64 protein-coding genes and 4 tRNA genes are annotated in these 55,987 nt (G+C 49.8%); 49 read left to right on the forward strand and 19 right to left on the reverse strand.

The features are described from left to right. From AADEFJLK_RS07535 to murJ, 10 genes are all read right to left on the reverse strand, one after another. Window positions 1-962: AAA family ATPase (locus tag AADEFJLK_RS07535; protein WP_211299173.1), on the reverse strand; the 962-nt coding region annotated here is incomplete at its 3' end. Window positions 963-974: 12 nt separating this feature from the next. Beyond that, window positions 975-1,883 (reverse strand): glycine--tRNA ligase subunit alpha, encoded by a 909-nt coding sequence (gene glyQ / locus AADEFJLK_RS07540; protein ID WP_103973840.1) that lies wholly within the window; start codon window positions 1,881-1,883, stop codon window positions 975-977. 103 nt (window positions 1,884-1,986) lie between these two features. Beyond that, on the reverse strand, window positions 1,987-2,451 hold the full coding sequence (locus AADEFJLK_RS07545) for a copper resistance protein NlpE (RefSeq protein ID WP_088618431.1): 465 nt from the start codon (window positions 2,449-2,451) through the stop codon (window positions 1,987-1,989). Between the two features lie 101 nt (window positions 2,452-2,552). Beyond that, window positions 2,553-3,035: a signal peptidase II gene (gene lspA / locus AADEFJLK_RS07550; RefSeq protein WP_103973841.1), complete on the reverse strand. Its 483-nt coding sequence runs from the start codon at window positions 3,033-3,035 to the stop codon at window positions 2,553-2,555. Beyond that, window positions 3,028-5,859: an isoleucine--tRNA ligase gene (gene ileS, locus AADEFJLK_RS07555; RefSeq protein WP_103973842.1), complete on the reverse strand. Its 2,832-nt coding sequence runs from the start codon at window positions 5,857-5,859 to the stop codon at window positions 3,028-3,030. Before ileS ends, lspA begins: the two co-directional genes overlap by 8 nt. 55 nt (window positions 5,860-5,914) lie before the next feature. Then, window positions 5,915-6,085, reverse strand: coding sequence for a hypothetical protein (locus AADEFJLK_RS24415; protein WP_157679010.1), 171 nt, complete (start codon window positions 6,083-6,085; stop codon window positions 5,915-5,917). Window positions 6,086-6,142: 57 nt separating this feature from the next. Further along, window positions 6,143-6,352 carry a hypothetical protein gene (locus tag AADEFJLK_RS07565; RefSeq protein ID WP_088618428.1) on the reverse strand — a complete coding sequence of 70 codons (210 nt, stop codon included), beginning with the start codon at window positions 6,350-6,352 and terminating at the stop codon, window positions 6,143-6,145. Continuing rightward, a complete protein-coding gene (locus tag AADEFJLK_RS07570) occupies window positions 6,349-6,759 on the reverse strand; it encodes a PIN domain-containing protein (RefSeq protein ID WP_170065055.1) in 411 nt (136 codons plus the stop codon). Before AADEFJLK_RS07570 ends, AADEFJLK_RS07565 begins: the two co-directional genes overlap by 4 nt. Window positions 6,760-6,782: 23 nt before the next feature. Then, window positions 6,783-7,739 carry a bifunctional riboflavin kinase/FAD synthetase gene (gene ribF, locus AADEFJLK_RS07575; RefSeq protein ID WP_103973844.1) on the reverse strand — a complete coding sequence of 319 codons (957 nt, stop codon included), beginning with the start codon at window positions 7,737-7,739 and terminating at the stop codon, window positions 6,783-6,785. A 105-nt stretch (window positions 7,740-7,844) separates the two neighbouring features. Continuing rightward, window positions 7,845-9,404 (reverse strand): murein biosynthesis integral membrane protein MurJ, encoded by a 1,560-nt coding sequence (murJ, locus tag AADEFJLK_RS07580; protein WP_103973845.1) that lies wholly within the window; start codon window positions 9,402-9,404, stop codon window positions 7,845-7,847. A 96-nt stretch (window positions 9,405-9,500) separates the two neighbouring features. Here murJ and rpsT point away from each other — a divergent pair, with 96 nt between their 5' ends. The 5 genes from rpsT (at window position 9,501) to AADEFJLK_RS07605 (ending at window position 13,640) form a co-directional block, all read left to right on the forward strand. Continuing rightward, window positions 9,501-9,773 carry a 30S ribosomal protein S20 gene (gene rpsT / locus AADEFJLK_RS07585; RefSeq protein WP_088618424.1) on the forward strand — a complete coding sequence of 91 codons (273 nt, stop codon included), beginning with the start codon at window positions 9,501-9,503 and terminating at the stop codon, window positions 9,771-9,773. A 271-nt stretch (window positions 9,774-10,044) separates the two neighbouring features. Then, window positions 10,045-10,272, forward strand: a complete 228-nt coding sequence (locus AADEFJLK_RS07590) for a sulfurtransferase TusA family protein (RefSeq protein WP_088618423.1) — start codon at window positions 10,045-10,047, stop codon at window positions 10,270-10,272. After that, window positions 10,272-11,414 (forward strand): cation diffusion facilitator family transporter, encoded by a 1,143-nt coding sequence (locus AADEFJLK_RS07595; RefSeq protein WP_103973846.1) that lies wholly within the window; start codon window positions 10,272-10,274, stop codon window positions 11,412-11,414. Before AADEFJLK_RS07590 ends, AADEFJLK_RS07595 begins: the two co-directional genes overlap by 1 nt. 48 nt (window positions 11,415-11,462) lie before the next feature. Further along, window positions 11,463-12,686 (forward strand): bifunctional glutamate N-acetyltransferase/amino-acid acetyltransferase ArgJ, encoded by a 1,224-nt coding sequence (gene argJ / locus AADEFJLK_RS07600; RefSeq protein ID WP_088618421.1) that lies wholly within the window; start codon window positions 11,463-11,465, stop codon window positions 12,684-12,686. 18 nt (window positions 12,687-12,704) lie between these two features. Beyond that, complete coding sequence (locus tag AADEFJLK_RS07605; RefSeq protein ID WP_103973847.1) at window positions 12,705-13,640, forward strand: Nudix family hydrolase; 936 nt, start codon at window positions 12,705-12,707, stop codon at window positions 13,638-13,640. Window positions 13,641-13,818: 178 nt separating this feature from the next. Here AADEFJLK_RS07605 and yacG read toward each other — a convergent pair whose 3' ends face one another. From yacG to AADEFJLK_RS07650, 9 genes are all read right to left on the reverse strand, one after another. Beyond that, window positions 13,819-14,031, reverse strand: coding sequence for a DNA gyrase inhibitor YacG (yacG, locus tag AADEFJLK_RS07610; RefSeq protein ID WP_088618419.1), 213 nt, complete (start codon window positions 14,029-14,031; stop codon window positions 13,819-13,821). Further along, a complete protein-coding gene (zapD, locus tag AADEFJLK_RS07615) occupies window positions 14,031-14,801 on the reverse strand; it encodes a cell division protein ZapD (RefSeq protein WP_103973894.1) in 771 nt (256 codons plus the stop codon). Before zapD ends, yacG begins: the two co-directional genes overlap by 1 nt. A 7-nt stretch (window positions 14,802-14,808) precedes the next feature. Beyond that, window positions 14,809-15,411, reverse strand: coding sequence for a dephospho-CoA kinase (gene coaE, locus AADEFJLK_RS07620; RefSeq protein ID WP_103973848.1), 603 nt, complete (start codon window positions 15,409-15,411; stop codon window positions 14,809-14,811). Window positions 15,412-15,415: 4 nt separating this feature from the next. Next, window positions 15,416-16,288 (reverse strand): prepilin peptidase, encoded by an 873-nt coding sequence (locus AADEFJLK_RS07625; protein WP_103973849.1) that lies wholly within the window; start codon window positions 16,286-16,288, stop codon window positions 15,416-15,418. Window positions 16,289-16,307: 19 nt separating this feature from the next. Continuing rightward, on the reverse strand, window positions 16,308-17,528 hold the full coding sequence (locus AADEFJLK_RS07630) for a type II secretion system F family protein (RefSeq protein ID WP_088618415.1): 1,221 nt from the start codon (window positions 17,526-17,528) through the stop codon (window positions 16,308-16,310). Window positions 17,529-17,530: 2 nt separating this feature from the next. Continuing rightward, window positions 17,531-19,240, reverse strand: a complete 1,710-nt coding sequence (pilB, locus tag AADEFJLK_RS07635) for a type IV-A pilus assembly ATPase PilB (protein WP_103973850.1) — start codon at window positions 19,238-19,240, stop codon at window positions 17,531-17,533. A gap of 111 nt (window positions 19,241-19,351) precedes the next feature. After that, window positions 19,352-22,147 (reverse strand): valine--tRNA ligase, encoded by a 2,796-nt coding sequence (locus AADEFJLK_RS07640; RefSeq protein ID WP_103973851.1) that lies wholly within the window; start codon window positions 22,145-22,147, stop codon window positions 19,352-19,354. Between the two features lie 23 nt (window positions 22,148-22,170). Continuing rightward, on the reverse strand, window positions 22,171-22,599 hold the full coding sequence (locus AADEFJLK_RS07645) for a DNA polymerase III subunit chi (RefSeq protein ID WP_088618412.1): 429 nt from the start codon (window positions 22,597-22,599) through the stop codon (window positions 22,171-22,173). A 6-nt stretch (window positions 22,600-22,605) separates the two neighbouring features. Beyond that, complete coding sequence (locus tag AADEFJLK_RS07650; RefSeq protein WP_088618411.1) at window positions 22,606-24,096, reverse strand: leucyl aminopeptidase; 1,491 nt, start codon at window positions 24,094-24,096, stop codon at window positions 22,606-22,608. 229 nt (window positions 24,097-24,325) lie between these two features. On the opposite strand from AADEFJLK_RS07650, the gene lptF reads away from it, so the two are divergent. From lptF to rpsK, 44 genes are all read left to right on the forward strand, one after another. Continuing rightward, window positions 24,326-25,462 carry an LPS export ABC transporter permease LptF gene (lptF, locus tag AADEFJLK_RS07655; RefSeq protein WP_088621513.1) on the forward strand — a complete coding sequence of 379 codons (1,137 nt, stop codon included), beginning with the start codon at window positions 24,326-24,328 and terminating at the stop codon, window positions 25,460-25,462. Then, on the forward strand, window positions 25,459-26,526 hold the full coding sequence (gene lptG, locus AADEFJLK_RS07660) for an LPS export ABC transporter permease LptG (RefSeq protein ID WP_088618410.1): 1,068 nt from the start codon (window positions 25,459-25,461) through the stop codon (window positions 26,524-26,526). The genes lptF and lptG overlap by 4 nt, the downstream gene beginning before the upstream one ends. A 216-nt stretch (window positions 26,527-26,742) precedes the next feature. Next, window positions 26,743-26,827 (forward strand) — tRNA-Tyr (locus AADEFJLK_RS07670). Window positions 26,828-26,844: 17 nt separating this feature from the next. Next, window positions 26,845-26,918 (forward strand) — tRNA-Gly (locus tag AADEFJLK_RS07675). A gap of 11 nt (window positions 26,919-26,929) precedes the next feature. Continuing rightward, window positions 26,930-27,005: transfer RNA gene (locus AADEFJLK_RS07680), tRNA-Thr, on the forward strand. Window positions 27,006-27,039: 34 nt separating this feature from the next. Continuing rightward, window positions 27,040-28,230, forward strand: coding sequence for an elongation factor Tu (tuf, locus tag AADEFJLK_RS07685; RefSeq protein WP_088618399.1), 1,191 nt, complete (start codon window positions 27,040-27,042; stop codon window positions 28,228-28,230). A 103-nt stretch (window positions 28,231-28,333) separates the two neighbouring features. Further along, window positions 28,334-28,409 (forward strand) — tRNA-Trp (locus AADEFJLK_RS07690). A 47-nt stretch (window positions 28,410-28,456) separates the two neighbouring features. Continuing rightward, window positions 28,457-28,834, forward strand: coding sequence for a preprotein translocase subunit SecE (gene secE / locus AADEFJLK_RS07695; protein WP_088618408.1), 378 nt, complete (start codon window positions 28,457-28,459; stop codon window positions 28,832-28,834). 6 nt (window positions 28,835-28,840) lie between these two features. Further along, window positions 28,841-29,374 carry a transcription termination/antitermination protein NusG gene (gene nusG / locus AADEFJLK_RS07700; protein ID WP_103973853.1) on the forward strand — a complete coding sequence of 178 codons (534 nt, stop codon included), beginning with the start codon at window positions 28,841-28,843 and terminating at the stop codon, window positions 29,372-29,374. A 105-nt stretch (window positions 29,375-29,479) separates the two neighbouring features. Continuing rightward, window positions 29,480-29,911: a 50S ribosomal protein L11 gene (gene rplK, locus AADEFJLK_RS07705; protein ID WP_088618406.1), complete on the forward strand. Its 432-nt coding sequence runs from the start codon at window positions 29,480-29,482 to the stop codon at window positions 29,909-29,911. After that, window positions 29,911-30,606: a 50S ribosomal protein L1 gene (gene rplA / locus AADEFJLK_RS07710; protein ID WP_103973854.1), complete on the forward strand. Its 696-nt coding sequence runs from the start codon at window positions 29,911-29,913 to the stop codon at window positions 30,604-30,606. The genes rplK and rplA overlap by 1 nt, the downstream gene beginning before the upstream one ends. A gap of 184 nt (window positions 30,607-30,790) precedes the next feature. Next, window positions 30,791-31,318 carry a 50S ribosomal protein L10 gene (gene rplJ, locus AADEFJLK_RS07715; protein WP_088618404.1) on the forward strand — a complete coding sequence of 176 codons (528 nt, stop codon included), beginning with the start codon at window positions 30,791-30,793 and terminating at the stop codon, window positions 31,316-31,318. A gap of 49 nt (window positions 31,319-31,367) precedes the next feature. Beyond that, entirely contained in the window at window positions 31,368-31,742 is a 375-nt protein-coding gene (gene rplL / locus AADEFJLK_RS07720; protein WP_088618403.1) for a 50S ribosomal protein L7/L12, read from the forward strand. 127 nt (window positions 31,743-31,869) lie between these two features. Beyond that, a complete protein-coding gene (rpoB, locus tag AADEFJLK_RS07725; RefSeq protein ID WP_088618402.1) occupies window positions 31,870-35,943 on the forward strand; it encodes a DNA-directed RNA polymerase subunit beta in 4,074 nt (1,357 codons plus the stop codon). Between the two features lie 76 nt (window positions 35,944-36,019). Then, window positions 36,020-40,216 (forward strand): DNA-directed RNA polymerase subunit beta', encoded by a 4,197-nt coding sequence (rpoC, locus tag AADEFJLK_RS07730; RefSeq protein ID WP_211299174.1) that lies wholly within the window; start codon window positions 36,020-36,022, stop codon window positions 40,214-40,216. Between the two features lie 182 nt (window positions 40,217-40,398). Beyond that, complete coding sequence (gene rpsL, locus AADEFJLK_RS07735) at window positions 40,399-40,773, forward strand: 30S ribosomal protein S12 (RefSeq protein ID WP_019864937.1); 375 nt, start codon at window positions 40,399-40,401, stop codon at window positions 40,771-40,773. An 18-nt stretch (window positions 40,774-40,791) separates the two neighbouring features. Beyond that, window positions 40,792-41,262 carry a 30S ribosomal protein S7 gene (gene rpsG, locus AADEFJLK_RS07740; protein WP_088618401.1) on the forward strand — a complete coding sequence of 157 codons (471 nt, stop codon included), beginning with the start codon at window positions 40,792-40,794 and terminating at the stop codon, window positions 41,260-41,262. Between the two features lie 23 nt (window positions 41,263-41,285). Next, entirely contained in the window at window positions 41,286-43,382 is a 2,097-nt protein-coding gene (fusA, locus tag AADEFJLK_RS07745) for an elongation factor G (protein WP_103973855.1), read from the forward strand. A gap of 27 nt (window positions 43,383-43,409) precedes the next feature. Next, window positions 43,410-44,600, forward strand: a complete 1,191-nt coding sequence (gene tuf, locus AADEFJLK_RS07750; protein ID WP_088618399.1) for an elongation factor Tu — start codon at window positions 43,410-43,412, stop codon at window positions 44,598-44,600. A 5-nt stretch (window positions 44,601-44,605) separates the two neighbouring features. Then, window positions 44,606-44,917: a 30S ribosomal protein S10 gene (gene rpsJ, locus AADEFJLK_RS07755; RefSeq protein WP_005373966.1), complete on the forward strand. Its 312-nt coding sequence runs from the start codon at window positions 44,606-44,608 to the stop codon at window positions 44,915-44,917. A gap of 18 nt (window positions 44,918-44,935) precedes the next feature. Continuing rightward, entirely contained in the window at window positions 44,936-45,586 is a 651-nt protein-coding gene (rplC, locus tag AADEFJLK_RS07760; protein WP_088618398.1) for a 50S ribosomal protein L3, read from the forward strand. A gap of 3 nt (window positions 45,587-45,589) precedes the next feature. Then, window positions 45,590-46,210 carry a 50S ribosomal protein L4 gene (rplD, locus tag AADEFJLK_RS07765; protein WP_088618397.1) on the forward strand — a complete coding sequence of 207 codons (621 nt, stop codon included), beginning with the start codon at window positions 45,590-45,592 and terminating at the stop codon, window positions 46,208-46,210. A gap of 2 nt (window positions 46,211-46,212) precedes the next feature. Next, on the forward strand, window positions 46,213-46,506 hold the full coding sequence (gene rplW / locus AADEFJLK_RS07770) for a 50S ribosomal protein L23 (protein WP_198328468.1): 294 nt from the start codon (window positions 46,213-46,215) through the stop codon (window positions 46,504-46,506). 39 nt (window positions 46,507-46,545) lie between these two features. After that, window positions 46,546-47,367 (forward strand): 50S ribosomal protein L2, encoded by an 822-nt coding sequence (gene rplB, locus AADEFJLK_RS07775; RefSeq protein ID WP_088618395.1) that lies wholly within the window; start codon window positions 46,546-46,548, stop codon window positions 47,365-47,367. Between the two features lie 17 nt (window positions 47,368-47,384). After that, window positions 47,385-47,657: a 30S ribosomal protein S19 gene (rpsS, locus tag AADEFJLK_RS07780; protein ID WP_088618394.1), complete on the forward strand. Its 273-nt coding sequence runs from the start codon at window positions 47,385-47,387 to the stop codon at window positions 47,655-47,657. Between the two features lie 13 nt (window positions 47,658-47,670). After that, complete coding sequence (gene rplV, locus AADEFJLK_RS07785) at window positions 47,671-48,006, forward strand: 50S ribosomal protein L22 (protein WP_088618393.1); 336 nt, start codon at window positions 47,671-47,673, stop codon at window positions 48,004-48,006. 12 nt (window positions 48,007-48,018) lie between these two features. Further along, entirely contained in the window at window positions 48,019-48,690 is a 672-nt protein-coding gene (gene rpsC, locus AADEFJLK_RS07790) for a 30S ribosomal protein S3 (RefSeq protein WP_088618392.1), read from the forward strand. A 16-nt stretch (window positions 48,691-48,706) separates the two neighbouring features. Beyond that, the gene (gene rplP, locus AADEFJLK_RS07795; protein ID WP_088618391.1) at window positions 48,707-49,120 is read left to right on the forward strand and encodes a 50S ribosomal protein L16; all 414 of its coding nucleotides are present in this window, start codon (window positions 48,707-48,709) and stop codon (window positions 49,118-49,120) included. Further along, window positions 49,120-49,311, forward strand: a complete 192-nt coding sequence (gene rpmC / locus AADEFJLK_RS07800; RefSeq protein WP_088618390.1) for a 50S ribosomal protein L29 — start codon at window positions 49,120-49,122, stop codon at window positions 49,309-49,311. Before rplP ends, rpmC begins: the two co-directional genes overlap by 1 nt. A 1-nt stretch (window position 49,312) precedes the next feature. Next, window positions 49,313-49,576: a 30S ribosomal protein S17 gene (rpsQ, locus tag AADEFJLK_RS07805; RefSeq protein WP_103973856.1), complete on the forward strand. Its 264-nt coding sequence runs from the start codon at window positions 49,313-49,315 to the stop codon at window positions 49,574-49,576. A 38-nt stretch (window positions 49,577-49,614) separates the two neighbouring features. After that, complete coding sequence (gene rplN / locus AADEFJLK_RS07810) at window positions 49,615-49,983, forward strand: 50S ribosomal protein L14 (protein ID WP_088618388.1); 369 nt, start codon at window positions 49,615-49,617, stop codon at window positions 49,981-49,983. 10 nt (window positions 49,984-49,993) lie between these two features. Next, entirely contained in the window at window positions 49,994-50,311 is a 318-nt protein-coding gene (gene rplX, locus AADEFJLK_RS07815; protein WP_088618387.1) for a 50S ribosomal protein L24, read from the forward strand. A 14-nt stretch (window positions 50,312-50,325) separates the two neighbouring features. Then, window positions 50,326-50,865, forward strand: coding sequence for a 50S ribosomal protein L5 (rplE, locus tag AADEFJLK_RS07820; protein ID WP_088618386.1), 540 nt, complete (start codon window positions 50,326-50,328; stop codon window positions 50,863-50,865). A 13-nt stretch (window positions 50,866-50,878) separates the two neighbouring features. Beyond that, window positions 50,879-51,184, forward strand: a complete 306-nt coding sequence (gene rpsN / locus AADEFJLK_RS07825) for a 30S ribosomal protein S14 (RefSeq protein ID WP_088618385.1) — start codon at window positions 50,879-50,881, stop codon at window positions 51,182-51,184. Window positions 51,185-51,215: 31 nt separating this feature from the next. Then, window positions 51,216-51,611 carry a 30S ribosomal protein S8 gene (gene rpsH, locus AADEFJLK_RS07830; RefSeq protein WP_019864917.1) on the forward strand — a complete coding sequence of 132 codons (396 nt, stop codon included), beginning with the start codon at window positions 51,216-51,218 and terminating at the stop codon, window positions 51,609-51,611. A 12-nt stretch (window positions 51,612-51,623) separates the two neighbouring features. After that, window positions 51,624-52,157, forward strand: coding sequence for a 50S ribosomal protein L6 (gene rplF, locus AADEFJLK_RS07835; protein ID WP_088618384.1), 534 nt, complete (start codon window positions 51,624-51,626; stop codon window positions 52,155-52,157). Window positions 52,158-52,166: 9 nt separating this feature from the next. Then, the gene (gene rplR, locus AADEFJLK_RS07840) at window positions 52,167-52,520 is read left to right on the forward strand and encodes a 50S ribosomal protein L18 (protein ID WP_088618383.1); all 354 of its coding nucleotides are present in this window, start codon (window positions 52,167-52,169) and stop codon (window positions 52,518-52,520) included. A gap of 9 nt (window positions 52,521-52,529) precedes the next feature. After that, complete coding sequence (rpsE, locus tag AADEFJLK_RS07845) at window positions 52,530-53,036, forward strand: 30S ribosomal protein S5 (protein WP_088618382.1); 507 nt, start codon at window positions 52,530-52,532, stop codon at window positions 53,034-53,036. Window positions 53,037-53,042: 6 nt separating this feature from the next. Continuing rightward, window positions 53,043-53,228, forward strand: coding sequence for a 50S ribosomal protein L30 (gene rpmD / locus AADEFJLK_RS07850; protein WP_088618381.1), 186 nt, complete (start codon window positions 53,043-53,045; stop codon window positions 53,226-53,228). After that, a complete protein-coding gene (gene rplO / locus AADEFJLK_RS07855) occupies window positions 53,228-53,662 on the forward strand; it encodes a 50S ribosomal protein L15 (protein ID WP_088618380.1) in 435 nt (144 codons plus the stop codon). The genes rpmD and rplO overlap by 1 nt, the downstream gene beginning before the upstream one ends. Before the next feature lie 25 nt (window positions 53,663-53,687). Next, window positions 53,688-54,989 (forward strand): preprotein translocase subunit SecY, encoded by a 1,302-nt coding sequence (gene secY / locus AADEFJLK_RS07860; protein ID WP_088618379.1) that lies wholly within the window; start codon window positions 53,688-53,690, stop codon window positions 54,987-54,989. Between the two features lie 30 nt (window positions 54,990-55,019). Then, the gene (gene rpmJ, locus AADEFJLK_RS07865; protein WP_083930166.1) at window positions 55,020-55,133 is read left to right on the forward strand and encodes a 50S ribosomal protein L36; all 114 of its coding nucleotides are present in this window, start codon (window positions 55,020-55,022) and stop codon (window positions 55,131-55,133) included. A gap of 75 nt (window positions 55,134-55,208) precedes the next feature. Next, complete coding sequence (gene rpsM, locus AADEFJLK_RS07870; RefSeq protein ID WP_088618378.1) at window positions 55,209-55,565, forward strand: 30S ribosomal protein S13; 357 nt, start codon at window positions 55,209-55,211, stop codon at window positions 55,563-55,565. Window positions 55,566-55,590: 25 nt separating this feature from the next. Continuing rightward, on the forward strand, window positions 55,591-55,977 hold the full coding sequence (gene rpsK, locus AADEFJLK_RS07875; RefSeq protein WP_088618377.1) for a 30S ribosomal protein S11: 387 nt from the start codon (window positions 55,591-55,593) through the stop codon (window positions 55,975-55,977). Window positions 55,978-55,987 lie beyond the last annotated feature (10 nt).

The raw sequence follows: 55,987 nt of genomic DNA on the forward strand, positions 1-55,987 counted from the left end.
TGATCGTAAAGCGTATCAAACCACGGTTGGATTTCTGGTAAAGCTAAAAAGTTTTCTGGTTCGTCAATGCAAATAAGTGAATTTTCGGGAGTGCAATAAATCAGGGCATAAAGTGCAAACAATGCTTTCTGCCCTTCCGATAATTCATCAAAATCATAGCGAATAGTATTTTTATTGATTAAATTCTTAAACTCTATCCTTAATATTTTACGGACACCACTTAGTGGAGCTATTCCAAAATGATCGTATTCTGGAATGATCTGTTTCATTGCATTTTCAAATGCAGCAATACCTTTTCTATTTGCTTCATTAAGATGAGCAAGCCACTCAGCAAAATTTGATGAATCCCTCTCAAGTTCAATATCTTGGTTCATAACCCATGAGGACATTAAATACGGATTAATGCGGACAAAAAATAAGTTACGGGAATATTGCCCAAATTCTTTGGAGTAAAAGGAACAATATTTTTGTATACTTGATGTCGATTTATCAAGTGAGTATTCTGTTTCACCCCAAAGGTTACTAAAATAGAGCGTTTTTTCAGCGTTTGATTGCACGAGAACTTCATCATTGCAATACAGGCTCTCTTCTTTAATGACAGAAGGTATTTCTTCGTCGTGGTCTATTATATGACCCAAGCTAATAATTAATGAATACCTATAAACTGATTCTTGAATTTTAATATCTAATTGAAAGTGCGTATCAATTTTCTCGTTGCGTAACCAACGAGGCTGATCCGTATGGTTGAAGATGTTTTCAACTCCATCCTTATTTACCTCAGCATGAAGGTTTTTGTCATATATTTTTTGATAAAAAATTACCCTGCGTAACTTATCCAAAACCTCAAAAACCGTAGACTTCCCCGACCCGTTCGCCCCCAAAAAAAGACTAATATCCTTATCAAAGTTAATCTCAAAATTAACTAAGCATTTGTAATTATGGATATATAGTCTTTTTAACATGGCGGATAACCTTTAGCTGGTTTGGCACATCGGGAACCCCAACGATTCGCGCCGTGCATAATAAGCTTCGGCCACGGCACGCGATAAGGTCCTCACGCGCAGGATATAGCGTTGCCGTTCGGTGACGGAGATGGCGTGGCGGGCATCGAGCAGGTTGAAGGTGTGTGAGGCTTTTAAGACCATTTCATACGCAGGCAGCGGTAAGTTCAGCTCGATCAGCTTTTGGCATTCTTGTTCGTAAGTGTCGAAACAGGTGAACAGGAACGGCACGTTGGCGTGGTCGAAGTTAAACGCCGACATTTCCACTTCGTTTTGGTGGAACACGTCGCCATAAGTGACGATACCGTGCGGGGTTTTCGTCCAGACCAGATCATAAACGCTTTTTACGCCCTGCAAATACATCGCCAACCGCTCCAGGCCGTAGGTGATTTCGCCCGTGACTGGACGGCATTCCAAACCGCCGACTTGTTGGAAGTAAGTGAACTGGGTGACTTCCATACCGTTCAGCCAGACTTCCCAGCCTAAGCCCCATGCACCTAGGGTGGGGGATTCCCAGTTGTCTTCGACAAAACGGATGTCATGTTCGAGCAGATCAAAACCTAAATGCCGCAATGACCCCAGATACAGCTCTTGGATATTGTCCGGCGAGGGTTTGAGCATGACTTGGTATTGGTAGTAATGCTGCAAGCGGTTGGGGTTTTCGCCAAAACGTCCGTCAGTCGGGCGGCGCGACGGCTGTACATAGGCGGCGTTCCACGGCTCAGGGCCGATAGCGCGTAAAAAAGTGGCGGGGTGGAAGGTGCCTGCACCGACTTCTTGGTCTAAAGGCTGTAATAAAATGCAGCCTTGCTCTGACCAATAAGTTTGTAACGCAAGGATAAGGCCTTGAAAGGTAGATAAATCGTTGTTTAGACTCGACACGGCTGGCTTTGTTGGGTTGAGTTAAAAGGGCTAATTATAGCGTAAAACGCGGGGATGGGCGCGGATGGGATGGGGATTTTTCCCGCACATCCGCTTAGCAAGGTTAATGGCTCGGATGCGCCGCTTGTGGTTGGCTCAGCGCATTCCGGCGCAAAATATAGCCGTCGGCATTTTTTCCGGTGATGACGCTGCCGTTGCTGTCGAGCTGGGTTAGGGTATCTTCGCCGACCAAATAGTGGCGTGAGTTTGGGCTATTGCGTGGGGTCAGAATAATAGTTTTGGTGTCCTCATGCCAAGTAAATTTGCCCTTTTCGACAAATTCCCGGTCGGATTTGCCGACATTTTGGGTCATCAGGATGTAGCTGCCGTTACTGTTTAAGGCCAGTGAGGTTTTAACCCCTTTGCAATCTGCGCATGGCGTAAAGCCGTAATAAACGCCGGGCCAGTCGATGCTGGTTTGTGCGTGATGCGCGGCGTGGGGGTCTGGGTTTTCGGCAAACACAGGGGCATTGCCCAAACACAGGGTGATGAGGGCGAGCAAAGCAAAAGGTGGGGTTAATATCCGCATGGTGTAACTCCTGGCAAAATGACGATGTAGAGGTGGATGCTGCTTGTGTGGGTCTGGTCGCTAGTGCTGTTATGCCCCATGAAGGGGCATAATGGGGATATTTACTGCGTTACGCCGCTTTCTTTGGGTTTGCCCACGCCCAGAGACTCCAGCAGCATCAGCCCCACGCCGACGCTAATTGCGGCATCGGCGATATTGAAAATAGCGAAATGCCAAGTGCCGACATAAAAATCAACAAAGTCGATGACGTAGCCATAAATCAAGCGGTCGATCAGGTTGCCGACCGCACCGCCTAAAATCAGGGCGATAGCCACGGCCAGCAGGGTTTCATGCTTTTGCAGCCGTGCCAGCCAGATGCTTAAGGTGGTGCTGACGATGGCGGCTAGGGCGGCAAATAGCCAGCGTTGCCAGCCGCCCGCTTCGCTTAAGAAACTGAACGATGCGCCCTTATTATGCACATAGGTCAAGCTTAGCGAAGGTATCAGGGCAATCGACTCATACAGCTGCATGGTGCTGGAGATACCGATTTTACTGGCTTGGTCTAAGACTAAGGCCAAAGCTGACAACCATAACCATTTAAGCATAATGTCTCACTTCCCCCGCGCCTGCGACGTTATCAGCGCAACGGCCACACAGTTCGGGATGCTCAGGGTTTACGCCAATATCGGCGCGTTGATGCCAACAGCGCACACATTTTTGCTCGGTCGAGGCCACGACTTTGATTTTTAGGCCGTCGATTTCGCTGGCGACTGCATCTTCCGGCGCGGCTTGTTCGGGCAGTACGGTGGCTTTGGAGGTGATGAAGATAAAATGCAGTTCATCGGCCAGTTGCCCTAAATCGGCTTGCTGGGCGGCATTGCCATACAGGTGCAGCTCCGCATTTAAGGAGGCACCGATTTCGCCTCTGGCGCGGCTTTTTTCCAGTTCTTTACTGACTTCGGTGCGGATGGCCATAATTTTTTGCCAAAAGTCACGGTTTAACGGTGAGGTTTCATCCAGGGTCGTCAAGCCTTCATACCAGGTTTCCAAAAACACCGATTCGCTGTGTTGTCCGGGCAGGTAATGCCAGATTTCCTCGGCGGTGTAGCTGATGATAGGAGCCAGCCAGCGGGTCAGTGCTTCCAACACATGGTACATGGCGGTTTGCGCCGAACGGCGGGCAAGGCCATCGGTTTTGGCGGTGTATTGGCGGTCTTTGATGATGTCCAGATAAAAGCCGCCCAAATCAATCACGCAAAAATGATGCACTTTTTGGAAGATGTGCTGGAACTGGTAGGCTTCGTAAGCGGTTTTGACCTCTTCTTGCAACAGATAGGCGCGGTCGACAATCCAGCGGTCTAAGGCCAGCAAGTCGCCGGTGGCGACCTGATGCTGGGCGGGGTCAAAATCAGCCAGATTCGACAAGAGGAACCGTGCGGTATTGCGCAAGCGGCGGTAGCCATCGGAGGTGCGTTCCAGGATTTCATCGGACACGCGCATTTCGCCGCGATAATCGGTGGAGGCTATCCATAAACGCAGCACATCCGCGCCGAGGTTTTTCATCACCGATTGCGGCGGGATGACGTTGCCCTTGGATTTGGACATTTTTTCGCCTTTGGCATCGACCGTAAAGCCGTGGGTCAGCACGGCCTTATAAGGGGCGACATCGTTCATGGCGACCGAGGCCAGCAACGAGGATTGGAACCAGCCACGATGTTGGTCGGAACCTTCCAGATACAAATCGGCAGGGAAATGCAGTTCTTTGCGCCGCTCCAATACGGCGGCATGGGTGACACCCGAATCGAACCAGACATCTAAGGTGTCGGTCATTTTGTCGTAAAATTCGGCTTCCGCGCCCAGCAATTGCGCCGCGTCCAGCTCGAACCACGCTTCTATGCCTTGTTGCTCGATCAGTTGTGCGACTTGCTCGACCAGTTCGGCGGTGCGCGGGTGCAACTCGCCAGTTTCTTTATGGACGAAAAAGGTAATCGGCACGCCCCAGGTGCGCTGGCGCGAGATACACCAGTCAGGGCGGCCATTCATCATGCTTTCGATACGCGCTTGCCCCCAGTCAGGAATCCATTCCACGCGCTGGACGGCGCTTAAGGCCAGCTCGCGCAGGTGGTTTTTGTCCATAGAGATAAACCATTGCGGGGTGGCGCGGAAGATAATCGGGGTGTGGTGCCGCCAGCAATGCGGGTAGCTGTGCAACAGCGCGTGGTGATGCAACAGCTTGCCGCGCTCTTGCAGCAGTTCGATGACTTCGGCATTGGCGGTGAATACATGCTTGCCCGCAAACAACTCGGTGCTGGGCAAAAACACGCCATCGTTACCGACAGGGTTATCAATCGGCAAGCCGTATTTACGTCCGACAATATAGTCGTCCTGACCATGCCCTGGCGCGGTATGCACCGCCCCTGTACCCGCTTCGGTGGTGACGTGGTCGCCTAAGATAACCGGCACTTGGCGGTCATAAAACGGATGTTGCAGGAGTTGGTGTTCCAAGGCCGCGCCCGTGCAGCTGGCCAGAATGATATGACCGTCATTGTCATAACGCTTCATCGCCGCGATTAACAGGGCTTCCGCCAAAACTAAACGCTCATCGCCGTATTGCACCAACAGATAAGTCAGCTCGGCATTCAGCGCCACCGCTTGGTTGGCGGGCAAAGTCCACGGCGTGGTTGTCCAAATCACCACGGAAATGGGGCCGGTGCCTGCTTCGGTGCGCGGGTCATGGTCAGGTGAAAACGGCTCGAAGCAAGCTAAAAAGCCGGCCTCATCAACGGCCTGAAAACGCACGTCAATGGCGGGGGAGTGTTTGTCCTCATACTCCACTTCCGCTTCTGCCAAAGCCGAACCACAGTCGGTGCACCAATGTACAGGCTTCGCACCTTTGGTGATGTGGCCTTTAGCGTTGATCCTGCCGAGGGAGCGGACAATATCGGCCTCGAATTTAAAATCCATCGTCAAATACGGCTGTTCCCAATCGCCGAAAATGCCTAAGCGCACAAACGCCTCCTTTTGTAGGCTGACTTGTTTGCCCGCATACTCGCGGCAGGCTTTGCGGAAAATGGCCGGGGAGACTTTAACTCCCGCCTTGCCGACTTTTTTCTCCACTTGCAATTCAATCGGCAAGCCGTGGCAATCCCAGCCAGGAATATAAGGCGCGTCAAAACCGCTGAGGGTTTTGGCTTTGATGATAATGTCTTTTAATACTTTATTGACCGCATGGCCGATATGGATTTCACCGTTGGCATAAGGCGGGCCATCATGCAGTACAAACAGCGGCTTACCCGCACGGTTGGCACGGATTTTTTTATACAATTCCAATTGTTGCCATTTTTTCAACTGCTCCGGCTCACGTTGCGCCAGATTGCCTTTCATCGGAAATGCGGTGTTGGGTAGGTTTAGGGTCTTTTTGTAATCCATTTTTATAAGCTCTTATCTTTTAAATTTTTTTAATACACGTCAATGAGTGCCAATATCAATCAACTCTACTTTCATCGTCTAAAGCCTTGAACAAATCAGCAATATTGCCTGTTGCCACGTGTCCCGTCGCGTAATTCGATTCAGCCTCCTTAACCCTGTTACGAAGCGTGTCCCTTTGTTGTTCAATGGCCGGGGTGGTTGGCACATAAACGCGCAATTTATCCAAAAGCAATCTCCATTGAAGAAATATAGGTTTCACTGTAAATCACTGGGCAATTTTAAGCTACGGCAAGGTTTCGTTTTTCATTTCCAATAAGATTGCATCGACCGAATACGGTTGTTGCCATTGTTGGCGATCTTCGGCATAGTTACCGTGGCCTTGGTTAAACTGTTGTATGAATCGTATAAAGCCGCTCGCACCAAGACCTTGGTAGAGCATGTCAATACCAGTTTTGTAGATTTCTTGTTCTGTTTTATAGTCAATTACACTCATGGTAAAACCTCATTAAGCCAGACTAAGGGGTTGCGGACGGTAATTTTTAGCCCATTAATAGTTTGCGCCTTTTTTATAAACTTATCATCGACCGTCAGGAAAATGTCGGCATTATTTTCCGAACAGGCCAAGTGCAAGGCATCAAACGCTTGTACGCCGAAACTTTCAAATTGTTTAGCTCTGTTAATCATTGAGGAATTTATTTCAATCACCTCGCTAGCCAGCGATTCCATTAGCCTTAGTTCTATTTTTCGCGGTTCATCGGTTAACTTTGCTATTTCAAATTTTAAAATAGGGCTACTTACTAATTGCCATATCTGCCGCTCAACTAATGTAATAATTGTTTTTATTGCTTCCGCTTCCAGATGAACCCTGAGATCAGCTTGGTTATCAAAGGGTCTGTTCAAGCAGCAGTTGTCCATATAAATTTTCACCACTTGCTTTGCTCTAAATGGTAGTTTTGTGACAGCCAGTCCTTAGCCACCGCCACATCCAAAACAATCTGGGCTTTTAGCTGCTCCACCGAAGCGAAACGCAGCTCATCGCGGATTTTGTGCTTAAAATGCACCTCCACATAACGCCCGTATATTTCACGGTTGAAGTTAAACAAATGCGTTTCTAATATCACTTTAGAGCTGCCGTCTACGGTAGGGCGGCTGCCGACATTGGCGATGCCCATGACTTCTTGGCCATCTATGCCGGTCATGGTCACGGCAAACACCCCATTTATGGGGGTGTTTTTACGGAATAACCGGATATTTGCAGTCGGGTAGCCTAATGTCCGCCCGCGTTTGTCGCCGTGGGCGACCCGTCCGCAAATCGAATAGCTACGTCCCAGCAAGCGCTCTGCCTGCATCAAATCGCCTGCCGCGAGGGCATCACGGATCAAGGTGCTGCTGACGCGGCAACCTTCGGCCAGATAAGAGCCGGTATCTTCAACGCTAAAGCCGTGGCGGTGGCCTTTGGCTTTCAGCAACGCAAAATTGCCGCGCCGCGCCTTGCCAAAATGAAAGTCGTCGCCGACTACCAGATGTTTGATATTGAGTTTTTTCAGCAAAATCTCATCAATAAACTGGTCGGCATCGACATCGGCAAATTGGCGGTTAAACCGCGCTATCAGCAAATAATCCACGGGCAGGCCGCTGAATTGGATCACTTTATCGCGCAAGGCGCTGAGGCGTGAGGGTTCGTTATCCTTTAAGAAATATTCCAGCGGTTGCGGCTCAAAAATCATAATGACCACAGGCAAGCCTAAGGCTTCGCCCCGCGCCACCAGTTTTTCGATCACGGCCTTATGGCCTAGATGTAAGCCGTCAAAATTGCCTATCGTCAGTACGCAGCCGTCCACGAAAGGTTTTAATTGTGCCAGTCCTCTAATTAAGTGCATGTTTCAATGGTCTTCAGTCCTTTCAATCCGTACCCCGCCGCTGGGTGGGGCGCATTTTCCGCGTTTGCAGTACCCGGTCGGTTACGGGCGGCGCGGGCGCTTAGCTTACGATGATAAAAAATTATTTATCTTATCATGGGCTACGCTTAAATGCCGTAGTCTTAAGCCTGTTATTAGCAAAATGGCACCATAAACGCCTGCGCCGAGCAGGATGACTTTCAGCAAATTCACTATCCGCGCCGTGGTGTGCCAGTGTTGCCAATCATCAATGGTTACGCCGTAGTGCAGATAGGCCGCCATTGCCGTACTGGCCAGCAGTACCCGTACCAAAAACAGCACCCAACCGGGGGCGGCCTGATAGACGCGCTCTTGGCGTAATTTGTTCAGTAAGAGCAGGGCGTTGATAAGTGCCCCTAAGGAGGTGGCTAAGGCCAGTCCGGCATGGGCGAGCGGTATCGCCAGGACATTGCCTGCTAGACTAATCACCATCGCATAGCTGCCGTAACGTAAAGGGGTGGTGAGGTCTTGGCGGGCGGTAAAGCCCGGCACCAGCACTTTGATCATTAAAAAGCCCAGTAGGCCTAGAGCGTAAGCTTGCAGGCTTTGTCCGGCCAGTTGCACATCGGTATGGGTAAATTCATCATATTGGAACAGCGTCGCCAACATGGGTTCGGCTAGCAGGATCAGGCCGAGAGTGGCCGGAATGCCTGTCAGTAACACCAGCCGCAAGCCCCAATCTAAGGCGTTGGAAAAAGCCTTGGGGTCGGCTTGGGCGTGGTGTTTAGCCAATTGCGGCAAGATGACCGTACCTAAGGCCAAACCTAATAGGCCTTGCGGAAATTCCACCAAACGGTCGGAATAATACAGCCAAGAAACGCTGCCGACGGTTAGGAAGGAGGCGATTAAGGTATCCAGCAGTAAATTGATTTGTGTCACCGAGACGCTAAAAATGGCCGGGACAACACGCTTAAACAGGCGCTTGACCCCTTCATCCCGAAAATCCAGTTGCCAGCGTGGCAACAGGCCTAAGCGCATGAGCGGCGGGATTTGCAGTGTCAGCTGGGCGAGGCCGGCAATCAGTACGCCCCATGCCAGCGCGGTGACGGGTTCGGCCAGTAGAGGGGCTAGCCAAATGGCGGCGGCAATCATGCTGATATTGAGCAGGGCAGGGGTGAAGGCCGGGACAATAAACTGATGGTGGGCGTTTAAAATCCCTCCGGCAAAGGCGACTAAGGCGATAAACAGCAGGTAAGGGAAGGTGATCTGCAACATCAGTACCGCCAAATCATGTTGCGGGCCTTGCCAATTAAAGCCTGGAGCCAGCAATAAAATCAGCAAGGGCGCAGCCAGCACACCGATGAGGGTCAGCACTAACAACATAAAAGCCCACATACTGGCGGATTTGCTGATAAACTGACGCACCGCAGCCGGGTCATTTTGTGCCTGATACTCTGCCAAAACCGGGATAAAGGCATGGGCGAACGCGCCTTCGGTAAATAACCGGCGCAGAAAGTTAGGAAGCTTAAACGCGACAAAGAACGCATCGGTCGCCACGTCCACACCAAACAGCCGCGCAATCAGCATATCGCGGACAAATCCCAGCAATCGGGACAGCAGTGTCAGGCCGCTAACGGCGGCGGTGGCTTTAAAAAGTTGCCTGCTCAATCTTCGGCTCCGTAACTCGCTAAAAAGTTTGACAATAATAACATTTAAAAAGATAATACACGGCTATTTTACTTAACTTGAAAAAACCGAGACACCATGGCTAATACAGCACAAGCTAAAAAGCGCGCGAAACAAGCGGAAAAAAGCCGTATTCGCAACGCAGGACAACGCAGCAACTTACGCACCTTCATTAAAAAGGTCATTGCCGCAGTACGGGCGGGCGACAAGGAATTGGCGCAAGCAGCGTATAAAACGGCTGTGCCCATTATCGATTCCGCAGTTAACAAAGGCATTATCCACAAAAATAAGGCCGCACGCAGCAAAAGCAGACTGAATTCAAAAGTAAAAGCACTGGTTCTTGCTGAGTAACAAGTTACTGATAAAAAAGGCCGGATTTGTCAAAAATCCGGCCTTTTTTGTTGCCAAAAATTTAGGGGTTGCCCTTCTCACCTGTCATTTGAGCTTTTAGTCTCGGCAGTGCCTGTCGTCATCGATGGGCAAAAAATCTGCTCTCTGGCCTATAGCCCTTGTCTGCTATCGCGTGACGGTTGCCGCAAATCCGCTAAGGCTTGGCAATACCGCGTTATAATTAAACTATTCTTTCCAGCTTAATTAGGTTGCCAACCCAGTGACTATCGCCATGACGACACATACCCTCAATACCCGCCGTTTACTCTGCCCTTTACCGGTTATCCGCACCCAAGATAAGGTCAAGCAATTGTCGCCCGGCGACATTTTGGAGGTGGTAGGTACTGATCCCGGCATTATGCAAGATATTCCGGCCTGGTGCCGGATTAACGGCCATAAGGTACTGGCCACACGGTCTGCCGACCATGAGTATTTTATTATTTTGGAGGTGGGTGCGTAATGGCGGCGGTGTCCAGTGCGGTAATGGCTGAACGCCTAAAAAGACGCGCCAGTCTGGTCGGGGCTTTGGTTAATATCTTGCAGACGGCGATTAAACTGACGTTCGGTATTGTGGGGCAATCGGCGGCTTTGGTTGCTGACGGCATCCATTCCTTATCGGATTTGCTCAGTGATTTGCTGGTGATTATCGCGGTCAGGTTCGGCAGCCGTGCGGCCGACCCGGACCATCCCTACGGGCATCGGCGTTTTGAGACTATCGCCACGGTCATTTTGGGGCTGAGTTTGGTCGCCATTGGCGCGGCGATTATTTGGCATGTGTTGGAGCGCGTACACCATCCTGAGCATTTGCCGACTCCCGAACCGATGACATTGGGTATTGCCGCTTTATCTATTTTGCTCAATGAATGGCTTTATCACTATACGAAGCGCATAGCCAAAACCACCCGTTCAAAATTATTGTTGGCGAACGCTTGGCACCAACGCAGTGATGCGCTGTCTTCCTTGGTGGTGTTGTGCGGTATTGTCGGTGTCTTGCAGGGCTATCCGTTTGCCGATGCGGTTGCGGCGGCGGTGGTGGCGCTGATGGTCGCCAAAATCGGCCTTAATCTGGTGTTCGACAGCATTAAGGAATTGGTTGACACCTCGTTACCGCCGTCGTTGGTGGCGCAGATCCGGCAGGTGATCTTAAGCGTCGAAGGGGTGAAAGGTATCCATCTGTTGCGTACCCGCCGTATGGGCGAAGATGCCTATATCGATGCCCATATTGTCGTTGATCCGCGCATTACCGTATCCGAGGGGCATTGTATCGGTGACGCGGTCAGGGATGTGCTGATTAGCCGTTTTGACGACGTGTTGGATGTACTGGTGCATGTCGACCCTGAAGATGACCAAAACTTTAGCCATCAAGAACCGGCTCTGTCGAGGGCAGCGGTACAGGATTTGCTTGATGCTTATTTGGGCGATATGGCGGCGGGGCTTGAGTTCCGGCTGCATTATTTGGACAGACAGACTGAGGTGGAATTGATTTTGCCTTTGGCCTTATCGGCGCAGGCGGAAAGCTTGGCGCTTGTTAAGGCGCAATGCGAATTGTTGCAGATGCAAGTGCCGCAACTGAATCAGTTAGTGGTATTTTTTAAACTATAAACTTTTCGGGATGCCCGCGCATTCCGGTCAATTAAAACGAGGATTATTATGGCTGTAGGACAGCAAGGTCAATGTGACTTTCCAGCAATGCCGCCCGTGGCGGGCATCACTTTAGGTACGGCTTGTGCCGGCATCAAAAACACCCTAAAAGATGATTTGTTATTGATAGCCCTGCCGGAGCAGGCAAGTTGTGCGGCTGTGTTTACCCAAAATGCCTTTTGTGCCGCCCCAGTGCAGATTGCTAAAGCACATTTGTCGCAACAGCCCCGTTGGCTGATGGTTAACTCAGGCAATGCCAATGCGGGTACAGGTGAGCAGGGGATACAGGATGCCTTAATGGTTTGTGCCAGCTTAGCCGAATTGGTGGGGTGTGATACTAAGCAAGTATTGCCGTTTTCCACAGGGGTCATTGGCCAACCTTTGCCGATAGATAAAATGATGGTCGTGTTACCGCTGGCGATGTTAGATACGGCGGAAGATCACTGGCTACAGGCGGCGCGGGCGATTATGACTACCGATACTTTTCCTAAAGGTGTGAGCCGGGTACTGGAATTGGACGGCCAGACCATTACCATTAACGGTATTGCCAAAGGGGCGGGGATGATCCATCCCAATATGGCGACCTTGTTGGGCTTTATGGCAACGGATGCGAAAATCAGCCAAAAGTTATTGCAGCAGTGTCTGACAGAGGCAGTCGGACAGTCTTTTAACCGGATTACAGTCGATGGCGATACTTCCACCAATGATGCCTGTGTGCTGATGGCCAGCGGTTATTCGGCAGTGCCGGAGCTACACGCAGATTCTGAACATTATCGGCTGTTCGCCGCCGCCGTTATGGAGGTGGCTAAGCAATTGGCGGAGTTGATTGTCCGTGATGGCGAAGGGGCGACCAAGCTGATGCGGATTGTGGTGACGGAGGCGGCGACCGTTGATGAAGCGGTGCAAGTGGCTAAGACCATTGCCCATTCGCCTTTGGTAAAAACCGCCTTTTTTGCCAGTGATGCCAATTGGGGGCGGATTTTGGCGGCAGTCGGACGGGCCGGCGTTAGCGATTTAGTGCTGGAGGCGGTGCAGATTTATCTGGGCGATGTGTGTATCGTCAGACGGGGTGGCCGAGCGGCGGATTATACCGAAGAGGCGGGGCAAGCGGTAATGGATAAGGAAGAGATTACGGTTACGGTGAGTTTAGGGCGTGGCGGGGTCAGTCAAGAAGTGTTGACTTGTGATTTTTCTTACGATTATGTCAAGATCAATGCCGAATATCGGACATGATGGCAGATAGGGGCGATAATGCGCAAACAACGTATGCAGGTGGCCGTTGGTGTGGTGCGTAACGCCGCCGGACAAATATTGATCGCTTTACGCGCCCCCACCCTACATCAAGGCGGTTTATGGGAATTTCCCGGCGGCAAGCTGGAGGTGGGTGAAACCGCCGACCAAGCGTTGCGGCGCGAGTTGAAAGAGGAGTTGGATATTACGGTGCAGTCGGCAACGCCGTTAATCAGTATCTGCCACCAATACCCCGAACGCGAAGTGCAGTTGCTGGTATTTGAAGTCAGCGGGTTTTCGGGGCTGGCGCGTGGTAACGAAGGCCAACCGGTACGTTGGGTGGAGCCGGAAGATTTGGCGGCTTATACGTTTCCGGCTGCGAACCGGCCCATTATCGCCGCCGTGCAATTGCCGCCTTATTACGCCATTTTGGAAGCGGAGAACGGAGCGGGGTTGCGGGTGCATTGGCAGAAAATTATCGCCAGTGGCGCAACATTGGTGCAGATTCGCGCTAAGGGGTTGCCTAGGGCGGTTGTGGCGGCGTTTTTGGATGAACTTAATGTCAGTGGTCAAGGGCGGGGCATAACCGTGCTGGTTAACTCGTCATTGGGTCTGGCGGAGCATCCGTTGGTGCAGGGCATCCATTTGACCAGCCAAGATTTGCGGGCATTGAAACAGCGTCCTAAAAATGTCCGTTGGTTGGCGGCTTCTTGCCATAATGCTGATGAATTGCGGTACGCCCAAGCTATAGGGGCGGATTTTGCCGTGTTGGCGCCCGTTTTGCCGACCCTGACCCATCCGGATGCTGATGCTTTAGGGTGGGGGGCTTTTTCTGAGTGGGTGGCGGGGGTTAATTTACCGGTGTATGCTTTAGGCGGCATGGCCTTAACGTCACTGACTATGGCGCGGCAAGCCGGGGCGCAAGGCATCGCTTCGATCCGGGCATTTTTGGTTTAAAGTCTGGTTGTCTGCCCGTTAAAGACAGGATAACGGGGACTTTGCTATAACGGCAGCTTTTAAAAAGCCTTGATTTAAGGACAAGGCTTTTTTGCTGTCGCTGTGTTTGGCAATTTCGGGCTTCCCGTCCGTAAACGGTCAGCGCCTAAAATTTCAAGTGGGTGGTGGCTCGGTAAACTTAGGATTGCCAAATAGGATGGTCGCCGTCTTCTTCGTCACCGTCAAGGAGAGGCTCGCCCGGAATGCGTTTTTCTTCCATTGCCCATTCGCCTAAGTCGATCAATTTGCAGCGCTGCGAACAAAATGGCCGGAACACTTGCTCAGGCAACCACGCAACAGGGGTTTTGCAAGTAGGGCAAGCAACGGTGAGGGGTTTGCTGGAGGCAGACATCAGAATAGGCAACAAGTCAGTTGGAAAGGAATGTCATCAGGGCTTTGGGTCGGACGTTTGTCATCTTCCGGCGGCACCATAAAGCGGATGGTGCAACGGTGCTTGCCGCCGCTGATTTCGGCAAAGCAGGGCAGGGATTTATCCAGGCTAACTTTCAGGAGTTGGAAAGTTTGGTTACGGTCAGGGGTGAATTGGAAAAAGCCTGCCGCCGCCACTTCTTCAGTGGGGGAGTTACTATGGCGGATCAAGTTCAATACCAGTGCGATGGCGGTGCGGATGTCATTAAAAGGGTTGCTCCACAACTCCAAATCCTTTCGGCAATAGGCGGCATCTTGCTCTAGCCAATGGTGGTATTCGGGCAAATCAAACGAGCAGGTGCCGCCCGGAATGGAACTGCGTTGGGTGATGCTTTGGAACAGGTCGCTTTCCATGACGTTCATACCGATTTTTCCGGTCACAGCATAGAGGTTTTTGCTGATAAACGCAGCTTCGGCAAGGATGTTTTCCAGTTTATCGGCATCAATGCCCTCATTGTGGGCCATTTTTCCCAGCACTTTAGTGTTGCGGTCAAGTTCTTTTAATACTTCTGATTTTAGGTCATTGCGTCTAAAAATGGACATGATGTCGAGCAGGGCGCTGATGGCGGCACGTTTGTCGGCCACAGTCGCACCTGCTGAAAAGTGGCCGAATTGTTGAAAGAGTTGTTCTAACCTGATGAATACGCGGATACGTTCATTGAGCGGGAATTCATAGGTAATGGTGTTGTTCACAGACAAGTTAATCCTGGCAATTGCTGAATGAAAGGTATAAATTGTGCAGTTTTTTGACATCTTCTGCAAGTTTGTCGTTGCTGGCCGTGTTTTCTATCAGGTCGTCAGCATGGGCAAGGCGGTATTCACGGGAAACTTGGCTGGCAATAATCGCCTCAATTTGCCCGGTAGATAATTGGTCGCGGCGGCGTACGCGCTCAATTTGCAACTGGGTCGGGCAATCGATCACCAATATCCGGTCGACTAGAGCCGTCATTTGGGTTTCGAACAATAAGGGTATGGCGAGTAGGCAATAAGGGTTGTTAAGCACTGCCATTTCCGTGCGCATGGCTTGAAAAATTAAGGGATGCAATAGGGCTTCCAGAGCTTGTTTGGTTTCTGGTTGGCTAAATACCCGCTCGCGTAACCGACTGCGGTTGAGCGAACCGTCACTCTCCAGCATGTCTTTTCCCCACATCGCCACAATTTGCCTTAAGGCCGGTTGGCCGGGCTGGACTAGGCAGCGGGCGATGAGGTCGGCATCAATAACGGCTACGCCCAATTCGGCGAATAATTCTGAGACGGTGGTTTTTCCGCAACCTATGCCGCCGGTGAGGCCGACTTTTAACATGGGATCATAAGCCGGATACGGCCAAATACAGCTTATTGATGTCCGCGCCCCATAATAAGGCAATCCAGCCCGCCAATGCCAAATAAGGCCCGAAGGGTATGGGGATGCGGTGGTCGCGTTTGGCGATGAGCAGCACGGCAATGCTGACGACAGTACCGACCAGCGACGATAAGAGGATGATTAACGGCAATACTTGCCAGCCCAGCCAAGCACCGAATAAGGCCAGCAGCTTAAAGTCGCCATAACCCATACCTTCTTTGCCCGTCAGCAGTTTAAACAGTTGGAAGACCGACCACAACGCCAAATAACCCGCCGCCGCCCCGATAATGCTGGCATGGCTATCGGTAAACACGCCAAAAACGTTCAGCAGCAGGCCTAGCCATAGCATGGGCAGGGTAATCGAGTCGGGCAGCAGTTGGTGGTCGATATCAATAAAGCTCAAGGCGACTAAGGCCCAAGTCAGTAACAGTGCAAACACGGTTTGAAGGCTATAGCCGAAATGCCAAGCGACAGCGATTGACAGTAGGGCGGTGAAGGCTTCTAAGAGCGGGTAACGCAAGGCAATGGGGTTGCGGCAGTGGGCGCATTTACCTTGTAAGACGAGATAACTGACTACCGGAATGTTTTGGTAGGCTTTTATTGGGGCATCGCAAGCCGGGCAGCGTGAGGGCGGCAAGGCCAAGTTGAATGGTGCCGCCTCAGGTTCAGGCGGCAATTCCAGATATTCCAGGCATTCCTTGCGCCAACTGCGCTGCATCATGACCGGCAGGCGGTAGATGACGACGTTCAGGAAGCTGCCTACCAGCAAGCCGACCACGCCTGCCAATGCCGTACAGAGCAAGGGCGAGCGGAATAATATGTCTAGGAGCTCTATCATATGCTGTTATGTGAAAGGCTTAGCTGACGACAGCGCCGAGCTTGAAGATCGGCAGATACATGGCGACAATCAGGCCGCCGACCAGAATACCCAAGATGACCATGATAATGGGTTCCATCAGGCTACTTAAATTGTCTACCAAGTTATCCACTTCTTCTTCGTAAAAGTCGGCTACTTTCGATAGCATGGCATCCATAGAGCCGGCCTCTTCACCAATGGCGACCATTTGTTGCACCATGTGCGGCCATATTCCGGTCTGCTGCATGGCAAACTGTAAGCGCTGGCCGTTGGCGACATCTTCACGCATTTTCATAACGGCTTCGGCATAAATAATGTTACCGCAAGACCCTGCTACGGAGACTAATGCCTCAACCAGCGGTAAACCGGCGGCGGACATGGTGGATAAGGTACGCGCAAAGCGGGCGATCGCGGATTTGTTGATAATCAATCCGACGACGGGAACTTGCAAGAGCATCCGGTCAAGAAAATGGTTGAAGGCCTTGGAGCGTTTTTTGAAAAAATCAAAGGTGTAATAAGCGCCGAGCAAAATCCCCAGTACCACATACCACCACGCTTGCAACCATGCCGACATGTCGATGACCATACGGGTAAAGGCCGGTAAGTCTGCACCAAAGCTTTTGAACAAGTCTTCGAACACCGGCACCACAAACAACAGCAAAATAGCCGTCACCAAAAACGCCACCACCAATACGGCGATAGGGTAGGTGAGGGCCTTTTTGATTTTCTTTTTCATGGACTCGGATTTTTCTTTATAAGTGGCGACCTTATCGAGTAAGGATTCCAATACACCGGCTTGTTCACCTGCCCGCACCAAGTTGCAAAACAGTTCGTCAAACTGGATAGGATGCCGTTGCAAGGCCTCTGCTAAGGTATCGCCCGCCTCAATATCGCCTTTTATCTTCATCAGCATGGCTTGCATACTGGGGTTTTCGTGGCCGCGCCCGACGATGTCAATCGCCTGTACTAAGGGTAAACCTGCCCCCATCATGGTCGCCAATTGGCGGGCAAAAATGGCGATGTCGCCGGGCGTGATGGGTTTTGGCCGGGCGCCGAACAGCGGTTTGGCTTTTTTCTTGATGCTGGTGACGCGAAAGCCCTGCCGCCGTAATTCGGCTTTGGCGACCACTTCGCTGATGGCGGAAATTTCGCCTTTGGTTTTATTTTTTACCTTGTCCAGACCTTGCCAGACAAAATCAATTTGGTCGGTTTTCTCTGCCATGTCTACTCCTTGGTTACTCGGTCAATTTCTTGTAGGCTGGTCACGCCCATACGGACTTTATTCAGTCCAGAAGCACGCAAGTCGTTAATGCCCTCGGCTTTCGCCAGTTGGGTCAGTTGTAAGGAGTTGCCGCCTTCCAAAATCAATTCGCACATTTTTTCGCTTAAGGTCATGACCTGATAAATGCCCACCCGGCCTTTATAGCCATTAGTGCAGTTATCACAACCGACTGGGGCGAACAGTTGCAAGTCAGGCAGTTCCTCTTCGGTAAAACCCGCCTCCAATAACAGTTTGTCGGGAAATTTAATAGGGGCTTTACAACGTTCGCAGAGGCGGCGGGCCAGCCGTTGCGCCATGATCAGGTTGACCGCCGAGACGATGTTAAAAGGGGCTACCCCCATTTGCATTAGCCGGTTGAGCGTTTGCGGCGCGTCGTTGGTATGTAGGGTGGACAATACCAAATGGCCGGTTTGGGCGGCTTTGACGGCAATATCGGCGGTTTCCAAATCGCGGATATCACCGACCATAATAACATCAGGGTCTTGCCGTAAAAAGGCTTTCAGCGCGGCGGCAAAAGTCAGCCCGGCCTTGTTGTTGACGTTGACCTGGTTAATGCCTTCGACGGTAATTTCCACCGGGTCTTCGGCGGTAGAAATGTTACGGTCGATGCTGTTGAGGATATTCAGCCCCGTGTATAAGGATACCGTTTTGCCGCTACCCGTAGGGCCGGTTACCAGAACCAAGCCATAAGGTTTATGGATGGCTTTGAGGAACAGTTGTTGCTGTTCGGGTTCAAACCCCAGTTTTTCAATGCCCAGTTGCGCGGCGGTGGGGTCGAGGATACGCAATACCACTTTTTCGCCAAACAAAGTCGGGCAGGTATTGACCCGAAAATCAATGGCCCTGGTTTTTGACAATAACAGTTTGATACGTCCGTCTTGGGGTACGCGGCGTTCGGCAATGTCCATGCGTGACATGACCTTAACCCGCGAAATGATGCGCGTGGCGATGTTAACGGGCGGGCTGGCAATAGCGTAGAGCATGCCGTCTTGCCGGAAGCGGATCCGGAAGTTTTTCTCATAGGGTTCCATGTGGATGTCGGACGCGCCTTTTTTGATGGCGTCCAACAGCACTTTATTGACGAACCGGACGATAGGTGCCTCGTCGGAATCCGAATTGCCGTCAACCACTACCGCCCCATCGTCGGCCCCTAAGTTAACATTGTCCAAGTCCGAGTCCAGCAAATCCATCATCGTGGTTTCGGGGACTTCCAAAGCAATTTCAATGGCGCGGCTGAGTTTACTTTCTTCAACCAGAATCAGTTCCGGACGCATCAACGTCTGAAACTTGATATCTTCCACACCCAAATGGTTGGTCGGGTCGGATACCGCAATAAATAAAGTCTTGCCACGTTGCAATAGCGGTAAGACATGGTGTTTGCGGATGAGTTTTTCGTTAATTAAGGCAATGGGTAAACTATGGCAGTCAACCGCATCCAAATCCAAAAACGGCAGGCCAAATTCAACAGACGCTTTTTGGGCGATGGTGTTGCTGTCAACAACCTTATTGGCGACTAAGTGACTAATCAGTTGGACTTTATTTTCTTTGGCTTCTTTAATGTTGTTTCTGGCTTGGCTTTCCGTGAGCAGCCCTTCTTGGACCAATAATTTGGCAAGCCCTCTTAGTTGAATGTCAGTCGGTTCAGTAGCCATGCGTTAGGTCAGTTTTTATCATCATTAAAAATATAGAGCAATTCCCTGTTTTGTCTAGCTTAGACCGAAAAAAACCCTCATTCGGTGGGTTTTTTTCGGGCAGCGGAAAGTTTACAAGGCGCTGATTTTGGTGTGCTGTTGCTCAAGGTTGTTTAGCATGGAGTGCATTTCCGCCAGTTTGGCCCTTTCTTTATCAATGACTTCGGCAGGAGCCTTATCGACAAAAGCCGGGTTGTTCAGTTTGCCTTCCACTCGCGGCAAATCGTTTTTTAGGCGTTGGATTTCCTTATCCAGACGCGCCAATTCGGCAGTTTTATCAATCAATCCGGCCATAGGGATTAAAATGCGCAAGTCACCGACTAAGGCGATGGCCGATTCTGGGGCGGCTTCAGCGTTGCTCAGCCACGTTAAGGTTTCCAATCGTGCCAAACGTTGCAGATAAACCAAATTATTGCTGACGTAGGCTTGGTCGGCGGCAGAGCCGTGTTGTAGTAACACGGGCAAGGGTTTGCCCGGAGCGATGTTCATTTCACCACGGATACGCCGTACCCCTAAAATCACCTGCATGAGCCAATCGATTTCGGCAATGGCCTGCTGGTCTATTTGTGCGGTGTCTGCCTTAGGATACCCCTGTAACATTACCGTGTCACCCGCAATACCCAACAGCGGTGCGACCCGTTGCCAGATTTCTTCGGTGATGAAAGGCATAATGGGGTGCGCCAGGCGTAACACGTTTTCCAATACCGTCAATAAAGTCTTGCGCGTGCCGCGTTGTAGGGCGAGGTTATCCGATTGCAGGGAGACCTTAGCCAACTCCAAATACCAATCGCAATATTCGTTCCAAGTGAACTCATAAAGTGCTTGGGCTGCCAAATCGAAGCGGTAATGGTCGATGGCATGGCAAGTGGTATCGATGACTTGGTGCAGGCGTGAGCTGATCCAGCGGTCAGCTTGGCTGAATTCACAGGGGGCATCACCGCAGCCGCAATCTTGCCCTTCGGTATTCATTAGCACATAACGGGCCGCATTCCATAGTTTATTGCAGAAGTTACGGTAGCCTTCGGTACGCGCCAAATCGAAGCGGATGTCGCGGCCTGTGGAGGCGAGCGACGCGAATGTGAAGCGTAGCGCGTCGGTGCCGTAAGAACTGATACCGTCGGGGAAATCTTTGCGGGTCGCCTGTTCGATTTTCTTCGCCAAATGCGGCTGCATCATGCCGGCGGTGCGCTTAGCGACCAAGGTTTCCAAGTCAATGCCGTCGATGATGTCGATGGGGTCTAAGACGTTGCCTTTGGTTTTGGACATTTTTTGGCCTTCGGCATCACGCACTAAGCCATGGATGTAGACTTCCTTAAACGGCACTTGGCCTTGGAATTTCAGCCCCATCATAATCATCCGTGCGACCCAGAAGAAAATAATGTCAAACCCGGTGACCAGAACGCTGGTGGGGTAATGCTGCGCCAATTCCGGCGTTTGTTCCGGCCAACCTAGGGTGGAAAATGGCCAGAGGGCGGATGAAAACCAAGTGTCCAGCACGTCTTCGTCTTGGTGTAACGGGTAATCGTCGGCCAAATGATGCCGGTTGCGGATGGCTTGTTCGGAGGCGCCGACATAGACATTGCCTAACTCGTCATACCAAGCCGGAATGCGGTGTCCCCACCAAATTTGCCGGGAAATGCACCAATCTTGGATATTACGCATCCAGTCAAAATAGGTGTTTTTCCAATTGTCGGGGACAAATTTAATGTCACCGTTTTCGACGGCGGCAATCGCCGGTTCAGCCAACGGGGCGACTTTAACATACCATTGGTCGGTCAGCAGCGGTTCGATAACGCTGCCGGAGCGGTCGCCGCGCGGTACCATCAGCTTGTGGTCGGCAATTTTTTCCAGCAGGCCTTGAGCCTCTAAGTCGGCGACGATTTGCTTACGCGCGGCAAAGCGGTCTAGGCCTTGATAAGCGGCAGGTATCAGTCCGTCGGCACTGACGCTGGCATTGATGGTGAATATGTTAATCAGGCCGCCCTGCGGCAAGTCTTGCATGGCCGAGGTGTGGCGATGGCGTGTCCAGACCTCATAGTCATTAAAATCATGGGCGGGGGTGATTTTTACGCAGCCTGTGCCGAATTCGGGATCGACATAGTCATCGGCAATAATTGGGATGCGCCGACCCGTCAGCGGCAGTTCGACAAATTCGCCCAGCAGATGCTTGTAACGCTCGTCATTGGGGTGGATGGCCACGGCGGCATCGCCGAGCAGGGTTTCAGGGCGGGTGGTGGCGACAATCAGAAAGCCTTGGCCGTTGGACAACGGGTAGCGCAAATGCCACATTGAGCCGTTTTCTTCGGTGGGTAAGACTTCCAAGTCGGAAACGGCGGTATGCAAAACCGGGTCCCAGTTCACCAGGCGTTTGCCGCGATAAATCAGGCCTTCTTCATAGAGGCGGATAAAAACTTCTTGCACCGCATCGGACATACCCGCGTCCATTGTGAAGCGTTCGCGTTGCCAATCCAATGACGAACCCATGCGCCGCAATTGGCGGGTAATGGTGCCGCCGGATTCTTCCTTCCATTGCCACACTTTGTCTATAAAGGCTTCGCGCCCGTAATCATGGCGGGTTTTGCCTTCGGCATTGCATAAGCGCTCGACCACCATTTGCGTGGCGATACCGGCGTGGTCGGTGCCCGCTTGCCACAAGGTGTTGCAGCCTTTCATGCGGTGGTAGCGGATCAGCGCGTCCATAATGGTGTCTTGGAAAGCGTGTCCCATGTGCAGGCTGCCTGTAACGTTAGGCGGCGGGATCATGATGCAATATGATTCGCCTGTGCCTTGGGCGGCAAAATAACCTTTGTCTTCCCATGTTTGGTACCAGCGTTGTTCGATTGAGTGCGGTGAGTAAGTCTTTTCCATGATGTCGTGTCGGGTTTTTCTATTTATAGGTTATGCGTTGCAATGCTAATACCGGCTTGTTGGTACTGGCGGTAACGTTGCCGACCTGCGGCTTTGGTCTCTTCATTTTGGTCGAGGATTTCCAAAAGCCGTTGGAGGTGTAAAAACGCTTCTGGGCAGTGTGTAGATAGGTTAATCAGCGTGTGCCGCCACGCGGCGGGCGCTGGCTGGTGACCTATCAGCGTTACCAGGGGCGCGTCCGGTATTTGCCCATTATAAATCTGGTGTGGGATAAAACTGCCTGCTCTGAATGTCCAGAGCAGGTTGTCGAGCAACTGGCTTTGTTCGGCGCGGTCGGTCAATACATAGCAGGCCACGCCGCTGCGGTAGGCTTTTTCGATCAGTTTACAGGCAAATAAATAGCGCTCTTGTGCTGATGTGGAGCTTAACAAGTAAAAGCTGATGTCCGGCATGGGCAGTTAAAGCTGGGCGGCGCGGTTGAGTAAATATTGGCTGAGCAGCGGTACTGGTCGGCCAGTCGCCCCTTTGGCTTGGCCGGTGCGCCAAGCGGTGCCGGCGATATCCAAATGTGCCCAGCGGAAGCTTTCGGCGAAGCGCGATAAGAAACATGCGGCGGTAATCGTCCCGGCATCTTTGCCGCCGATATTGGCCATGTCGGCAAAGTTGGATTTTAGCAATTCCTGATACTCTTCCCACAACGGTAGCCGCCATAGGCTATCATTAGCCGTTTCGCTGGCGGCGATCAGGTCGTCGCACAATGCGTCGTCATTGCCAAGCAAGCCGCTGGGGATGCGCCCTAAGGCCACTAAGCAGGCTCCGGTTAAGGTCGCCATGTCGATGACCACATCTGGGTGGTAACGTTCGGCGTAGGTCAAGGTGTCGCATAAGATCAGACGGCCTTCGGCATCGGTGTTTAAAATTTCGATGGTTTTGCCGGACATACTGGTGACAATGTCGCCAGGTTTATTCGCGTCGCCATCGGGCAGGTTTTCTGAAGCAGGCACTAAGCCAATGATATTTAAAGGCAGGTTTAGGCGGGCGGCGACTAACAGTGCGCCCAGTACCGCTGCGCCGCCGCACATGTCGTACTTCATCTCATCCATGCCCAGACCCGGTTTTAAGGAAATGCCGCCGGCATCAAAGGTCAGGCCTTTGCCGATTAAGACAATCGGCTTGCTATTTTTCTCACCGCCCTGATAGTCTAAGCTAATCAGTTTGGCAGGTTGGCGGCTGCCCCGCGACACAGAGAGCAGCGAGCCCATGCCTAAAGCCTGCATATCGGCTTCTTCAAGGATATGCGTGGACAGCTTAGCGAATTGCTCGCCTAAACTGATGGCTTGTTCGGCAAGATAAGCGGGCGTACAAACGTTGCCCGGCAAATCCGCCAGGTTTTTGGCAAAACCGACTCCTTCGGCGATAGCTTGGCCTTGCAGCAAGCCAATTTGGGCTGCCGTTGCGGTATCGGCATTTGCGCTGATGCGGATGTGGGCCAGTTGGCTTTCGGTGGTTTTGTCGGATTTGGTTTGGGTATATTGATAAACCGCGTCACCGAACACTTCGGCAATCTGGCGGGTTTTCCATGTCCAATCCACCCCTTCGACCGCGCATTCAGCCAAGCAGCACACGACGGATTTGATGGGCGGTTTTTTACAGCTGTTAACAGCGGCCGCTAAGGCTTTAATGAACATTTTGCTGGATATAGGCTTGTTTTCACCTAGGCCGACTAACAGGATACGCTCGATAGGGCTATCGGGGATAGTGGTCAATAAGACGGTTTCGCCATTCTTGCCGTTGATGTCGCCACGGCTGAGGATTTTGCCGATCAGCCCGCCAGTGCTATCGTTAAGGCGAGCGGCGGCGGGGCTAAGTTGCAGATCTTGGTAAACACCGACAATGAGGCAATCACATTCAAGTGTTTCTAATGGCGCGGTTTCTATAGAATAGTCCATAACGTTATCGTCCAGTTGCAAAGGAAAGAGGGTAGTTGGGCGGCAAACCGTTGCCGACTCAAGGTTAGGCGGGAGATTATATACCTTTCAGGCGGTAAATTCCCGTATCGTAGGCGTGAAACAGCAATTCTGATTAAGGATTTTGAGCTGTGAAAGCCATAGAAAAATAGGCGGACGGGTGTTTTACTCTAACTTCGCCACTACACGCATTAAGTTTAAGGAGCCACATTTGCTAGCCGATTGCCCTAAAGCCCCAAAAATCCGTCGCACTTTTACCTTAACGGTGCTGGATAAGCTCATTGCCCAAGATTTACTGAAAACACTGGTGTCGGTGTGGTCGGTGATTGTCGTCATCATTGTCAGCCGCGAGTTTATTCGGGTGTTGGATAAGGCGATTCAAGGACGGGTGTCCAGCGAGACCTTGGCGACCTTATTGGCGTTAAAAACCCTTATCATTGGCGTGTCGCTATTGCCCCCCGCCTTATTTATGGCCGTGCTGATGGTGCTGGGCAAAATGTACCGCGACCAGGAGATGTCCGCCGTCGCTTCCGCTGGGGGAGGGGTGTTGACCTTGTACCGTGCCGTGTTTTTGTTGGTGCTGCCCTTAAGTGTCGCTGCCGCCGGGCTGTCTTTATACGCTACGCCGTGGGCGGAGGCCACTACCGCCAATATTATGCACGCGGGTGACGAGTCTGCGGATTTGCGGGGTATCGCGGCCGGAAAATTCAGTGAATATAGTCAAGGGGATTTGGTGTTTTATGTCGAAAGCATCAGTGATGATAATGTCATGCACGATGTCTTCGTCCAGCACCGCCAAGGCGGTACGCCCAGCATCATTACCGCCGAATCGGCGCGGTTGCGGGAGCTGCCGGAAGGCCGCTATGTGGTGTTTTATCACGGTGAGCGGGTTCAGGGCGTACCGGGGCAGTTGGATTTTGTCATTGAAAAATTTCAGGATTATGCTGTCAGGGTCGAGGAGCCGGATACGGCGGTTTTTTATACCCGTACCGCTGTTGCCGCCGAAACCCTCTGGGTTTCTGGCGCTGCCGTCGACAGGGCGGAGTTGCAGCGGCGTTGGTCGGTTCCGTTAGGTATGTTGCTGCTGAGCCTTTTGGCTGTGCCGCTGGCGCAAGTGTCACCGCGCGGCGGCGTGTTCGGTAATATCCTGATCGGTTTTGTCATTTATTTTTGTTACGGCAATTTGTTGCGGATCAGTCAGTTGTGGGTTACAAAAGAAGTCATTCCCGTTTGGTTAGGAGGTGCTGGGGTTAATTTGCTGCTGTTGGCGGTAGGCGGGGTGTTGTTGGCCAGATTATATGGCTGGCGGTGGCTGTATAGTCATCTGGCCCAAAGGGGTGCGGCATGAATGTCCTGACCCGTTACATCGCCAAAGACATTTTAAAAGCGGCTTTTTTTGCCGCCATCTTGTTGCTTACCCTGTTCGATTTATTCACCTTCAGCGATGAGCTCGATGATATAGGCCGTGGTGATTATAGTCTTGCCGACGTGTGTTATTTTGTCACCTTAACGTCACCTACCGTATTTTATGAGCTGATGCCGGCTTCGGCATTAATCGGCAGTCTCTTTGCTTTAGGTGCTATCGCCAACCATCATGAGCTGATTGCGATGCGGGCGGCGGGCTTATCGGTGTTCGGGATTATTAGGGCGGTGTTGGTCGCTGGCTGCTTTTGGGTGGCTTTAGCCGTTCTGGTCGGTGAGTTTGTCGCGCCTTTTGCCGAAGAAAAGGCACAGGTCATGCGGGCTACCGCCCAACATAACGCATTTTTCCGCAATCTCAAATATGGGATATGGCTGCGTGAGGGGACGCGTTTTATCAATATCCGTTTGCTCGAAGATAACGGCAACCTTGCCGACATCAGTATTTATGAAACGGATGCGCAACGGCATTTGTTGCGCTCTGTCCACGCCAAAGAGGCGGTATACTTGGGCAAACAGCAGTGGCGGCTGGAAAATATTCAGGCTTCGGCGGTCACTACTGCGCAAATACAGGCCAGCAGCGCCACGGAGCAGGTGTGGAATTCCTCCATCGCCCCTGACTTGTTAAAGATTGTGGTCGTCAATCCCGATAATTTATCTTTGTATGATTTGGCCTTGTATGTGCAGTTTTTAAAAGAAAACCAGCAAAAGTCACAGCTTTATGAGATGTCATTTTGGGGCAGGGTCGTAACTCCGTTAGTCATTTTTGTCATGTTGCTGGTATCCACACCGTTTGTTATTGGGGTTAAGCGCGGCGTGAGCGCCGCTAGCCGCATTCTGATCGGCGTGGTCATTGGCATGGGCTTTAATGTTTTGGATATGACGATTAGCCATGTCGGCTTGATTTACAACCTTAATCCGCCATTGGTAGCCTTTACCCCCAGTTTGTTGGTGTTGGCTGGAGCCGTTTACGCACTGAGGAAAGTGGGTTAATGGCTCAAAAACCCCGCGCATTCCTTGCCTGTGGTATTGGTCACGTTAAGTTTGGCATATAACGGCTGCGCATTTATTATTTTATTGATTTTTAATGAATTATTAAATGCGCTGAAGGCACAATTCACTTGCTTGAGTAAAGGAAACAATAAAAATAAAAATAATCCGTTGACAAAGGCAGTCTTTGCCAAGATAATAGTGAGCTTACCCGATACTGGAGGGGTTCCCGAGCGGCCAAAGGGATCAGACTGTAAATCTGCCGGCTCTGCCTTCGGAGGTTCGAATCCTCCCCCCTCCACCATTTATATTTACAAGAATGCGGGTGTAGTTCAATGGTAGAACTCCAGCCTTCCAAGCTGATTGCGTGGGTTCGATTCCCATCACCCGCTCCATTTATGGTCGTGCTCATATAGCTCAGTAGGTAGAGCACTTCCTTGGTAAGGAAGAGGTCACCGGTTCGAATCCGGTTATGAGCTCCATTTTGCAAAGTCAAAAAGTTAAAGGTATAGATTCATGGCCAAAGAGAAATTTTCGCGTAGCAAGCCCCACGTCAACGTCGGCACCATCGGACACGTTGACCACGGCAAGACCACCCTGACCGCCGCCCTGACCAAAGTCATGGCCGAAATGCAAGGTGGTGAGGTTAAGGCCTTCGACCAAATCGACAACGCCCCTGAAGAACGTGCGCGTGGTATCACCATCGCCACTTCACACGTTGAGTATGAGTCGCCTGCCCGCCACTACGCCCATGTTGACTGCCCAGGCCATGCTGACTATGTCAAGAACATGATCACCGGCGCCGCGCAAATGGACGGCGCGATCCTGGTCTGTTCCGCCGCTGACGGCCCGATGCCGCAAACCCGCGAGCATATCCTGCTGTCACGCCAAGTCGGTGTGCCTTACATCGTCGTGTTCCTGAACAAAGCCGACATGGTCGACGACGAAGAGTTGTTGGAACTGGTCGAAATGGAAATCCGCGAACTGCTGGACATGTACGAGTTCCCAGGCGACGACACCCCTATCATTAAAGGTTCCGCGCTGTTGGCGCTGAACGGCGACACCAGCGACATCGGCGCACCGTCTGTCGTCCGTTTGGTCGAAGCCCTTGATAGCTATATCCCGTTGCCTGAACGTGCCGTTGACGGCGCTTTCTTGATGCCTATCGAAGACGTGTTCTCGATTTCAGGCCGCGGTACGGTGGTTACTGGCCGTATCGAACGCGGTATTATCAAAGTCGGCCAGGAAGTCGAGATCGTCGGTATCCGCCCAACCGTATCGACCACCGTCACCGGTGTCGAAATGTTCCGCAAATTGTTGGACCAAGGCGAAGCGGGCGACAACGTCGGCTTGCTGTTGCGCGGAACCAAACGTGATGATGTTGAGCGCGGCCAAGTTTTGGCGCACAAAAACACCATCAAGCCACACGCCCACTTCAATGCCGAAATTTACGTTTTGTCAAAAGAAGAGGGTGGCCGTCACACGCCATTTTTTGATGGCTACCGCCCACAGTTCTATTTCCGCACCACCGACGTGACCGGTGCGGTCAAATTGCCCGAAGGTGTCGAAATGGTTATGCCTGGCGACAACATCTCGGTCACGGTGAAATTGATTTCGCCGATTGCGATGGAAGACGGTTTGCGTTTCGCAATCCGTGAAGGTGGCCGTACCGTCGGTGCGGGTGTTGTTGCTTCTATTATTGAATAAGCAGTTCTGGGATGCCGGAGACACCGGCATCCTTCACATCAAAGCTTGAATAATATTCTGCAATAGTATATTATATCCTGCTCTTTAAAGGTTTTTCTGATACAGGTCAGTAGTTCAATTGGTAGAATGGCGGTCTCCAAAACCGCTGGTTGGGGGTTCGAGACCCTCCTGGCCTGCCACTCAGATAAAACATTTCTATATTTTCCAATTTCATAATCAATAGCCTATGAACACCCAAGTAGAGACTGACGTTTCCGTCCTTGATATTGTTAAGCAGGTTGCTTCTGTAGTCTGTTTGGTGGCAAGTATCGGCGGGTTCTACTATTTCTCGGATGTCCAGTTGTTGTATCGTGTCATGGGCCTTCTGGTTGTATTTTCCGGTGTCGTTGCTATGATGTTGACCACTGTTTTGGGTCGGTCAATCTGGGCGTTTTCTGTCGAATCGAAGCTGGAAGTAAAAAAAGTAGTATGGCCAACCCGCGATGAGACCATGAAAACCACGTTGATGGTTTTTGCGATGGTTACGGTCGTGGGTTTGGTGCTGTGGTTATTGGACACCGTGTTGTTTTGGGGTGTGCGCCTGTTAACTGGTCAAGGCGGGTAATAAGGAATGTCGTTACGATGGTATGTGGTTCATGCTTACTCTAATTTTGAGAATAAAGTTAAGCAGTCGCTAGAAGAAAGAATAAAACGCGATGGCCTTGAGCAGTATTTCGGCAAAATCTTAGTGCCTACTGAGGAAGTCGTCGAAATGCGCATGGGTCAGCAACGCAAAAGTGAGCGCAAGTTTTTTCCCGGTTATGTCTTGGTGCAAATGGAGTTGACCGATGAGACGTGGCACATGGTTAAGGATGTCCCTAAGGTTTTGGGTTTTATTGGTGGTGTATCCGACCGTCCTGCACCCATTTCCGAAAAAGAGGCGATGGCAATATTAAGCCGTGTTGAAGAGGGTGTCAATAAGCCTCGGCCAAAAATCCTGTTTGAGGCAGGTGAGGTGGTCAGGATTATCGACGGGCCATTCAAGGATTTTAATGGTGCTATTGAAGAAGTCAATTATGAGAAAAATAAGCTGAAAATATCGGTGCTCATTTTTGGTCGGTCTACTTCTGTCGAATTGGGCTTTGCTCAGGTTGAAAAAACTTAACCTTTTGTTTGGCTAAATGATTTTTCAAATCCCTGTCTGTATAAGGCTGGGATTTTTGTTTCTAAGGGGAGCTGAAAAGCGCTTGCACCCACATTGGAGTTTAAGATGGCAAAAAAGATAACGGCGTATATTAAGTTACAAGTAAAGGCAGGTGAAGCCAACCCAAGTCCACCAATCGGGCCTGCGCTCGGTCAGCGTGGCGTTAACATTATGGAGTTTTGTAAGGCGTTCAATGCCAAAACTCAAGATGTTGAAAAAGGTTTGCCTTTACCGGTCGTCATTACCGTTTACAGTGACCGTAGCTTTACCTTCATCACCAAAACCCCACCGGCAACTATCCTGTTGAAAAAGGCCGTGGGCATTAAGAGCGGCAGCAGCAACCCGAACACCAAAAAAATCGGTACCGTTACCCGTGAGCAATTGGAAGACATTGCCAAAATCAAAATGGAAGATTTAAATGCCGCCAATCTTGAAGCGGCGGTAAAAACAATTGCCGGCAGTGCGCGTAGCATGGGCCTGAACGTGGAGGGCTTGTAATGGCTAAGTTATCTAAAAAAGCAAAAATTATTAAAGAAAAAGTCAGCCGCACTAAGCAGTATTCCATTACTGAAGCGGTCGAATTGCTGAAAGAATTAAGCGTCGCCAAATTTAACGAAGCGATTGATGTCAGCGTCAATTTAGGTGTCGACCCGCGTAAGTCCGACCAAAACGTCCGTGGTGCGACTGTGTTGCCTAACGGTACCGGTAAAACGGTTCGGGTTGCGGTCTTTACCCAAGGCGCTAATGCGGAAGCTGCGCGTGCGGCGGGTGCGGATATCGTCGGTATGGATGACTTGGGCGACTTGGTCAAAAAAGGCGAAATGAATTTCGATGTGGTTATTGCCTCACCTGATGCGATGCGCGTCGTCGGCCAGTTAGGTCAAATCTTAGGCCCGCGCGGCCTGATGCCTAACCCAAAAGTCGGCACAGTAACCGCTGATGTCGCCACGGCGGTAAAAAATGCCAAGTCAGGCCAAGTCCGTTACCGTACCGATAAAGGCGGCATTATCCATTGCACATTGGGTAAGGTTGCGTTTGATGCGGCGGCCATCCAAGGTAATTTGGAAGCGCTGTTGGCGGATTTGCGTAAAGCGAAGCCTTCTTCTGCCAAAGGCATTTATATCAAAAAGATTACCTTGTCCTCAACAATGGGGCCTGGTTTGTGGTTAGACCCCAGCAGCTTAGCTGCTTAACAAAACTTTGGGTCGCCGCCTTCTAAGCGGTGGCCGTCAAAGACCGCAGGTGTTGCAAAACTTAATTTCCTGCGTAGACGGAGACTGGACCTACGCATTTATACTGGGGAAAGAGCCGTTAAAGGAGTGCCTGAAAAGGTACATTTTATCAATCTGAATAATTCAGAAACTATCGGAGGTAAGCGTGGCACTAAATTTGGATGGCAAAAAAGCTGTCGTCGAAGAAGTTGCTGCAATCGCCGCTAAAGCTCACTCTGCCATTGCAGCAGAATATCGGGGTATGTCCGTAACGGAACTGACCGAACTGCGCAAGAAAGCAAGAGAGACTGGCGTTTATCTGCGGGTCGTAAAAAATACCCTGGCAAGACGTGCTGTTGCCGGAACCGAATTTGAGTGTATGCAAAGCGGCCTGGTAGGCCCTTTGCTGATTGCCTTCTCAATGGACGATCCAGGTGCGGCAGCGCGTTTGATTGGTGATTTTGCTAAAGGTCATGACAAATTAATCCCTAAGGTGGTGGCAATCGGTGGTCAACTTTATGACTCGTCCGAATTGGCCCGTTTGGCAAGCTTGCCGACCCGTGATCAGGCTATCAGTATGCTGATGTCGGTCATTAAGGCGCCTATCGAGAAATTTGTCCGTACTTTGGCCGAACCGCATGCAAAAATGGTTCGCACAGTGGCGGCGATCAGAGATCAGAAAGAAGCGGCTTAAGCTTCTTATCTAACCCGTTAAAACTAATTATATTTCGAGGAACAAAAAAATGGCAATATCACAAGCAGAAATCTTGGACGCTATATCTAATATGACTGTCATGGAAGTTGTTGAATTAATTTCAGCAATGGAAGAAAAGTTTGGCGTTTCTGCCGCCGCCGCCGTAGCTGTTGCTGCCGCTCCTGCCGCTGCTGCCGCTCCAGTTGAAGAACAAACTGAATTCGATGTTATCCTGACCGGTTTCGGCGAAAACAAAGTTTCTGTCATTAAAACTGTCCGCACCATCACTGGTTTGGGCTTGAAAGAAGCGAAAGACGCAGTAGAAGGCGTACCGACTGTCCTGAAAGAAGGCATTCCTAAAGCTGAAGCGGAAACGATCAAAAAGCAACTGCTGGAAGCGGGCGCGACAGTCGATATTAAATAATAATATTGACCCACATCAAGACTTCGGTCTTTTAAGTATGGCTGGTGGCCTAAAGTCACCGGCCTTTTACTGTTTACAACGATTTGTACAGTAAAAACATTTCATGACGAAAAAGTTTGGAAGCGATATGTCCTATTCTTTTACCGAAAAAAAGCGTATTCGAAATAACTTTGGCAAAAGCACTGAAGTGCTCGAAGTTCCTTATCTTCTGGCAACGCAGATCAACTCTTATGCCAGCTTTCTGCAATTGGGTGCCACTCCTGAGAAACGCGCCGATATAGGCTTGCATTCCGCCTTCTCCAGCGTCTTCCCCATTGAGAGCCACTCCGGTTATGCAGTGCTCGAATATGTCAAATACAGACTAGGTGATCCTGTTTTTGATGTCAGAGAATGCCAACAGCGCGGGGCAACCTTTGCGGCGCCGTTACGCGTTTTAGTGCGTCTGGTCATTTATGACAAAGATGCCCCGGGTAACGCAAAAATTGTTAAAGATATCCGCGAGCAAGAAGTTTATATGGGCGAATTGCCCTTAATGACCGAAAATGGAACTTTCGTTATCAATGGCACGGAGCGGGTAATTGTTTCGCAATTGCACCGGTCGCCAGGGGTCTTTTTTGACCATGACAAAGGTAAGACGCATTCATCCGGCAAGTTGCTGTTTAATGCACGGGTGATCCCTTACCGTGGTTCATGGCTGGATTTTGAGTTTGACCATAAAGATTGCGTCTATGTACGGATAGACCGGCGCAGAAAAATCCCGGCGACTATTTTGTTGCGGGCGTTAGGTTATGAAAACGAAGAAATGATTAAGATTTTCTTCGAAACCAACAAGTTTACTTTAAGTGCTCAACAGTGCCTGTTCCATATCGTACCGGAACGTATGCGTGGTGAAATCGCCGCTTTCGACATTAAGTATAACGGCCAAGTGCTGGTTGAAGAAGGCCGCCGTATTACCGCCAAGCATATCCGCGAAATGAACAAGGTCGGCATGACCGAAGTGGAAGTGCCGCGCGATTATCTGATCGGCAAAATTTTGGGCCACAACGTCATTGACCACTCGACTGGCGAGTTGGTCGCTAACGTTAATGATGAAATTTCCGACGCACTGATCGAGCGTTGTATTGAAAAAGGCATTGTCGAAATCAATACCTTGTTTGTCAATGATTTGGACAGAGGGCCGTACATCAGTAACGCCATGCGTCTGGACACAACCAGCAACACGCTGGAAGCGCTGGTGGAAATTTACCGGATGATGCGCCCTGGGGAGCCACCGACTAAAGAATCGGCGGAAAACTTGTTCCAAAACCTGTTCTTTACCGATGACCGTTATGATTTGTCGACGGTAGGCCGGATGAAATTTAACCGCCGCTTAGGCCGTGAAGAGATTATCGGTACAGGTACGCTGACGAAAGAAGACATTATTGATGTCCTGAAAGAGTTGATCAGTATCCGTAACGGTAACGGCAATGTCGACGATATTGACCATTTGGGTAACCGTCGTGTCCGTTCGGTCGGGGAAATGATCGAAAACCAATTCCGCGTCGGTTTGGTGCGGGTTGAACGTGCCGTGAAGGAACGTCTGACCTTGGCCGATTCCGAAGGTCTGATGCCGCAAGAAATCATTAATGCCAAGCCGGTGTCGGCGGCGGTTAAAGAATTCTTTGGTTCCAGCCAGTTGTCGCAGTTTATGGACCAAAACAACCCCTTATCGCAAGTGACCCATAAGCGCCGTGTATCGGCTTTAGGGCCCGGCGGTTTGGCGCGTGAGCGGGCCGGTTTTGAGGTGCGTGACGTACACGCCACCCATTATGGCCGGGTTTGCCCGATTGAAACGCCTGAAGGCCCGAATATCGGTCTGATTAACTCGCTGTCGGTGTATGCGCGTACCAATGACTATGGTTTCTTGGAAACCCCGTACCGGAAAGTGGTCAATGGCCATGTTACCGACCAAGTCGACTATTTGTCGGCGATTGAAGAAGGCGAGTTTGTTATTGCCCAGGCCAGTGTCGCGGTTGACGAAAGCGGTAAGTTGGTTGACGGTCTGGTATCTTGCCGTCATAAAGACGAGTTTACCTTGGCGATGTCCGACACCGTACAGTACATGGACGTGTCGTCTAAGCAGATTGTTTCGGTCGCCGCTTCTATTATTCCGTTCTTGGAACACGATGACGCGAACCGCGCGTTAATGGGTTCTAACATGCAGCGCCAAGCCGTACCGACCTTGCGGGCAGAAAAGCCTTTGGTGGGTACAGGTATGGAGCGGACGGTCGCCAAAGACTCCGGCGTGACGGTGGTCGCTACCCGTGGCGGTAAGATTGAAGCGGTCGACGCCGCCAGAATCGTAGTTCGGGTTAACGATACCGAAACCGAAACTGGCAGCTCAGGCGTGGATATTTATAACCTGATCAAATATACCCGTTCTAACCAAAACACCTGTATCAACCAAAAACCGTTGGTGAAGCCGGGTGACATCGTTAACAAGGGCGATATTATTGCCGATGGCCCATCCACCGATATGGGTGAGTTGGCCTTGGGGCAAAATATGTTGGTGGCGTTCATGCCATGGAACGGCTACAACTTCGAAGACTCCATTTTGGTGTCTGAGCGGGTTGTGAAAGAAGACCGCTTCACTACCATTCATATTGAAGAAAAAACTTGCGTTGCGCGTGACACTAAGCACAGCCCCGAAGAAATCACCGCCGACATCCCGAACGTCAGTGAAGAAGCGTTGGCGAAATTGGACGAATCCGGCATTGTTTATGTCGGTGCGGAAGTCAAAGGCGGAGATATTCTGGTCGGTAAGGTAACTCCGAAAGGCGAAACCCAACTGACACCGGAAGAAAAGTTGTTACGCGCCATTTTTGGCGAGAAAGCGGCCGATGTTAAAGACACTTCTTTGCGGGTGCCCGGCAGTATCGAAGGTACGGTCATTGACGTGCAGGTCTTTACCCGTGATGGGGTCAAGAAAGACAAGCGGGCGTTGGATATTGAGCAAGACCAAATCAAAAGCTACCGTAAGGATTTGGACGACCAGCTGAAAATTCTTGAAGAAGATATTTTCTTGCGTGTCGCCAAGCTGTTAATCGGTAAGGTCGCTTTGGCGGGTGTGGGTTTGCGGGCCGGCACCGAAATTAGCCAAGACTATTTGGATGGCTTGAGACGTTCGGATTGGCTGAAAATCAAAATGCAGGATGAAGAGCTGAACCTGCAATTGGAGACGGTCGCCACGCAAATCGAGCAACAGCGCAAAGATTTTGACGAGAAGTTTGAAATCAAACGCAAGAAGATCACCATGGGCGACGATTTACCGCCAGGTGTCCTGAAAATGGTTAAGGTCTATTTGGCCGTCAAACGGCGTATCCAGCCGGGTGACAAAATGGCGGGCCGTCATGGTAACAAAGGGGTTATCTCGATGATCCGGCCTATAGAAGACATGCCTTATACCGCCGACGGCAATCCGGTCGACATTGTTCTGAACCCGTTGGGCGTACCGTCGCGGATGAACGTAGGGCAGGTTCTGGAAACCCATTTAGGCTGGGCGGCTAAGGGTCTGGGCATCAAAATCGGCAAAATGCTCGAAGCGAAAGCCAAGATTAACGAGATCCGCGAGTATCTGGACAAGATTTACAACGGCAGTGGCCGCAAAGAAGATTTAGACTCCTTTACGGATAAAGAAATTCTTGAAATGGCGGCGAATCTGGTGGCCGGTGTGCCGATGGCCAGCCCGGTTTTTGATGGTGCGGACGAAGAAGACATCCGTACCATGCTCAGATTGGCGGATTTGCCGGAACACGGGCAAATCACCTTGTACGATGGTTTGACGGGTGAACCGTTCGAACGTGAAGTTACGGTCGGCTATATGTATATGCTGAAACTGAACCATTTGGTTGACGATAAAATGCATGCCCGTTCGACTGGCCCTTATAGCTTGGTCACACAGCAGCCTTTGGGCGGTAAAGCCCAGTTTGGTGGTCAGCGCTTTGGGGAAATGGAAGTCTGGGCGTTGGAAGCCTACGGTGCGGCCTATACCTTACAGGAAATGCTCACCGTCAAATCCGACGACGTGACCGGACGTACCCGCATGTACAAAAACATCGTGGATGGGGATCATAAAATGGAAGCAGGTATGCCGGAATCTTTTAACGTTTTGATTAAAGAAATTCGCTCATTGGCTGTGGATATAGAATTGCAACGCGAATAAGCCCGCGTTGTTGATTGCCGCTACATGAATGCCTGCTCTGGATTCTGCCAGAGATTATTTTGAAGAGGACGAGCTCTTGAAAGATTTAATGAACTTCTTAAAACGCCAAGGTCGTGCCGACGATTTTGACGGTATTAGCATTGGTTTGGCCTCGCCAGATATGATCCGTTCTTGGTCTTACGGTGAAGTGAAAAAACCGGAAACCATCAACTACCGTACTTTCAAGCCTGAGCGTGACGGCTTGTTTTGCGCCAAGATTTTTGGTCCGGTCAGTGACTATGAATGTCTGTGCGGTAAGTACAAACGTCTGAAGCACCGTGGGGTGATTTGTGAGAAATGCGGCGTTGAAGTCACTTTGTCAAAAGTCCGCCGTGAACGCATGGGCCATATCGACTTGGCCAGTCCGGTCGCGCATATTTGGTTTTTAAAATCATTACCGTCGCGGATTGCCTTGTTGTTAGACATGACTTTGCGCGAAATTGAGCGGGTCTTGTACTTCGAATCTTTCGTGGTCTTGGATCCGGGTATGACCCCTTTGGACAAAGGCCAGTTGCTGACCGATGACGAATATCTGGATGCGGTCGAGTTGCATGGTGATGATTTCATCGCCAAGATGGGTGCGGAAGCGATTTATGAATTGCTCAAAGCCATTGATTTGCAAGAGCAGGTCAATATCTTGCGGGAAGAGATTAACTCGACCAGTTCAGAAACCAAAATCAAGAAATACGCCAAACGCCTGAAGGTCATGGACGCTTTATTAAGCTCCAAAAACCGCCCCGAATGGATGATCTTACAAGTGTTGCCGGTATTGCCGCCCGAATTGCGCCCTCTGGTGCCGTTGGACGGTGGCCGTTTTGCGACCTCTGACCTGAACGACTTATACCGCCGCGTCATCAACCGCAACAACCGTCTGAACCGCTTGCTGGACTTGAACGCCCCGGACATCATCGTGCGCAACGAAAAGCGTATGTTGCAAGAGTCTGTAGATGCCCTGTTGGATAATGGCCGTCGTGGCCGCGCCATTACGGGTACTAATAGACGGCCTTTGAAGTCTTTGGCGGACATGATTAAGGGTAAGCAAGGCCGTTTCCGGCAGAACTTGCTCGGTAAACGCGTCGATTACTCTGGCCGTTCGGTCATCGTGGTAGGACCTACCTTGCGCTTGCACCAATGCGGCCTGCCGAAAAAAATGGCCTTGGAGTTGTTCAAGCCGTTTATTTTCAGCAAACTGCAATTCCGTGGCTTGGCGACGACCATTAAGGCCGCCAAGAAAATGGTCGAGCGTGAAGGCACGGAAGTCTGGGATATTCTCGAAGAGGTTATCCGCGAACATCCGATTTTGCTGAACCGCGCCCCGACCTTGCACAGATTGGGTATCCAAGCGTTTGAACCGACCCTGATCGAAGGTAAGGCTATCCAGCTGCATCCGTTGGTCTGTAGCGCCTTCAACGCCGACTTTGACGGCGACCAGATGGCGGTGCATATCCCCTTGTCTATTGAAGCGCAGTTAGAAGCGCGGACGTTGATGATGGCGACCAATAACATTTTGTCGCCAGCGAACGGTGAACCGGTCATTAACCCGTCCCAAGACGTGGTTTTGGGGCTGTATTACATCAGCCGCGAAAAAATCAACGCACGGGGCGACGGCAGCATTTTTGTCGATACCGGGGAAATCCATAAGGCGTTACAAGCCAAATCGGTGGAATTGCAGGCGAAAATCGAATTGCGCATTACCCAAAAATTCCTTAACGATAAGGGTGAAAAAGAGTCCAAGACTTACCGGGTCAAAACCACGGTAGGCCGGGCTTTGATTTGGGAAGTGGTGCCCGACTTGATGCCGTATGAATTGGTCAATTGCGATATGACCAAAAAGAACATTTCGCGGTTGATTAACTACAGCTACCGTTATTTGGGCAATAAGGAAACCGTCGTGTTGGCCGACCAGCTGATGTATTTGGGCTTCCGTTACGCGACCATTTCCGGTGTGTCCTTCGGTATTGAAGACATGGCGATTCCGGCCAAAAAAGTCGACATTATTGCCGCCGCCGAAGCCGAAGTGAACGAAATCCAAAGCCAGTATTCATCGGGTTTGGTCACTGACGGCGAACGCTATAACAAGGTTGTCGACATCTGGTCCCATGCTAACGACCAAGTCGCTAAGGTCATGATGGACGGCCTCGGTGAAGAGTCGGTGGTTGATGCGCAAGGCAATACCGTCAAACAAAAATCCTTTAACTCCATCTTTATGATGGCCGAGTCCGGGGCGCGGGGTTCTGCGGCGCAGATCCGGCAGTTGGCGGGGATGCGCGGCCTGATGGCGAAACCGGACGGTTCGATCATTGAAACGCCGATTACCGCTAACTTCCGTGAAGGTCTTGACGTTTTACAATACTTTATTTCTACCCACGGGGCGCGGAAAGGTCTGGCCGATACGGCGTTAAAAACCGCCAACTCCGGTTACTTGACGCGCCGATTGGTCGACGTTGCCCAGGATTTGGTGATTACCGGCCAAGATTGCGGCACCAAAGACGGTCTGGTCATGATGCCGATCATTGAAGGTGGTGACGTGGTCGAGCCGTTGTCCGAACGCGTTTTGGGCCGTGTGGTGGTCAACGATGTGATGGATCCGGCTAACGAAAACATCATCGTACCTGCGGGCACGTTGCTGAACGAGCATTGGGTATCGGTGTTGGACGAGCACAGTGTCGACCAGTTGATTGTCCGCTCGGTCATCACCTGCGAAAACCGTCATGGTGTTTGTGCGGCCTGTTATGGCCGTGACTTAGGGCGTGGCCACCACGTTAACATTGGTGAAGCGGTCGGTGTTATCGCCGCGCAATCCATTGGTGAGCCGGGTACCCAGTTGACCATGCGGACGTTCCACATCGGTGGGGCGGCTTCGCGGTCGGCGGCAATCAGTAACGTCCAAGTTAAATCGGCGGGTACGGTACGTTTGAGCAACCTGAAATCGGTCGCCAACCGCGAAGGCAATTTGGTCGCGGTGTCCCGTTCAGGTGAGGTGTGCGTAGTCGATGATTATGGCCGTGAGCGTGAACGCTACAAAATCCCTTACGGGGCGGTATTGTCGGTACAGGAAGGCAGCAAGATCAGTGCCGGTGACATTATCGTCACTTGGGATCCGTTCACGCATCCGGTCATCACCGAGGTGGACGGTATTGTCGAGCTGGTCAACTTTGTTGACGGCGTGACCGTGCAAAAACAATCCGACGAAGTCACGGGCTTAAGCTCCTTGGTCGTTACCGATCCTAAGCAACGCGGTAGTGCGGGTAAAGAATTGCGGCCTATGGTTAAGCTGCTTGACCATGACGGCAACGGCATTTATCTGCCCGGCACCGAAATTCCGGCGCAATACTTCTTACCCGCCGGCGCGATTGCGGGTATTAAGGACGGCGGCGAAGTGAAGGTCGGTGACGTATTGGCGAGAATTCCGCAAGAATCCAGTAAAACCCGTGACATCACGGGTGGTTTGCCGCGTGTCGCCGACTTGTTCGAAGCGCGTAAAACCAAAGATCCGGCGATTTTAGCGGAAACCAGCGGTACCATTTCTTTCGGCAAGGAAACCAAAGGCAAGCAACGGGTCATCATCACCGATGCCCAAGGCGAACAGGTTGAGACCCTGATCCCCAAATGGCGGCATATCACCGTCTTTGAGGGTGAGTATGTGGAAAAAGGCGAAACCATCGCCGAAGGTGAATTGACGCCGCACGACATCTTGCGTTTAAGGGGGATTGAGGAGTTGGCTAACTATTTGGTCAAGGAAATTCAAGACGTTTACCGCTTGCAAGGGGTGAAGATCAACGATAAGCATATCGAATGTATCATTCGGCAAATGCTGAGAAAAGTTGAGATTACCGCGTCCGGCGACACGGCGTTCCTAAAAGGCGACCAAGTTGAGCGTGCGGCGGTCAGGTTTGAAAATGAGCGGATTGAAAATGAAGGTAAGATTCCGGCCAGCTTCGAATCGGTGCTGCTCGGTATCACTAAAGCGTCATTGGCGACCGAATCGTTCATCTCTGCTGCGTCTTTCCAAGAGACCACACGGGTCTTGACCGATGCGGCGGTACGCGGTTTGAGCGACAGCCTGCAAGGTCTGAAAGAAAACGTTATCGTCGGCAGGTTGATACCCGCAGGTACAGGGTTGGCCTATCATGAAAACAGAAAGAACCGTTTCGCGCAACAGCATCTGGCAGAAACCGCCAGTGCTACGGTGGTAGACACCGAAGAAGCGTTGAAGCAAGCCTTAAATATCTAAGCGAAGTTAATGATATTTAAAATATGCTTGACCTATACGTTATAGGTAAGTAAAATGTCCTGCTAACGTAAGCTAAAGTGATTTAGAAAGTCGAAAACAATTTTGACTGTCAGTGATTTTAATCTTGACGGTTGGTTTAATTTTGTCTGGCAGTTAATTGTCTATCGGAGTGAGTAATAAATATGGCCACGATTAACCAGTTGGTTCGTAAGCCGCGTGCTAAAAGAATAGAAAAAAGCAATGTGCCGGCTCTTGAAGCTTGCCCACAGCGCCGGGGCGTTTGTACCCGTGTTTATACCACAACACCAAAAAAGCCTAACTCTGCATTGCGTAAAGTAGCGCGGGTCAGATTGACGAATGGTGCTGAGGTAAGTAGTTATATCGGTGGTGAAGGCCATAACTTGCAAGAGCATTCCGTGGTCTTGATAAGAGGCGGCCGGGTTAAAGACTTACCGGGTGTCCGTTATCACGTTGTCCGTGGTAGCTTAGATGCTTCAGGTGTCAATAACAGAAAGTGCGGACGTTCTAAATATGGAACTAAACGGCCAAAAAGCTAAAAATATTGGATAGTAAAAATGTCTAGAAGAAGAGTTGCAACTAAAAGAGAGATAATTCCAGATCCAAGATTTAATAGCGTCATGTTGACTAAGTTCATGAATATGGTCATGGATAGCGGTAAAAAGTCAGTCGCTGAATCGATTGTTTATGGTGCTCTTGATGTTATTGAAAATAAAGGCCATACCATTCCTTTAGATGTCTTGTCTAAAGCCTTGGAAAATGTCCAGCCGCGCGTTGAGGTTAAATCTCGCCGTGTCGGTGGCGCGACTTATCAAGTGCCTGTTGAAGTGCGTCCGTCAAGACGTATGGCTTTGGCAATGCGTTGGTTGATTGATGCGTCACGCAAAAGAAATGAGCGCACGATGGCTTCTAAATTGGCTGGTGAGCTGATGGACGCTTCCGAAGGCAAGGGTAATGCTGCGAAGAAGCGTGAAGATACCCACAGAATGGCAGAGGCTAACAAAGCTTTCTCTCATTACCGCTTCTAGCCTTTATTCAGGTTTTAGGTAGAGTGGCTCGGAAAACGCCTATTGACCGTTACCGCAATATCGGCATTATGGCTCATATTGATGCGGGTAAGACGACGACGACCGAGCGCATCCTGTATTATACAGGGGTTTCTCATAAGATCGGTGAAGTGCATGACGGTACTGCAACCATGGATTGGATGCAGCAAGAGCAGGAGAGGGGTATTACTATTACCTCGGCAGCGACCACCTGTTTCTGGAGCGGGATGCAAAAGCAGTATTTGCAGCACCGTATCAATATCATTGATACGCCCGGGCATGTTGACTTTACCATTGAAGTCGAGCGGTCATTGCGGGTGTTAGATGGTGCGTGTGCGGTTTTTTGTGCGGTCGGCGGTGTTGAGCCACAATCGGAAACGGTGTGGCGGCAGGCCGATAAGTACAAAGTGCCTAGATTGGTATTTGTCAATAAGATGGATCGCACGGGTGCTGACTTCTTGCGGGTTATCGGGCAAATTAAAAATCGGTTAGGTGCGATTCCCGTGCCTATGCAGTTGCCTGTCGGCTCTGAAGAGAATTATAAGGGTGTTGTCGATTTAATCAAGATGAAGGCCATTTATTGGGATGATGCCAATATGGGTATGACCTTTGTCGAAGATGACATTCCGGCTGATATGTTGCCGATATGCGAAAAATGGCGGGAAGCCATTATTGAAGCGGCGGCGGAAGCCAGCGAAGAGTATATGGACAAATACCTGGTTGAAGGTGTGTTGTCCGATGAAGAAATAAAACAGGGTATTCGGTTACGGACAATCGATAATCAAATAGTCCCCGCCTTTTGTGGTTCCGCCTTTAAGAATAAAGGTGTCCAGGCGTTATTGGATGCCGTTATTGATTATTTGCCCGCACCGACAGATATACCCCCCGTAGTTGGTTTGTTAGAAGACGAAGAAACGCAGGTGCAACGTCATGCTGATGACGGCTTGCCTTTTTCTGCTTTGGCTTTCAAGATTGCTGCCGACCCTTTTGTTGGTATATTGACTTTCTTCCGGGTCTATTCTGGCGTGTTGAATTCGGGTGATGTCATTTATAACCCGATCAAAAAGAAAAAAGAGCGTATTGGGCGTATCGTCCAAATGCACGCCAACAGCAGGGAAGAGGTTAAGGAAGTTTATGCCGGCGACATTGCCGCGGCTATCGGCCTTAAGGATGTGACCACGGGTGACAGCTTGTGCGGCTTGGATGCGGTGCTGATCTTGGAAAAAATGGAATTTCCCGATCCGGTCATTTCCATAGCGGTGGAGCCTAAAACTAAGGCCGACCAAGATAAGATGGCGGTCGCTTTGGCGCGGTTAGCGCAGGAAGACCCATCCTTTAGGGTGATGACGGATGCCGAATCCGGTCAAGTGATTATTTCGGGTATGGGTGAGCTGCATCTGGAAATTATCGTTGACCGCATGAAAAGGGAGTTCAGCGTTGATGCCAATATCGGCAATCCGCAAGTTGCCTACCGTGAAACTATCCGTAAGACGGTCGAACACGAAAAGCAGTTTGTCAGGCAAAACGGCGGGCGCGGGCAATATGCCCATGTCTGGTTGCGCATAGAGCCGCTGGAGTCGGGCAAAGGTTACGAATTCGTCAATGAGGTGGTTGGCGGCGTGGTGCCTAAGGAATACATCCCGGCTGTCGACAAAGGGGTTCAAGACCAGCTAAAAAGCGGTGTTTTGGCCGGTTTTCCTATTTTGGACGTTAAGGTTTCATTATTTGACGGTTCGTACCATGATGTGGATTCGAACGAAATGGCTTTTAGGATTGCAGGCTCGATGTGCTTCCGCGAAGGCATGGCTGAAGCGTCGCCCGTGTTGCTGGAGCCGATAATGAAAGTCGAAGTTGTAACACCAGAAGACTATATGGGCGATGTCGTCGGTGACATCAACAGGCGGCGCGGCATCATTCTGGGTATGGAGGATTTGCCGGCCAGTAAGGTCATCAGTTGCGAAGTGCCGCTTGCAGAAATGTTTGGTTATGCGACTGACTTGCGTTCTTCCACCCAAGGACGCGCTACATACAGTATGCGGTTTGAAAAGTACAATGAAACGCCTGCCCATATCGCAGATGCTATCATTAAAAAATCTTCATAAAATTGAATAAATATAAGGTATTAACTCATGGCCAAAGAAAAATTTTCGCGTAGCAAACCCCACGTCAACGTCGGCACCATCGGACACGTTGACCACGGCAAGACCACCCTGACCGCCGCCCTGACCAAAGTCATGGCCGAAATGCAAGGTGGTGAGGTTAAGGCCTTCGACCAAATCGACAACGCCCCTGAAGAACGTGCGCGCGGTATCACCATCGCCACTTCACATGTCGAGTATGAGTCGCCTGCCCGCCACTACGCCCATGTTGACTGCCCAGGCCATGCTGACTATGTCAAGAACATGATCACCGGCGCCGCGCAAATGGACGGCGCGATCCTGGTCTGTTCCGCCGCTGACGGCCCGATGCCGCAAACCCGCGAGCATATCCTGCTGTCACGCCAAGTCGGTGTGCCTTACATCGTCGTGTTCCTGAACAAAGCCGACATGGTCGACGACGAAGAGTTGTTGGAACTGGTCGAAATGGAAATCCGCGAACTGCTGGACATGTACGAATTCCCAGGCGACGACACCCCGATCATTAAAGGTTCCGCCCTGTTGGCGTTGAACGGCGACACCAGCGACATCGGCGCACCGTCCGTCGTCCGTTTGGTCGAAGCGTTGGACAGCTACATCCCGTTGCCTGAACGTGCCGTCGACGGCGCTTTCCTGATGCCTATCGAAGACGTGTTCTCGATTTCAGGCCGTGGCACGGTGGTTACAGGCCGTATCGAACGCGGCATCATCAAGGTCGGCCAAGAAGTTGAAATCGTCGGCATCCGCCCGACCGTATCGACCACCGTCACCGGTGTCGAAATGTTCCGCAAATTGTTGGACCAGGGCGAAGCGGGCGACAACGTCGGCCTGTTGTTGCGCGGTACCAAACGTGATGATGTCGAGCGCGGCCAAGTCTTGGCGCACAAAAACACCATCAAGCCACACGCCCACTTCAATGCCGAAATTTACGTTTTGTCAAAAGAAGAGGGTGGTCGCCATACGCCGTTCTTCGACGGCTACCGCCCACAGTTCTATTTCCGCACCACCGACGTGACCGGTGCGGTCAAATTGCCCGAAGGTGTCGAAATGGTTATGCCTGGCGACAACATCTCGGTCACGGTGAAATTGATTTCGCCGATTGCGATGGAAGACGGTTTGCGTTTCGCAATCCGTGAAGGTGGCCGTACCGTCGGTGCGGGTGTTGTTGCTTCTATTATTGAGTAATAAATATGTCAAATCAAACTATCAGAATCCGTTTGAAATCATTTGATCATAAATTGATTGATCAATCGGCTGGTGAGATAGTAGAAACAGCAAGAAGAACCGGTGCGCAAGTTAAAGGCCCGATTCCCTTGCCTACTAAAAAAGAGCGTTTCACAATCCTGATCTCTCCGCATGTTAATAAAGATGCTCGCGATCAATATGAGTTGCGGACGTATAAAAGATTGTTGGATATTGTAGAACCGACAGACAAGACTGTAGATGCGTTGATGAAACTGGATCTGGCAGCGGGTGTCGATGTTCAAATAAAATTGAATTAGAAGTAGAGGAATTGGCAAATGTCAATAGGTCTTATTGGTCGTAAATGTGGAATGACCAGAGTTTTTTGTGAAGACGGTTCATCAGTACCCGTGACTGTTGTCCAGATTGAAGCAAATACAGTGACTCAAGTGAAAGGCATCGAACGCGATGGTTATCGCTCGATCCAAGTCACAACCGGTGATAAAAAATCTTCCAGGGTCAACAAAGCAATGTCTGGTCATTACGCTGCGGCTAATGTGACAGCGGGTCGTGGTCTTTGGGAGTTCCGTCTTGAAGAAGGCGAAGGTGATGAATTTAGCACTGGCTCGGTATTGCCGTTGACCCTCTTCACCGAAGGTCAGTATATCGATGTCCAAGGCAGAAGCATTGGTAAAGGTTTTGCCGGCGGTATCAAGCGTCATAACTTTCACATGCAGGATGCTACCCACGGTAACTCCCGTTCGCATAGGGTATTAGGCTCTATCGGTATGAACCAAACGCCGGGCCGGGTTTTCAAAGGCAAAAAGATGGAAGGTCATATGGGGGCGGTGCAAAAAACCATCCAAAACCTGACTATCCATGCCATTGATGAGGAACGGGGTTTGATTTTGGTTAGAGGCTCAGTGCCTGGTGCTGAGGGCGGTGATGTCATTATCACGCCCGCAATGAAAAAGCGGAATAAGGGTTAAGTCATGGGTTTGTATATACCTGCTTTAAACGAAGGCGATTCTGCCGGTCAGCTCGAAGTGGCTGATGCGGTATTCGGTCAGGCTTTCAATGAAACGTTGGTGCATCAGCTGGTCGTCCGCTATATGGCGGGTGGTCGTGCAGGTACTAAAGCGCAAAAAACACGTTCGGATGTCAGCGGCGGCGGTATCAAGCCTTGGCGTCAAAAAGGCACAGGCCGTGCCAGATCCGGTACCACACGTAGCCCTATCTGGCGCACCGGTGGTGTGACTTTCGCGGCACGCCCCAGATCATACGAACAAAAGTTAAACAAAAAAATGTTCCGCGTGGGCATTAAATCAATCTTGTCCGAGTTGCTCAGACAAGAGCGTCTGGTGGTCAGTCAAGATATTTTGCCGGGTACGCCAAAAACGAAGGAATTGGTCGCCAAGCTGAAAACGCTTGATGCCAAACGGGTCGTGATTATTGTCGAACAGTTAGATGTCAATCTGGCTTTGGCGGCGCGTAACATCCCTTATGTAGAAGTTGTTGAAGCGATAAACTTAAGCCCAGTCCTGTTGGTTTCGGCCGATAAAGTCATCGCTACCCCCCAAGCGCTGAAAATCATTGAGGAGCGTTTATCGTGAGTATGAGTTCGTATCAATTGGCAAACGTCCTGCTGGCACCGATAGTTTCGGAAAAAAGCGCGGCTCTTGCGGAAAGCAACAAACAATTTGTCTTCAAGGTCGATAAACGGGCCAACAAAGACGAAATTAAAAGTGCAGTGGAATTGATGTTTAGTGTTGAAGTTGACTCTGTTAATGTGCTGAACGTTAAAGGTAAACAAAAAAGATCGGCACGTTCATTATATAAAAAGTCCGATTGGAAAAAGGCTTATGTGAAACTTAAGGAAGGGTTTGACATAGAGTTTGCCACTGCTTAATTCAGTTACTTCAAAGGTCAATAGGAAACGGTAAAAAACATGGCTATTGTAAAGTCAAAACCGACATCACCAGGATCACGGTTTGTTGTACGAGTAAAAAACGATGAATTGCATAAGGGTAGCCCTTATGCACCTTTATTAAGCAAAATCAGTAAAAGCGGTGGTCGTAACAACCAAGGGCGCATAACAACACGTCATGTTGGTGGTGGTCATAAACAACAATACCGTATTATTGATTTTAAAAGAAACAAAACCAATATCCCTGCGGTAGTCGAGCGTTTGGAATACGATCCGAATCGTACCGCCAACATCGCCTTAGTCCTGTATAAAGACGGCGAGCGCAGATATATTATTGCCCCAAAAGGTCTGCAAGTCGGCCAAGAGATCATCTCTTCCGAGACCGTGCCTGTCAAAACAGGCAACTGTATGCCTTTAAGAAACATCCCGATGGGTACTACCCTGCATTGTGTTGAACTGAAACCCGGCAAAGGCGCACAAGTCGCCAGAAGCGCAGGCACTTCAGTGCAATTGGTTGCTAGGGACGGTGCCCATGCCACCATCAGAATGCGTTCTGGTGAAATGCGTAAAGTGATGGCCGACTGTTTGGCGGTTATTGGTGAAGTCTCCAATGCCGAACATAACCTGATCTCATTAGGTAAAGCCGGTGCGTCAAGATGGCGGGGTGTCCGTCCTACTGTCCGAGGTGTTGTTATGAACCCTGTCGACCATCCGCATGGTGGTGGTGAAGGTCGTACTTCCGGCGGCAGACATCCGGTATCACCGTGGGGTATGCCGACTAAAGGCTACAAAACCAGAAAAAACAAACGTACTGATAATATGATTATCAGACGCCGTAAGTAGAATAGAGAGGGATTAACGTGCCGCGCTCAATTAAAAAAGGTCCTTTTATTGATCACCATCTTCTGAAGAAAGTTGAAGATGCCGTAAACAGCAATAATCGGAAACCAATTAAAACATGGTCGAGAAGATCAATGATCATTCCCGACATGCTCGGTTTGACCATTGCTATACATAATGGCAAGCTCCATATTCCGGTATTGATTTCTGAAAATATGATAGGCCATAAATTAGGTGAATTTGCACCTACCCGTACATATAAAGGCCATGTGGCTGATAAGAAATCGAGATAGGGGCTTGTAGATAATGGAAATTTCCGCAAAATTAAGTAATGCGCCTTTATCTGCCCAAAAAGCCCGTCTGGTCGGCGATCAAATTCGTGGCCTGGCGGTTGATAAGGCTCTGAACACATTGAAGTTCAGCTCCAAAAAAGCTGCCGCTATCATAAAGAAAATACTCGAATCGGCTATCGCTAACGCGGAGCACAATGAGAGTATTGATATTGATGATTTAAGGGTGTCCACCGTTTTTGTCAACGAAGGGCCAACTATGAAACGGTTTAAGGCGAGAGCCAAAGGACGTGCGAACCATATCCTTAAGAGAACCTGTCATATCACAATTAGCGTTGCAGAATTCGAGTAGGGGTTTATAGATATGGGTCAGAAAGTACATCCAACGGGCATACGCCTTGGCATTGTCAAAGATTGGAATTCAAGATGGTATGCGAGTTCGCAAGATTACCCAATTTTTCTGCATCAAGATCTGAAGATCAGGGAATTTATCAGAAAAAAATTGGCTAACGCCTCAGTGAGCCGCATCCAAATCAACCGTCCGGCTAACAACGCCCACATCACCATCCATACCGCAAGACCCGGTATTGTGATCGGTAAAAAAGGCGAAGACATTGATGTGTTGAAGCAAGAAATATCAAAAATGATCGGTATCCCCGTTCAAGTTAACGTTGAAGAGATCAGAAAGCCTGAATTGGACGCGCAGTTGGTTGCCGAAGGCATTGCCCAACAGCTTGAAAAACGGATTATGTATCGCCGCGCCATGAAACGTGCCGTGACCAACACCATGCGTTTGGGTGCCGAAGGCATCAAAATCAGCATCGGTGGCCGTCTGAACGGTGCTGAGATTGCGCGTACCGAATGGTATCGGGAAGGTCGTGTGCCTTTGCATACCCTGCGTGCCGACATCGATTATGCGACCGCCGAAGCGAACACCACCTATGGAATTATCGGTATCAAAATCTGGATATTCAAAGGTGAAGTCTTCGACATGGACGCGCATATCGCCTCCATTAATTCTGAATCTAAAAAATAGTTGAAGGGAAAAAGTCATGCTTCAACCTAAAAGAACCAAATTTCGTAAGCAACACAAAGGCAGAAACAACGGTACGGCCGTCAAAGGTTCGTCTGTCAGCTTTGGTGAATACGGCTTGAAATCCATCAGCCGTGGCAGATTGACCGCCCGCCAAATCGAATCTGCACGTCGTACCATTACCCGTCACGTCAAGCGTGGCGGTAAAATCTGGATCAGAATCTTTCCAGATAAGCCAATTACCAAAAAACCATTAGAAGTTCGTATGGGAAAAGGGAAGGGTAGTGTAGAATACTGGGTTGCACAAATCAGACCTGGCACAATGCTGTACGAAATCCAAGGGGTTTCCGAAGAGCTGGCCCGCGAAGCGTTTACGCTTGCCGCCGCCAAGTTGCCATTAAAAACACTCTTTACCGTTCGGACCATAATGTAATGAAAGCAACCGAATTACGTCAAAAAACCCAAGCCGAATTACAGGCTATGTTGCTCGAGCTGTCACGCGAGCGATTTAACCTTAGAATGCAAAAAGCCACAGGCCAGCTTTCTAAGTCAGACCAAGTGAGAAAAGTAAGACGTGATATCGCACGTATCCAGACAGTATTAACACAAATGGTAGGTGCATGATATGAGCGAAGCCGTCACTAAATTAAGAACCATCTCCGGTCGGGTGGTCAGCAACAAAATGGACAAAACCATCACGGTTTTGGTTGAGCGGGTGGTCAAACACCCCGTTTATGGCAAGTACATTAAACGTTCGACTAAAATGATGGCCCATGATGAGAACAATGTTTGCCAAGAAGGCGATCTTGTTTCAATAGCCTCTTGCAGACCGTTGTCAAAGAACAAAACATTTATGCTTGTTCAGGTCTTAGAAAGTTCGAACAAATAGCAGCAGCTATTTATATACAGTCAAATTAGGAATAGATCATGATTCAGATGCAAACTAACCTTGATGTCGCCGATAACAGCGGCGCGAAAAAGGTCATGTGTATCAAAGTCCTGGGTGGCTCGCACCGACGTTATGCCGGCATTGGTGACATCATCAAAGTCAGCATAAAAGATGCGATCCCGCGCGGAAGAGTAAAAAAAGGCGAAGTCTATAACGCCCTGGTCGTCAGAACCCGTAAGGGTGTCCGTCGCCCGGACGGTTCGGTAATCCGTTTCGACGGTAACGCGGCGGTTATTTTAAACAATAACCTGCAACCTTTAGGTACGCGCATTTTTGGCCCAGTAACACGCGAGCTTAGAGGGGAAAAATTTATGAAAATTATCTCTTTGGCTCCTGAAGTATTATAAGGGGAAGAATATGCAAAAAATTAAAAAAGGTGATGACGTTATTGTTCGGACTGGTAAGGACAAAGGCAAAAGCGGCCGTGTGACCCAGGTTCTTAAGAATGATAAAGTATTGGTTGAGGGAATTAACCAAGTCAAAAAGACTCAAAAATCGAACCCAAATACCGGAGCTTCTGGCGGCATCGTCGTAAAAGACATGCCCATCCATATTTCCAATATTGGTTTGTATAATCCTGCGACAAAAAAGGCAGATCGTATTGGCTTTAGAATATTGGAAGATGGAAAAAAAGTCAGATACTTTAAATCTACCAATCAAGTCGTTGATAATTAAGGTGTAGATGGGTTATGGCAAGATTAAAAGAAACATATAAAGAAACCGTGCTTCCGGCATTGATGCAGCAGTTTGGCTACAAGTCCGTCATGCAGGCGCCACGGATCACTAAGATCACTTTAAATATGGGCGTGAGCGGCGCAGTCACCGACAAAAAGGTGTTGCAAGCGGCTGTCGCCGATATGGAAAAAATCGCCGGCCAAAAGCCAGTGGTCACTTTGGCAAGAAAATCCATCGCGGGCTTTAAAATCCGTGACGATATGCCGATTGGCTGCAAAGTGACTTTGCGCAGCGAAAAAATGTACGAGTTTTTGGATCGTCTGATCAGCATCTCAATCCCACGGATCCGCGACTTTAGGGGCCTTAGCCCAAAAAGTTTCGATGGTCGTGGTAACTATTCAATGGGTGTTAAAGAGCAGATCATCTTCCCAGAAATTGATTACGACAAGATTGATGTTTTGCGCGGCATGGATATTACCATCACTACGACAGCACGGACAAATGAAGAAGGTTTAGCGTTGCTGAAACTGTTCAATTTCCCATTTAAGAGCTAAGGGTAGGTTTATCATGGCAAAGAAATCAATGATCGCTCGTGAAGACAAGCGCAAAAAGTTGGTAAAAAAATACAGTGCTAAACGTGACGCTTTGAAAGAAGCCATCAGAAGCCCTAACACATCGTTTGAAGACAAAGAATTGGCGCAAGTGCAACTGCAAAAGCTGCCACGGGATTCGAGCATGTCCAGAGTGCGTAACCGTTGTAATTTGACCGGCCGTCCGCACGGATATTATCGTAAGTTTGGCCTGAGCCGTAACAAGCTGAGAGAAGCCACAATGCGTGGTGACGTGCCTGGCTTAGTTAAGGCTAGCTGGTAATATCTGGTAGATCGAGTTAGGAGAAATAATAATGAGTATGACAGATCCTGTAGCGGATATGCTGACACGCATCAGAAACGGCCAATCGGCAGGTAAGAAATTTATCAAGCAGCCGTCTTCAAAATTGAAAGTGTCGATAGCAAAAGTATTAAAAGAAGAAGGTTATATAACCGATTTTAGTACAGAAACGGTAGGTAATCACATCGAAATGACGGTCGAACTGAAATACTATAAAGGTGTTCCGGTTATCGAAAATATTAAAAGAATTAGTAGACCCGGCTTACGCATCTATAAATCTAAAGATGAGTTGCCAAAGGTTCTTGGTGGTTTGGGTATTGCTATTGTATCAACATCAAATGGTGTTATGACTGACCGGGCTGCACGCGCTATCGGGCATGGCGGCGAAGTTATTTGTACTGTTTGTTAATGTAGGCGTGTTATGTCAAGAATTGCTAAAGCCCCAATCACTATACCTAAGGGTGTAGACGTAAAATTAGAGAACAACAGCGTGACCGTTAAAGGAGCTAAAGGTCTGTTGTCGTTTGCGCTTAATCCGGCAGTCAGCGTCGATATCACTGATGACGTTATGCAACTGGTCTGGAATAAGGATGACAAAATTGCGACCGCCCAAGCAGGTACTGCACGGGCGATTGTCAGTAACATGGTTACTGGTGTTTCTGCGGGTTTTGAAAGAAAACTGACCTTGATCGGTGTAGGTTACAGAGCGCAAGCGAAAGAAACTGTCTTAAGCTTGTCTTTGGGTTACTCCCACCCTGTCGAGTTCGAAATCCCTGCCGGCGTGACGATTGAGACTCCCACTCAAACAGAAATCGTCATCAAAGGCAGCGATAAGCAACAGATAGGGCAAGTGGCCGCCAAAATTAGGGCGTATCGTCCACCTGAACCCTATAAAGGCAAAGGTGTCAGATATGCTGATGAGACTGTTATCAAGAAAGAAGCTAAGAAGAAATAAGGTGGCGTGATGGAAAAGAAGCAAACTCGTATGAAGCGCGCATTGAAATTGCGTTGCAAAATAAAAAAATTAAATGCCATCCGCTTATCGGTTCATAAGACCTCCCAGCATATCTACGCCCAAATCATCAGCGGTGATGGCACCAGCACTTTGGTGAGCGCGTCAACCACACAAGCGGACATCAAATCGGGATTGAAAAATACCGACAACATCCAGGCGGCGGCTGAAGTGGGCAAGCACATCGCCCAACGGGCGCTTGCTGCGGGTATCACTGAGGTTGCTTTTGATCGATCTGGTTTTAAATATCATGGTCGCGTGAAAGCATTGGCTGATGCTGCGCGTGAAGTCGGCTTGAAGTTTTAGGAGAATAAAATGTCTACAGCACCTGCCCAAGGCAGTACTGACGGTTTGCAAGAGAAGCTCGTTAACGTAAGACGGGTAGCGAAAGTGGTTAAAGGTGGCCGCGTGTTCGGCTTTACCGCCCTGACAGTGGTCGGCGACGGCGCAGGCCGTGTCGGTTACGGTGTGAGCAAAGCCCGCGAAGTGCCGATTGCCATCCAAAAATCATTGGAGCAAGCCCGCAAAAACATGCGTAAAGTGTCTCTGAAAGGCGACACCTTACAATACCCGATCATGAACACCACCGGAGCGGCGAAAGTTTACATGCAGCCTGCTTCCGAAGGTACGGGCATTATCGCGGGCGGCGCGATGCGTGCGGTTTTTGAAGTTGTCGGCGTACATAATGTCTTGGCAAAATGTATCGGCACCAACAACCCCATCAACGTGGTCAGAGCAACCATCAACGGCCTTACTGGAATGCACAACATCAACCAAATAGCCGCCAAACGTGGTTTATCTGTCGATCAAATTATCGGATAACGTAACATGGCTACTAATAAATTGAGTGTGACAATGATTAAGAGCAAGTTTGGGCGTTTACCCAGACATCAAGCGTGTCTGAAAGGCTTGGGTCTGCGTAAGATGCATCAAACCGTTGAAGTTCTTAATACGCCAGAAAACAGAGGCATGATAAATAAAATATCGTATATGCTAAAAGTTGAGGAAGTATAATGTTTCTGAATACCATACAGTCCAGTGAAGGATCACGCAAAAAATCCAGACGCGTAGGCCGGGGTATCGGCTGTACGATGGGCAAAACTTGCGGAAGAGGCCATAAAGGTCAAAAAGCCAGAAGTGGCGGCTTCCACAAAGTCGGTTTCGAAGGCGGTCAGATGCCTTTGCAACGCCGTTTGCCGAAAGTCGGCTTTAAATCAAGATCACAAAAATTCTCTGCCGAAGTCCGTTTGAGCGAGCTGAACGGCCTGACTTCTGAGGTCATTGATTTGAAGGCATTGATTGACGCGAATATCGTCCCTGCTTTTACTAAGTTAGCAAAAATCATTAAATCGGGTGAAGTCACTAAAGCTGTCACCATTAAAGGGATTAATGTTACTGGTGGCGCACGTGTAGCCATTGAAGCGCTTGGTGGAACAATAGAGGCTTAATTCAGTGAATACTCCAAGAGCGCAAATGACCAACAAGCCGGGCAATTTTTCCGAGCTGCAAGCAAGATTGTTTTTTGTCTTAGGTGCCTTTGTGGTGTATCGGGTCGGGGCGCATATCCCGGTTCCTGGCATAGACCCTAAAGCGCTGGCCATTATGTTTGAACAGCAGAGCGGCTCAATTTTGGACATGTTCAACATGTTCTCAGGTGGGGCTTTGATGCGTTTAAGTCTTTTTGCTCTGGGTATCATGCCTTATATTTCCGCATCAATCATTATGCAGTTGATGACGGTGGTGCTGCCTTCAATGGAGCAGATGAAGAAAGAAGGTGAGGCGGGCAGACGTAAAATCTCTCAATTTACCCGCTATGGGACGGTGGTCTTGGCCACCTTCCAGGCGATTGGCATTTCCTTGGCCTTACAAAACCAAACAGCTGGCGGTTTGTCGGTCGTTTTGCATCCTGGCTTCGGTTTTATCGCCGTCACGACCATCACCTTAGTGACCGGAACGGTCTTTTTGATGTGGTTGGGCGAGCAAGTCACCGAGCGCGGTATCGGTAACGGCATCTCCATGATTATCTTCGCCGGTATCGTCTCAGGTTTGCCTAAAGCGGTCGCCAGTACCCTGGAGCTTGCGCAAACGGGCGAAATGAACGGCGGCTTTATCCTGTTGCTGTTCTTGTTGTCGGTCGCCGTCACCGCCTTAGTGGTGTTTGTTGAGCGCGGCCAAAGAAGGATTCTGATTAACTACCCTAAACGCCAGCAAGGCCGCAAGCTTTATGCCGCACAAAGTAGTTTCTTACCCTTAAAAATAAATATGGCGGGTGTTATCCCCCCCATATTTGCTTCCAGTATCATCCTGTTCCCTGCGACGATTGCGGGCTGGTTTGGTAATGCGGAAGGTTTTGCCTGGCTACAGGATATTGCCACCATGCTCTCACCAGGCCAGCCTGTGTATGTGTTGCTGTATGCTACCGCCATCGTCTTCTTTTGCTTTTTCTATACCGCATTGGTGTTCAATTCAAAAGAGACTGCTGAAAATTTAAAAAAATCTGGTGCATTCTTACCCGGTATCAGACCCGGTTTGCAAACTAGCATGTATATCGACAAGGTGATGACCCGGTTAACGTTAATCGGTGCGTTTTATATCACGCTGGTCTGTTTGTTGCCGGAGTTTTTAATCGTGTATTGGAATGTCCCCTTTTATTTTGGCGGAACTTCTTTGTTGATTATTGTCGTAGTGGTTATGGATTTCATTTCTCAAATGCAAACCCATGTAATGTCACAGCAATATGAAGGCTTAATGAAGAAAGCCAATTTAAAGAAATGATTTTGTTGTAAAAACAATTAGGAGTTTGCAGTGAAAGTTCGTGCATCTGTAAAAAAAATTTGTAGAAATTGTAAAATAGTCAAAAGAAACGGTGTCGTTCGGGTTATCTGCCTTGATGGCAGACATAAACAGCGACAAGGTTGATTTTGTTGTGTCTTTATTTCTATAGTGCTATAATTCGGCACTTAACTTTAGAATATTAGTCAAAGGGGTATCTGAATGGCACGTATTGCCGGGATAAATGTACCAGATCATAAGCACGCAGTTATTGCCTTAACTGCGATTTATGGAGTTGGCCGTCAAACTGCATCTGAAATTTGTGCGGAAGTAGGTATATTGCCGTCCATTAAAATAAAAGAATTAACCGAAGATCAGTTGGAAACGATTCGTGGAGTCGTTTCAAAGATGACAGTGGAAGGTGATCTTCGCCGCGAAGTTTCTATGAATATTAAACGCTTAATGGATCTAGGTTGTTATCGCGGGATTAGGCATCGCCGTGGTCTGCCGTTAAGGGGGCAACGGACAAGAACCAATGCCCGGACTAGAAAAGGTCCGCGTAAACCTATTAGAAAATAAGATATTCTTTAAAGAGAAAAAGTAAATGGCTAGTCCAAATCGTTCAAGAAAACGTATTAAAAAAGAAGTGGTTGACGGTATCGTCCATGTCCATGCGTCTTTTAATAATACTATAATAACAATAACCGATAGAAAAGGGAACGCTCTGTCTTGGGCTACCTCTGGCGGTTCCGGTTTCCGTGGTTCAAGAAAAAGTACCCCGTTCGCCGCACAGGTTGCCGCTGAAAAAGCGGGTATTGTTGCCCAAGAGTTTGGCATGAAAAACTTAGATGTACTGGTTAAAGGTCCAGGTCCTGGACGTGAATCTGCGGTTAGATCGTTAAATAACCTCGGCTTCAAAATCACCAATATTATTGATGTCACTCCCATTCCTCACAATGGTTGCCGTCCACCTAAGAAACGCCGCGTATAGAGAATTTGGA

Source organism: Methylovulum psychrotolerans (genome assembly GCF_002923755.1).
GTDB lineage: Bacteria > Pseudomonadota > Gammaproteobacteria > Methylococcales > Methylomonadaceae > Methylovulum > Methylovulum psychrotolerans.

Excerpts from the sequence above, each read along its gene's own strand:
- AADEFJLK_RS07545 (WP_088618431.1), bottom strand. The coding sequence starts at position 2,451 with ATGCGGATATTAACCCCACCTTTTGCTTTGCTCGCCCTCATCACCCTG.
- lspA (WP_103973841.1), bottom strand. The coding sequence starts at position 3,035 with ATGCTTAAATGGTTATGGTTGTCAGCTTTGGCCTTAGTCTTAGACCAA.
- ileS (WP_103973842.1), bottom strand. The coding sequence starts at position 5,859 with ATGGATTACAAAAAGACCCTAAACCTACCCAACACCGCATTTCCGATG.
- AADEFJLK_RS07565 (WP_088618428.1), bottom strand. The coding sequence starts at position 6,352 with ATGAGTGTAATTGACTATAAAACAGAACAAGAAATCTACAAAACTGGT.
- ribF (WP_103973844.1), bottom strand. The coding sequence starts at position 7,739 with ATGCACTTAATTAGAGGACTGGCACAATTAAAACCTTTCGTGGACGGC.
- rpsT (WP_088618424.1), top strand. The coding sequence starts at position 9,501 with ATGGCTAATACAGCACAAGCTAAAAAGCGCGCGAAACAAGCGGAAAAA.
- AADEFJLK_RS07590 (WP_088618423.1), top strand. The coding sequence starts at position 10,045 with ATGACGACACATACCCTCAATACCCGCCGTTTACTCTGCCCTTTACCG.
- AADEFJLK_RS07595 (WP_103973846.1), top strand. The coding sequence starts at position 10,272 with ATGGCGGCGGTGTCCAGTGCGGTAATGGCTGAACGCCTAAAAAGACGC.
- argJ (WP_088618421.1), top strand. The coding sequence starts at position 11,463 with ATGGCTGTAGGACAGCAAGGTCAATGTGACTTTCCAGCAATGCCGCCC.
- AADEFJLK_RS07605 (WP_103973847.1), top strand. The coding sequence starts at position 12,705 with ATGCGCAAACAACGTATGCAGGTGGCCGTTGGTGTGGTGCGTAACGCC.
- yacG (WP_088618419.1), bottom strand. The coding sequence starts at position 14,031 with ATGTCTGCCTCCAGCAAACCCCTCACCGTTGCTTGCCCTACTTGCAAA.
- coaE (WP_103973848.1), bottom strand. The coding sequence starts at position 15,411 with ATGTTAAAAGTCGGCCTCACCGGCGGCATAGGTTGCGGAAAAACCACC.
- AADEFJLK_RS07625 (WP_103973849.1), bottom strand. The coding sequence starts at position 16,288 with ATGATAGAGCTCCTAGACATATTATTCCGCTCGCCCTTGCTCTGTACG.
- AADEFJLK_RS07630 (WP_088618415.1), bottom strand. The coding sequence starts at position 17,528 with ATGGCAGAGAAAACCGACCAAATTGATTTTGTCTGGCAAGGTCTGGAC.
- pilB (WP_103973850.1), bottom strand. The coding sequence starts at position 19,240 with ATGGCTACTGAACCGACTGACATTCAACTAAGAGGGCTTGCCAAATTA.
- AADEFJLK_RS07640 (WP_103973851.1), bottom strand. The coding sequence starts at position 22,147 with ATGGAAAAGACTTACTCACCGCACTCAATCGAACAACGCTGGTACCAA.
- AADEFJLK_RS07645 (WP_088618412.1), bottom strand. The coding sequence starts at position 22,599 with ATGCCGGACATCAGCTTTTACTTGTTAAGCTCCACATCAGCACAAGAG.
- AADEFJLK_RS07650 (WP_088618411.1), bottom strand. The coding sequence starts at position 24,096 with ATGGACTATTCTATAGAAACCGCGCCATTAGAAACACTTGAATGTGAT.
- lptG (WP_088618410.1), top strand. The coding sequence starts at position 25,459 with ATGAATGTCCTGACCCGTTACATCGCCAAAGACATTTTAAAAGCGGCT.
- tuf (WP_088618399.1), top strand. The coding sequence starts at position 27,040 with ATGGCCAAAGAGAAATTTTCGCGTAGCAAGCCCCACGTCAACGTCGGC.
- secE (WP_088618408.1), top strand. The coding sequence starts at position 28,457 with ATGAACACCCAAGTAGAGACTGACGTTTCCGTCCTTGATATTGTTAAG.
- nusG (WP_103973853.1), top strand. The coding sequence starts at position 28,841 with ATGTCGTTACGATGGTATGTGGTTCATGCTTACTCTAATTTTGAGAAT.
- rplK (WP_088618406.1), top strand. The coding sequence starts at position 29,480 with ATGGCAAAAAAGATAACGGCGTATATTAAGTTACAAGTAAAGGCAGGT.
- rplA (WP_103973854.1), top strand. The coding sequence starts at position 29,911 with ATGGCTAAGTTATCTAAAAAAGCAAAAATTATTAAAGAAAAAGTCAGC.
- rplL (WP_088618403.1), top strand. The coding sequence starts at position 31,368 with ATGGCAATATCACAAGCAGAAATCTTGGACGCTATATCTAATATGACT.
- rpoB (WP_088618402.1), top strand. The coding sequence starts at position 31,870 with ATGTCCTATTCTTTTACCGAAAAAAAGCGTATTCGAAATAACTTTGGC.
- rpsL (WP_019864937.1), top strand. The coding sequence starts at position 40,399 with ATGGCCACGATTAACCAGTTGGTTCGTAAGCCGCGTGCTAAAAGAATA.
- rpsG (WP_088618401.1), top strand. The coding sequence starts at position 40,792 with ATGTCTAGAAGAAGAGTTGCAACTAAAAGAGAGATAATTCCAGATCCA.
- tuf (WP_088618399.1), top strand. The coding sequence starts at position 43,410 with ATGGCCAAAGAAAAATTTTCGCGTAGCAAACCCCACGTCAACGTCGGC.
- rpsJ (WP_005373966.1), top strand. The coding sequence starts at position 44,606 with ATGTCAAATCAAACTATCAGAATCCGTTTGAAATCATTTGATCATAAA.
- rplC (WP_088618398.1), top strand. The coding sequence starts at position 44,936 with ATGTCAATAGGTCTTATTGGTCGTAAATGTGGAATGACCAGAGTTTTT.
- rplD (WP_088618397.1), top strand. The coding sequence starts at position 45,590 with ATGGGTTTGTATATACCTGCTTTAAACGAAGGCGATTCTGCCGGTCAG.
- rplW (WP_198328468.1), top strand. The coding sequence starts at position 46,213 with ATGAGTTCGTATCAATTGGCAAACGTCCTGCTGGCACCGATAGTTTCG.
- rplB (WP_088618395.1), top strand. The coding sequence starts at position 46,546 with ATGGCTATTGTAAAGTCAAAACCGACATCACCAGGATCACGGTTTGTT.
- rplV (WP_088618393.1), top strand. The coding sequence starts at position 47,671 with ATGGAAATTTCCGCAAAATTAAGTAATGCGCCTTTATCTGCCCAAAAA.
- rpsC (WP_088618392.1), top strand. The coding sequence starts at position 48,019 with ATGGGTCAGAAAGTACATCCAACGGGCATACGCCTTGGCATTGTCAAA.
- rplP (WP_088618391.1), top strand. The coding sequence starts at position 48,707 with ATGCTTCAACCTAAAAGAACCAAATTTCGTAAGCAACACAAAGGCAGA.
- rpmC (WP_088618390.1), top strand. The coding sequence starts at position 49,120 with ATGAAAGCAACCGAATTACGTCAAAAAACCCAAGCCGAATTACAGGCT.
- rpsQ (WP_103973856.1), top strand. The coding sequence starts at position 49,313 with ATGAGCGAAGCCGTCACTAAATTAAGAACCATCTCCGGTCGGGTGGTC.
- rplN (WP_088618388.1), top strand. The coding sequence starts at position 49,615 with ATGATTCAGATGCAAACTAACCTTGATGTCGCCGATAACAGCGGCGCG.
- rplX (WP_088618387.1), top strand. The coding sequence starts at position 49,994 with ATGCAAAAAATTAAAAAAGGTGATGACGTTATTGTTCGGACTGGTAAG.
- rplE (WP_088618386.1), top strand. The coding sequence starts at position 50,326 with ATGGCAAGATTAAAAGAAACATATAAAGAAACCGTGCTTCCGGCATTG.
- rpsN (WP_088618385.1), top strand. The coding sequence starts at position 50,879 with ATGGCAAAGAAATCAATGATCGCTCGTGAAGACAAGCGCAAAAAGTTG.
- rpsH (WP_019864917.1), top strand. The coding sequence starts at position 51,216 with ATGAGTATGACAGATCCTGTAGCGGATATGCTGACACGCATCAGAAAC.
- rplF (WP_088618384.1), top strand. The coding sequence starts at position 51,624 with ATGTCAAGAATTGCTAAAGCCCCAATCACTATACCTAAGGGTGTAGAC.
- rplR (WP_088618383.1), top strand. The coding sequence starts at position 52,167 with ATGGAAAAGAAGCAAACTCGTATGAAGCGCGCATTGAAATTGCGTTGC.
- rpsE (WP_088618382.1), top strand. The coding sequence starts at position 52,530 with ATGTCTACAGCACCTGCCCAAGGCAGTACTGACGGTTTGCAAGAGAAG.
- rpmD (WP_088618381.1), top strand. The coding sequence starts at position 53,043 with ATGGCTACTAATAAATTGAGTGTGACAATGATTAAGAGCAAGTTTGGG.
- rplO (WP_088618380.1), top strand. The coding sequence starts at position 53,228 with ATGTTTCTGAATACCATACAGTCCAGTGAAGGATCACGCAAAAAATCC.
- secY (WP_088618379.1), top strand. The coding sequence starts at position 53,688 with ATGACCAACAAGCCGGGCAATTTTTCCGAGCTGCAAGCAAGATTGTTT.
- rpsM (WP_088618378.1), top strand. The coding sequence starts at position 55,209 with ATGGCACGTATTGCCGGGATAAATGTACCAGATCATAAGCACGCAGTT.
- rpsK (WP_088618377.1), top strand. The coding sequence starts at position 55,591 with ATGGCTAGTCCAAATCGTTCAAGAAAACGTATTAAAAAAGAAGTGGTT.